Here is a 57,671-nt window from a genome sequence, read left to right on the forward strand (position 1 = left end):
GGTTTCAATTTTGATTCTGTACCGTATGGCTACGCCAAGCAAGCTATCGGCTGACGCTCACGGCGAAGTCTCATTGATCTGCAATCTGTTATAAAAAAGAAAACTCCTAACTTAAACAAGGTTCAATGGTGGCAATTACTGATGCTGAAAGTGTTGGTAAATCATAGCCGCCTTCTAAGCCAAAGAGGATTTTACGAGTTAAGCCTAAACAATATTCTGTGAATAAACCATAATCTTCTGGCTGCAAATTCATACTTGCTAAAGGATCATCAGCATTAGCATCATAACCAGCACTGACAATTAGTAAATCTGGCTGAAAATTGCTTAAAAATGGGATGATTTTGCTTTCCCACAAAGGTTGATATTCGGTAATATCACTACCGGGAGGAATGGGTAAATTTAACACATTATTATGAAAACCTTTTTCGGAAGCTTTTCCAGTACCGGGATAGGCGGGGTATTGATGTAGAGAACAATATGCAATTTGTGGGTGAGTTTCTACTATCGCTTGAGTACCATTACCGTGATGTACATCCCAGTCTAAGATGGCAACACGGTTAATTCCCGGTTTTTCTAAGGCATAGACAGAGGCAATGGCTGCATTAGAAAATAAACAAAACCCCATCCCTGCATCACTTTCGGCATGATGTCCCGGTGGACGCGCTAATACAAATGCGGGATTTTCTGTGGCTAAAACAGCATCTATCCCATCCAACCAAGCACTCACCGCCAACAACGCTATATCATAACTGCGGGGGGAAACTGGGGTGTCTCCATCCAAATAACCACCACCTGTGGCAGCAATTTCTTTAAGTTTGTTAATATATCTGGCAGTATGGACTTTTTCTATCCAAGACATCTGTCCGGGTTTTGTGGTTGGGGATAGCCATTCAATTTGTTCGGTAAAACTTGCAGCTTTTAAAGCTTTAACAATCGCGGTTAAGCGTTCTGGTTTTTCAGGATGATAGCGTCCTGTTTTATGTTCTAAAAATTCATCAGAATAAATAATTTGTAGCATAAGTAAGACGGCGTAAATTAACTAAATATTAAAAATCTCTAAAAAGCTTGTAAAACATGATTTTTTGATGTTTAATGTTCAATTTTTAATTCTCATGGGCGATATGAGTTTGTGGTTATAAAAATGCCAAAAAAATTAACTTAAAATTTAAAATACCACAGATTGCAACTAAATGAATTACAAACTGAAAAATCAAAACTAAAATATCAACAAATTTCAAATATAAAGCGGCTTTCACTTCTGATATCATGTTGGCTTAATTGTTGATCAAAAAACTCCCTGCGTCACCGCTTCATCCTATCTGAAGCGTCAGGACTAATGATAAATCTTTCACCAATGACGATATGACTCATGGCTCCTGAATTCTGCTGTAACTGCAATTGATATAATATTTTGATTTTGAGTTGCTAATCTATTATTGTTTTGTTAGCCATTCTGTCCACAAATTACCTGAATATATGTTAGAATCATATCAAAATATGACAATTTTTCAAGATTAATTTGACATAATTTTGCGTTTTGTCAAGTACAAAGGCTAAAATCTACAATTTTTGGAGTTGTTTAGGTTATGACAACCTCACAGGAGAGGATTATCCCGACGGATTTGCGAAATGAAATGTCGCGATCTTATCTGGAATACGCCATGAGCGTAATTGTAGGTCGGGCGCTGCCAGATGCAAGGGATGGTCTTAAACCTGTGCATCGTCGCATCCTCTATGCCATGCACGAGTTGGGTTTGCTGCCCGATCGCCCGTTTAGAAAATGCGCCCGTGTAGTGGGGGAAGTGTTGGGTAAATTTCACCCCCACGGTGACACGGCGGTGTATGATGCCTTGGTGCGAATGGCGCAGGATTTTTCGATGCGATCGCCCTTAATCAACGGACATGGTAACTTTGGTTCCGTAGATAATGATCCGCCGGCGGCAATGCGTTACACAGAATGTCGCTTACAAGCCTTAACTAGTGCTGCCCTGCTGCAAGATATCGAAGCCGAAACTGTAGACTTTGCCGATAACTTCGATGGTTCTCAACAAGAACCGACAGTTTTACCATCACGTATCCCTCAACTACTGCTAAATGGTTCTTCTGGGATTGCGGTGGGGATGGCGACAAACATTCCTCCTCACAACTTAGGGGAATTGATCGATGGGTTAGTGGCATTAATTCACAAACCCGAAATCACCGATCTTGAGTTAATGCAGTATATCCACGGGCCAGATTTCCCCACTGGGGCGCTGGTTTTGGGAACTGCGGCGATTAAAGAAGCTTACACCACCGGGCGCGGTTCGATCACCATGCGCGGCGTTGCCAATATTGAAACTATTGAACAACGGAATAGGCCGGAACGGGAAGCAATTATTATCACAGAATTGCCTTACCAAACCAACAAAGCGGCATTAATTGAAAAAATAGCCGAGTTGGTGAATGATAAACGCATTGAAGGGATTGCAGATATTCGGGATGAGAGCGATCGCGACGGAATGCGAATCGTCATAGAATTAAAACGCGATGCTTATCCCCGCGTTGTTCTCAACAACCTTTACAAACAAACTCCACTCCAAGCCAACTTTGGCGCGAATATGTTGGCCTTGGTGAATGGTGAACCTCAAGTCCTCACCATCAAAGAGTTCTTAAGAGTATTTCTGGATTTCCGCATTGAAACCATTAACAGACGTACCCGTTATCAATTACGGAAAGCACAAGAAAGAGATCATCTTTTACAGGGTTTATTAATTGCTTTATCCCAATTGGATGCAATTATTATCTTGATTCGTCATGCACCCGACGCACCCACAGCCAAAGGTGAGTTAATCACAACTTACGGACTTTCGGAAGTCCAAGCTGATGCAATTTTACAGATGCAACTGCGGCGATTAACAGCCCTAGAAGCAGATAAAATTCGTCTAGAACACGAAGAATTACAAAACCAGATCGCCGACTTACAAGATATCTTGGATAGACGGGAACGGGTGCTAGAAATCATTGAAAGCGAAGTTAGTCAAATCAAAACTAGTTTCGCCACACCCCGACGCACACTTATTACTCACGCGGAAGGGGATTTAGATGATCTCGACTTAATTGCTAATGAAAAAGTCCTGATTCTTCTCACCAAACAAGGTTACATCAAACGGATGCCCGTTAATACCTTTGAAGCCCAAAGCCGTGCCACCAGAGGCAAAGCCGGCGCTAAAGTCAAAGATGATGATACCATTGAGCATTTCTTAACTTGCTGCGACCATGATAGCGTCTTATTCTTTAGCGATCGCGGAGTCGTCTACTCTCTGAGAACCTATCAAATACCCCTTGGTTCCCGTACCAGTCGCGGTACACCCATCGTCCAAATGTTACCCATTCCCAAAGAGGAAAAAATCACTTCCATCGTACCTGTAGACGAATTTAGGGATGATGAATATTTGGTTATGCTCACCAAAGGCGGTAACATCAAAAAAACCGCATTGGCAGCATTTAGTAACATTCGCGCCAACGGTTTAATTGCCATATCCTTAGAAGAAGGCGATCAACTGCGTTGGGTACGGAGAGCTAGAGTAGAAGATAGCGTGATCATTGGTTCCCGTCACGGAATGGCCATTCACTTCCGCTGTACCCATGAACAATTGCGCCCTCTCGGTAGAGCGACTCGTGGGGTAAAATCCATGAAACTCAAAAAAGGTGATGAATTAGTAGGGATGGATATTCTTCCAGCGGCTATTCTGGAAACTTTGAATACAGAAACTGAAGAAATCATCGAAACTGAAGAAATCATCGAAACCGAAGATATCGTCGAAACCGAAGAACTCATCGAAATCGAAGATAACGAAGATATCGAAAATAACGAAGAAACCGCAGAAGTAGCCAATAACAACAGTACTGGCCCTTGGGTTTTGGTGATTACAATGGGAGGATATGGAAAGCGCGTACCAGTTGGACAATTCCGCCTCCAAAACCGGGCTGGACAAGGTTTAAGGGCTACCAAATTCAAAAACCGCAAAACCAAAGACAAATTAGCCACCCTGCGAATTGTCAACAACGACGAAGAAATTATGATGGTGACAAATCGCGGTATTATCATCCGTCAAGCCGTGAATGCAATTTCCACCCAATCGCGTTCTGCTACCGGAGTGAGAGTGCAGCGTTTAGACGAAGATGACGCAATTACAGGAGTAGCAATTGTTCCTCCCGATACTGGTGATACAGGCGAACTAGAAGAAACAGAGTAAAGAAGACACAGGAGGATTCAACGCAAATTCACTTTAGTAAACCTCTGCGTGACTTTGCGCTTACCTCCGCGTTCCTCTGCGTTAAAAAAATTACGACTGATATAAAGATGAAGTATTTAGGAAAAAAGCCGTTTTCATCCTTTCACCTTTACGCTTTATCCTTGATCAGTGGGCTATTGATGGGGGTGACAGTCGCCCCCGTCGGTGCTTGGTTTCTAGCCTGGTTCGCTCTAGCTCCATTGTGGGTGATAGTTGTTAAATATACTAAAAATACCCTTTCCTCCCTACCCCCTGCCTTTATTTGGGCGATCGCATATCATGGAGTAGCCCTATCCTGGATTACTGGTATTTATCCTATGGATTGGTTGGGTGTTCCAGCTTTACCTGGTTTAGCAATCACCCTTTTTTGCTGGTCATTTATTAGCCTGTGGGGAGGAATATTAGTCTCAGTTTGGGCGGCTTTGATGGTAAAGCTAGATCAGCAAAAACCCTGGCTGCGGGTATTAGTTGGTACGGCTTTATGCTGCGGGTTAGAAAGTCTTTGGAGTGCCAGTCCTTTGTGGTGGAGTTCTCTTTCATACACCCAATCACCGCACAATCTGGTAATTTTACATTTGGGTCAATTGTCTGGGACTAGCACTGTAACGGCTGTGATTGTGGCTGTTAATGGGTTGCTTGCGGAAGCTTGGATTTATGATGAAAAGCTCACGCAATCGCTCTTAGCGATCCCGAAGGGTAGGCGCAAAGGCGCAAAGGAAGGAGGGAGTTTAAGGAAAAGTTTTGTTAATCTTTATTTGGTTGTTGGTTGCTCACTTTTAATTATTTCTCATATTATTGGTTTTGTTTTTTATAATCAACCTCTGACCCAAAACCCAAATACAAATTTAAAAATCGGCATTATTCAAGGTAATATTCCCAATGAAATAAAACTGCGTCCTGAAGGATTGCGTCGAGCTATTGAAGGTTATACTGAAGGATATTTAAAATTAGCAAATCAAGGTGTCGATGGAGTTCTTATTCCAGAAGCTGCGTTACCATTTTTTCAACGCAATCTACCACAAACTTCTTTCCTGAAAGCAGTCAGAGAGAAAGGTGTAGTTGCTTGGATAGGTGCTTTTGGCGAAAGGGGAAACAGCTATACAAACAGTTTATTTACTGTCACTGCTCAAGGGGAAATTACCAGCCGCTACGACAAATCCAAGTTAGTCCCACTAGGTGAATATATTCCTTTTGAACAAATTTTAGGCGCGATTATTCAACGTTTATCACCACTAGATGAACATCAAGTTGCTGGTTTACCAAATCAGGTTTTTGATACTCCCTTTGGACGAGCAATTGTGGGGATTTGTTACGAATCAGCCTTTCCAGAAATTTTCCGTCGTCAAGCTTTCCAGGGTGGGCAATTTATTCTCAGTGCCTCTAACGATGCCCATTATACAGCGGCAATGTCAGATCAACATCATGCCCAGGATATCATGCGGGCAATTGAAACCGATAGATGGGCTGTCAGAGCAACAAATACGGGATACTCGGCTTTTGTAGATCCTCATGGGAGAACTTTGTGGAAATCAGGACATAACACCTACGAAACCCACGCAGAAACTATTTATCGTCGTCAAACGCAGACTTTATATGTGCGTTGGGGTGATTGGTTGATGCCTTTATTGTTGGGTTTGGCTGGGTTGGGGTGGTTTTTAGGCGGAACGATTAATTAAACATCGACCGAATTTAAATATGCGTGACCTAAAGCCCTTGTAGAGACGTTCCATGGAACGTCTCTACAATATTTACCGGAGATGTCTAATAGATACACCAAATCGCAAGTAAATGATGTATATATATTAGTGGTGAAACTCTTGTGGAGTGACCATCACCCGCTACAAGTGTACCTCACCCAAATAAAATTTTCTGTATACAATGGCTCTACAATTGGCATATACTGTTTTTAGATATACAGCAGATTCCTTTGTTATAAGGTACATCATAGCCCCCTCATCGCTTGCGGGGAGGGGGTTGGGGGTGGGGTTCTTGTACCTCAAAGTATCATCATCAACTGACTATTAAGAGGCATTAATATGACAAATTCAACATCTGATTTATGGGCAAAAATTCGTCAACAATTTGATAGTTTGCCATATCCTAATTATCCCCTTGAAAAATCTGCCAAAAATGATATTAATGCACTTTATCTTCATAACTTAATAACCCCTTATTATCTGAGAAACAAAAAAGTTCTAGACACCAAAGACAGATTAATTTTAGATGCTGGATGTGGTTCTGGTTTTAAATCATTACTTTTAGCAGAAGCAAATCCTGGGGCGAAAATTGTCGGTGTTGATATATCAGAAGAGTCAGTTAAACTTGCACGGCAGCGATTAAAATATCATGGTTTTGATAATGCTGAATTTCATGTTTTGTCAATATATGATTTACCCAAGCTAAATTATCAATTTGATTATATTAATTGTGATGAAGTTCTCTATCTTTTCCCTGATATAGCTGTGGCTTTGCAAGCAATGAAAGCTGTATTGAAGCCAGAGGGTATTATTCGCACCAACCTACATAGCTCAATCCAAAGATTACCTTATTTTCGCGCACAAAAAATCTTTGAAATCATGGGTTTGATGGATGACAACCCAGAACAATTAGAAATAGATATTGTGATAGATACTATGAAAGCTTTGAAGGATAATGTCAATCTCAAAGCTACAACTTGGAATGCTTTCTATGAAGGAGAAAACCTAAAAGAGATTATTTTAGCGAATTATTTATTGCAAGGGGATAAGGGTTACAGTATCAGTGATATTTTTTCAGCTTTAAGAGCGGCTGATTTAGAGTTTATCAAAATGACGAACTGGCGGCAATGGGACTTGATGAACTTATTCAAAGAACCAGATAATTTACCTGCTTTTCTAGGAATGAGCTTACCGGAAGCTTCCATAGAAGAACAGTTACAATTATTGGAACTTCTCCATCCTATTCATAGATTACTGGATTTTTGGTGTGGTAATCCTCAAGCCGCACATACTTTTGTAGCATTTTCCGAATGGACTGATTCTAACTGGGAAAATGCAATAGTACATCTGCATCCACAGTTAAAAACCTCTACCTTCAAAACAAACGTTAGGGATTGTATAAGCGAGGGCAAAACTTTTCCTATCCGTAAATATCTGGCTTTAACAGAGGAATTTGTCTATATAGATAGCTCAATGGCTCTTTGCTTGCTACCTCTGTTAGACAAACCTTTACCCATGATGTCCCTAGTCGAGCATTGGCAACAGTTTAGACCTCTTGATCCTCTGACAGCAGAACCTACAGATAAAGTTAAGGTTTTTCAGCTATTACAAACGCTGCTAAAGGTTCTAGAGGATTTTGATTGCATTATGTTAGAGCGTCAATCTTGATTCTAGTCCGTAGTCAGCGATTTCAGGTGCAAACGGGTATGTATCCTTTAGACATCTCCGGAAATGAATGTAGAGACGTTCCATGGAACGTCTCTACAAGGGTTTCATATCACGCATATTTAATTTTTTCTCGTTCCCATACTCTGTATTCTCGTTCCCATACTCTGTATTCTCGTTCCCATACTCTGTATTCTCGTTCCCATACTCTGTATTCTCGTTCCCATACTCTGTATTCTCGTTCCCATACTCTGTATTCTCGTTCCCATACTCTGTATGGGAATGAATTCTAGAAGGCTCTGCCTTCTATGAAAACAGAGGCAGAGCCTCTGTAATAGCATTCCCAGTCGGAGACTGGGAACGAGATAGAAGTATCTTGGAGATTTTTCACCAAATACTAAATAGCTGTAAGCCTTAATAAATAAGCTTTTTAGTCTATTTATGCCATCTGGTAAAAAAAGTTTTTCAGTGAGGTGATATGAAATTGATCAAGAGTGGGTAAGTTATTTTTACAAGGAAACGATACTTCACCAGCAAGGAAAACTACTATGAAAACTGAATTGAAAGCCAAGTTTATCCAACACCTCCTCGGTAAAAAGAAAGAGAACGAAGGTTTTACCCTGATTGAATTGTTAGTTGTAATTATCATTATTGGTATTCTCTCAGCTATTGCTCTACCTTCCTTCTTGAACCAAGCGAACAAAGCACGTGAATCTGAAGGCAAACAGTACGCTGGTGCTATGAACCGTGGTCAACAAACCTTCTACCTAGAAAATCAAAAATTCACTGGTGATGAAGCAGATTTGGGTTTAGGTATTGCTACTCAAACCACCAACTATAAATATGAAGTCAAAAACGCAGCAGGTGCTACATTAGTAGGTACTGATCTAGTAGGTGTAATGAACGTTGCTGATCCAATTAACTCGGTTAACTTAAGAGCATTTGCTGGGTTAACTGACCTGATCCAATCTGGTGGTGCAACTACAACAACAGCAGTTCTATGTCAGACAAAAGATGCTGGTGCATTTAAGGCCACTGATTATAAGATTGTAGCAGCAGTTGACGATGTATCACCAATATGTCAAAATAACGCTAAGGCAATTGAATAAGATAGTTTATGAGATGGCGTTGAAAACTATCAAGTTTCTAATGGTATGACACAGATAATTTCATGTAACTAATGTAAAGGTAGGTAATTATTTTACCTACTTTTTATTTTATTATTGTTGTTTTAACAATTATGAATAATCTCCAATCTCTAGCACAACAAGCCTTGAAAACTTTCCAGCAAGGTGAGTATTTTCAAGCATTAGAACTTTATCAAGAATTAATTAATCATCAACCAGAAGTTAAAGAATATCACTGGTATTTAGGATTATCCTTACTTTTACAAGGTAAAGAAGCAGAAGCACAAACTACTTGGATGTTAGCAATTTTTGAAGGGGAAGAAGAACAAATTGAACAGTGGACCTATGAATTAGTTAAAGTATTACAAACAGAAGCAGGAAGACAAGAAGAATTAACACAATATCAACTTGCTTGGGTTATTCGTCAACATATTCGAGAAATTTATCCTGGTGAAGTTAATAATATTTTAGAACTAATCAAGTTATCTTTAGATTTAGAAAATCTGACTCAAGATAGCTTTCAGGAATTAGGCATTATTGAAGTTTTAAATTCTGAACCTGAAGAAATAGATAGAGAATTGTTATTTTCTGTCCTCAAAAAAACTCTCAAACTATTATGGTTTGAACTTTGGATATTAGATTTTCCTGAAGCGTGTATTTTCTATTTAGATCCCTTACAACTGACTCACTGTGTCATGTTAACTGCTACAGAAGCAGCTTACGCAGGACACAAGTTTAACTTAGCAATTAAATATGCTGAATTAGCTTTAAAAATTAATTATCCAGATCCAGATGTTATCTCAGAAGTCCTCAGTCACTTAGCAACTTTTTATTATGAAGTTGGTAATTTTGACCAAGGAATTAATCTTTCTAAAAAAATTCATGATTTAGCAACTAATACCACTGATTTAATCAATGCTAATATCATGGTATTACAGGGTTTATTACGTTCTGGTGGACGTTGGTATGAAGCTATTCCCATTATTCAAGAATATGAAAGTTATTTAAATAAACTAATTACAGAACAACCAAATTTAGGGAGGAATAAGATTTACCGTTTACTGAATTGTACATATTATCTGCCCTATCTGCGTGATGCGGCTCGACAAAATCGCTTTTTACATAATGAGATTGTCAAATTATGTCAAACCAGCATTCAATTTTATGCCCAAGAACAATATAACCGTTACTCTCTCGCTAATTCTCAAAGAATAAAAGCATCGAAGAAAAAACTAAAAATAGGTTATCTTTCCCATTGTTTACGAGAACATTCAGTAGGTTGGTTAGCCAGATGGCTATATCAACATCATAATAGAGAAGAGTTTGAAATATATACTTATTTTGCTACTTACCGTTCTCATGTTCATGATTTTCTCCAAGATTGGTATGAGGAAAAATCAGATCATGTCAGAAAATTAGGAAGAGATGGAATAGAAATTGCTGAACAAATTCATCAAGATGAAATTGATATTTTAATTGATCTTGATAGTATGACTGCGGATATTAGCTGTGAAGCAATAGCATTAAAACCAGCCCCAATTCAAGCAACATGGTTAGGTTGGGATGGTTCGGGAATCCCTGCTATTGATTATTATATTGCTGATAATTATGTTTTACCAGAATATGCCCAAGAATATTACAGTGAAAAAATTTGGCGTTTACCAAATGCCTATCTAGGGGTTGATGGTTTTGAAATTGGTATACCAACTTTAACCAGGAAAAATTTAGAAATTCCTGATAATGCAGTAATTTATTTTAGCGCTCAATCTGGTTATAAACGCAATCCTGAAAATGTGCGTTTACAAATGAAAATCCTCAAACAAGTACCAAATAGTTATTTTTTAATCAAAGATATTAATAAAGATGTCAGTGTAGTTAGAGAGTTTTTTGAACAAATTGCGGAGGAAGAAGGAGTCAGTAAAGAGAGATTACGCTTTTTAGAAAAAGTCCCCTCATCCTCAATTCATCGTGCTAATTTAATGATTGCTGATGTGGTGTTAGATACCTATCCCTATAATGGTGCAACGACAACAATGGAAACTTTATGGGTGGGTGTCCCTTTAGTCACGAAAGTGGGAGAGCAATTTTCAGCCCGCAATAGTTATACAATGATGGTGAATGCGGGTATCAGTGAAGGTATTGCTTGGAGTGATGAAGAGTATATAGAGTGGGGTGTGCGTTTAGGTAAAGATGCTGATTTGAGAAAAGAAATTCACTGGAAATTATTAAAGTCACGTCAAACTGCACCGCTGTGGAATGGTAAACAGTTTACTCGTGAAATGGAGAAAGCCTATCAACAAATGTGGTTAAAGTACATTGATAGTTGAAATCCTGAAATTATGTTAATCTTTAACCAAAGGGTTTAGTTTAAGGTTGTAGGCATCACTCTATGAGATCCTGACAGATGACCCATTCTAACCGAAAAGGATTTTGATTATGATAAATATCACACAAAACCAACTACAACAACTGTATGAAATTGATGATTATCTCTGGTTAGAAGAAACCATTAAACTTCTAAAAACCAAAAACTTAGAAAATTTAGATTTAGATAATTTAATTGAGGAATTAGAAAGTTTGGGAAGAAATGATTTAAATAAAGTTAGAAGTCTTTTAAAACAGATTATTATTCATATTTTATTGTTAGAATATTGGCAGGAAGAGTATGAACGCAATTATCGTCATTGGCAGGGTGAAATAATTGCTTTTAGATATGATTTAAACAACAGCTTAACCACGACATTAAAAAATAAGCTAATTCAAGAGTTAGAACATATTTATAATGTTGCTGTTAAAATTGTCAGTACAAAAACAGGATTATCATCAAACCTATTTCCTGATAATTGTCCCTATTCTTTAGAACAGTTATTAGATGATAATTGGTATTCTGAAAAACATTCATGAGGTAAAAATAAATGACCAGTCTTTACAATAAAGATTATGCTTATTGGGCTGAAGAAATGGCTGCAAATTTTTTGTAGTTAATTTTATACTAAGAGATTGAAGCTGATTTCTCTTCCACAACCTGTTTATAAAATGCTTCTAAACCTAACACGCAAGTTTTATCATCAAAAACACGATCTTGATTCTGACTCATTCTTTCTACAATGCTATTTCGCCATGCAGAATCTAATCCTAATTTTACAGCGATTTCGATATATTCTGCTTCATTTTTAGCAATAGTATCTGTCACTCCTAAAAGTTTCAGGAAACTATCTGTGTGACGACCACGCATAAATTCCCCAGGACAAGTAACAATAGGAAGATTGCAAGCAATGGCTTCTAAACTAGTATTACCACCAGACCAGGTAAATGTGTCAAGATAAACGTCTGATAATAAGTTAATCATCAGATAATCTAGCCGTTCTGGAATATTAAGATGGACACAGTAATCTTCACTATTTAACCCTACCGCAGCAAAAGCACGTTGCAATCGGGGCTTTAATACAGTACCACGTAAAAATACAAATTTGGCTTGGGGAATGCGACTAGCAATTTCTGCCAATATAAAATCGTATTGTGGTAAATATTTAAAAGGCGCTTGACAACATAAATAAATTATATCGTCATCATTTAAACCATAATCTGAACGAGTTTTAATAACTGGGGGAATATAAGGTTGAGGATAAGCAACACCAATATTAGGTAAGAGAATTAACTTTTCTGAGTAATGTTCTTGAGCATTTTCCCCTTCCATTAACTCGCTAGATAAAAAATAATCAATAGTTGGTAAACCCGTTGTTACAGGATGTCCCCAAGCTACACACTGCACTGGTGCAAGTCGTAAACCTGCCATTTGCATAGTTGGCGCGTCCATGCCAATTTCTGGATAAACTAAAATGTGTAGTTTATCGGCAATTATTTGTTCACAAACTGCTGGTAAGTTATGAGGAATATGATAGAAAAAGTCGCTATGTTCTTTAAATTGTTGAGTAATTGAATCTGGCTGATTACCTGTATAGTAACAGTAAATTTCAAAATTTTGATGATCACAGTAACGCAACCAACCAGTTAACCACAGTGTACCGCTATAAGAATGTAAATAATTAGAAGCATAACCAATGCGGATTTTTTCTTGCGTCTGAAGTTTTGGCATAGATAAAGGTACAACCCATTGGGGAAAGTTAGCCGCCATGATTTCATGTACTAGCTGTCCATATTGGCGTTGTAAATCCACATCATTTTGCGCTTGATAGGATAGGTAAAAGTTAGTTAATCTCCCTATACCAGCTAAAGCATTACTTCGTTCTTCGGGAGTTTTTAAAGATGTTTTCTGAATTAACTTTTCTAGTCCTTGCGTATATCTCTGGCGATAAAATTTAATTTCTTCTTGGTTGTTGTAGATTGTCGGGACTGTTAAATATTTAAGAATTTGAAATGTATAATCATCAGGTAATAATTGACAAGCATTCTCTGCGCTTGCAATTGCTTCTTGATTAAGTCCATTCAGCCGCAAGTCTATAATTAATGAAAAATGTAACCGAGGATCAGTATTATGAATTTTGATTCCGGCTGCGAGTGTTTGAAAATATTGATCTAGTAGGTTCAAATTTCTATAGCATTGACTTAAATGCAAATAAACTTCCGCATTTACCGAATACATTTGTATAAGTATTTGGTATTGTTGACTAGCTGCTTGCCATTTCCCTTCTTGAAATAATCTATTACTTAAATTAAAAATCAATTTACTCAGGGGAATATTATTAAAATTCTCTACCTCATAGGCTGGGATTTTCTCTATACCAAACAATGCTAGTGCTTGTAGATTTTGATGTTGTAGAATAATTTGAGCATAAATAAAATTGCTTAGTCTCTCTCTTTCATGTTCATTTAAATCTTCTAGTAGAGAAATTTCGCATTCAGTAGTGATGTCAAAATTTTCTCCTATGAGTAAATTCATAGCCACAGCAGATAAAAATAAATTGGCTTCTTCGATGTCACTACCATTTGTATCTATCAGCAATGTTATTTGATGACTATCAGGATGATTTACTACAGATTTAATAGTTTGTTCTAATTCTAGTAACAGTGACTCTTCTGGTTGTTTCCAATCAGGGAAAATTATCATATTAATCTTCTCTGGACTTATTTGCAGAAGCTCTAATATAGATTCGTCTATTTGGTTAATTAATTTGTTGGTTTTCACTTTTGATTTTTTATATTGAATTTAGATATGGTTTGAACACAAGCTGATTGAAAACCTATTCCCTGCTAGAACCTTGAATAAGGTACAGCATAAAATACACCTGAATGGATTTTACACAAATGCTCTTACAGTTAATTTATAAAACTATCTATTTGATAACTTTGTAGCTTGCTAACTGGAGCTTGTGCTAAAGCTAATTCATCTTCATTTTTCAAAACTACTCTGCCATAAATGCGCGGTAATAAAGATTCCCATTGCATATGCCCTAACTCAGCTACTAGGGAAATATTTATGCTATCACTAACATCTAAATCTTCTTCCATTAATAAATTCATGGCAATACTAGATAGAAACATTGTTGCTTCTTCAGCATCAATATTACCTGTGTTAATCAGTAAAGTAATTTTTTCGCTTTCAGGATGATTAGCTAATGCTTTAATTATTTCTTGTAACTCTAAACCAAGTTCATCTTCTGGTTGTGACCAATCAGGGAGTATAATTAAATTAGTTTCTCTGAGATTTAAAGATAACAAAGTTGCATTAATTAGCGCCGAACTCACAGTTTGCGCCATCTTTGTCCAAGAGAACTTTTTAGCCTGTGCTAAACCTGCGGTAATTAAAGCTTTCCTAATATTCGGTTTCTGAACTTCACACAGAGCATTTGTCAGTGCGTCCACATCATTATCATTGACATAAATAGCTGCTTCTCCTGTGACTTCTGGTATTGAAGCATTAGGACAAGTAATCACAGGACAACCACAAGCTATTGCTTCTAATACAGGCATTCCAAAGCCTTCATACTTAGAAGGATAAACTAGTGCTACTGCACCAGAGTAAGCTATTGCTAGATCGTCATCACTTAGCTGTAGCATATGTACAGCACTACCTGCTGTGTAGGTTCTTAACTCTGGCGCTAATATTCCACCAATACCAGTACAAATAATATCAAATCCGTAGCTAGTAGCTAGTTTTGAGAAAGCTTTAAAAAATAAAATACCATTTTTATAATCACCACCACTACCAACTAATAGGAAGTATGGTTTATTAATGCCATACTTGTATTTAAAAGCGTTAATTTCGCCTTCAGAAGCAGGAGAAAAAAGAGGATCTACACCACAATGAGCAACAGTAATTAATTCTGAGGGTATGTCAGGGAAACATTTATTTAAGTCTTTAGCCGTATTTTCAGAGATGGAAATATAAGCAGAGGCGTGTTTAATTCCATGATGTTTCTCACGCCACATAGGTTCACCAAAATTCGCCCCCAATACTTCTGGTATCATGTCATAAGCCATGAATACTGAAGGGGTATTTATGGGGGTGGTGTAGTAGGTAGAAATAAATAATTCGGCTTCTTCTTCTTCACATATTTGTTGAAGCATCTGCTTGTCAGCTTCGGTATTATTATAGTCGTAGCTGGGAAAATTACGGTAGCGTATACCGGGAATTTGGGGTGCTGTATTAACTCTATCTAAGACTAAAATATGATTAGCAAACTCTGTGTTTGCCCATTGTTGCAGGAGACTTCGCCAAACTCTAGCAATTCCTGTTCGATATAGTTGGAAAAATACACCATCAACTATAATTTTTGGCTTTTGTTTTTGAATTTTTTCTCTTTGCATCTGTATTTCATCTGGGTGTAAAAACCGCCAGTTACTATTCCTGAAATCCCTTTGCACGATTGGTATTACACCGTAAGATTCAGCAATATCTACTATTGTTTCATCTCCTACCCAAGCAAAGTAATTTCTTAATAAAGTAGGAAATTTACTGTTTGATTGTAAAGCTTGCCACTGAGATACAGCATTACTATACCCATAATACTGTTCTTTAAACCGCAATTGTTCTGACGTGACGTAGGCAAAGTGTTGGAACACTAACCCATTCTTTTCAGTTTCATCATGTAAAAAAGGATTTATCGCTGCGATATTTTGATGTTGTCCGTCGAGAAGAGGTTCAACTAATACGGGAGGTTCATGTGCTGCCCAAAATGATCCTGGTTTATATTTCCAAGTTCTTAACCACTCTTGTTGGGGATTTTGTGCATAACAGTTACGGGTACTAATAATGAGTTTTTCTCCAACAAAATACCAGCACCAATAAAAAGCAGCAGTTTTTTCAGGGTTACTAATGAACATTTCTCTAGCAGTACAAATCTGCTCTAATGTCCATAGTTCATCTACATCAACTTGCCATAACAAACATTCTTCTTGAATATTGACAAGTGGTGCATTTACCATTTCTCTCTTACCATCCCAAAACTCTCCTTTGGGTTGGCGGTAAATTGTAATATTATCTGGATATAGTTCCGCTAATTTATCCAGATATTCTTTAGTACCGTCATAGCTGAGACCATTATTATGAATTTCATCACTAACTTTTCCTCCCAATTGGACACTCCAACTGGTGTCATGTTGTAAATCAGCTACACCTTCAATAATATGCCAATGCCATTTAAATGGAAGTTGCTTGAATACTTCTATATGGTATTGAATAAATGGTTGCCCATTCAAAACAATGGTAAAAAAATTAATTGGTACTATGGGAAAAGCAATATAATTTTCATAAAAAGAATTAGAATTTACTACTTTTTCTCCAATATTTCCATCTTTAGTTATTCGATGGCATTCATAACCATTTTCAATCAAGATATCAAAAGTAGATTTGGCAATACGATTTAATCCCTCTAACATTTTTTGTGATATCTCAAATTGTATATATCTTATAGATTTATTTTTTAATAATTCTCTAGCTCCCTCTAATACATCACTTTCAGCACCTTCAACATCAATTTTCAAATAATCAATATGAGCAATGCTATTTTCTAAGCAAAATGAATCTAACTTAATTGCGTCAACAATCTCTGTATTTATAATGGGTATATATTGACCTGATCCTTCGGGATCTAACATTTGTGGTTTTCCAATGCTATTCCACACTGAAAAATCTTCTGGAAATTCATTAAATTCTATTTGAGTATTATCCGAGTAAAATGCTTTTTTAAATTCATAAACATTTTTAATATTTTGAGCAATAAGTCGCTCTTGCAGCCGAGTGAAAGTAGTTGATGCTGGTTCAAATGAATAAACTTTTCCAGAATAATCTACTAGTTTACTTAGAAGTATTGAATAATCACCAATGTTAGCACCAATATCAAAAACTAGCATTCCTGGTTTAACAAGTCTAGTCACTAGTATTTGCTCAGATTGTTCATACACAGAAAAATAATTTTCAACACTATCCTTCTTTTTGAAAACAGAATATCCATTTCTAACAGATGTGCTTTGAGAAATGAGTATATAACTAGAGTCATTTAGCAATTTATGATGATTGATATAATTTTTAAATGTAGTAATATCATCTAAACAAATAAATTTTGCTCCGTATACCTCATTTAATTCTGCAACACCAGTAAATTCTGAGCCGTCTATTAAAACCACGTCAAAATAGTCTATATTATTTTCTTGTTTAACTCTTTTAATACCGCTATCAGCAACTCCAGAGTTTTTTACATATTCAATATCTTGGTTTAACCAACTAAGAATTAGTTCTAATGGATATAAATTTAAATTAGTTATATTACTTCTGTAAAAATCTATAACTTCTTGCTGCTTAGGAAAACTTTCTAGTGAAACAGAAGAAAAATTATAACATTTTACAAATAAATCATTGCTGTACCTGTTTTGCAACTCAGCAAATCTAGGTTTTGAAATTTCCATACAAAACAAAATTGGATGGTTAGGGTTTTCTCTTAAACCCATAACAAAAGCTTCTGTACTTCCTTCACCTGAAGATGATCCAATTTCTAAAACTGTTTTAATATCTTCTTGCCTAGCAATTCTGTGAATAGCTGTATAAAATTCATCATTTTTGATTTCTGGCGGAATTAAACGGTTAAGTTCAGAATTACTAATTTCATTATTCATAATCATGCTCTTAATTTTTTAACCTAATCAAATTTTTCTAAGTAGGTAGACAGAATTAAATGTCAGATAAAATTTTTGTCGTAGTGAGCGATAAATCGCTCTCTTGCTAGGTTTGATAGGGCTAAAGCCCTTACTACTAACTTTTCTTTTATTCAGTCTTACTACTTAGCGATCGCTCTGATCTTTCCCTTTTTTTTATATCCGCTAAAACAGTCTTATAATCTTACCTATAAGAATGCTGCTGTACCAACTTCGCTATCAGAGCGATTTAGATATAGTTGAGTTTCTACTGAAAATAGTAAGCCATCCTAAGGGTGATAGCTTCGCTCGCCGTAGGCATCGCTCTCCTTCTTCTTCATATTCCCCAAAACAACTTTATAATCCTGCCTATCAGGATGCTGCTGCACTAACTTCTCCATGAGAGCTATCGCACCTTTTGTATCTTTCATTTCTAGCCGCAGTAGTGAAAGTTTTTCCTGCACCAATTGGTTATTTGGTTCTCGCTGCAAAACCAACTCATATTCTTTAGCCTGTTGTTGCAATTCTGTGTCAACAGACTGAATAACTGGTTGCTGAGACTTCTCCCAAGATTGTTTGAGAGTATTGACTGCTCCAAATAACATTGAACCACCAAAAGACACGATAGAAATATATGTTACGATTCTTTGCTTTCGCTCCAACTGCTGACGACGTTTAACTAAGTAATCATCTCCTGAAATTGCCATGTTTCAAAAAATGCTGCGGTAAATACTTAAAAAACAGCAATCCTCCTCTTCTATTTATGAGATTACCCACAACCTCACAGAAACTATCACCAAATACCCAAAGCTGAGTTAATTCTCTGCACTCAGATGAAAATTTCCTAAATAGTTGCTTAACGCTGGTATTTTATCGAATGAAGTTAGACATTTGGGATGCTCACCAACTGCTAGACTCAGCTTTGGCAATGACTCCTAGGCATAATTAACAGTTCGTGGTGGTGATTACCGTACAAAACATCATTTTCTAGCAATTTACTAGCGTGAGTTGTGATATACTCAAGAAGTTAAGACTAGCTTTGCCAAAATATAGCGCTCTACGCACAAGTAACAATGGCAAAACGGAAAGCAGTTTTGATTAAGCATTTACCCAAATAAAATCTGAACTACATCGAGGTTATGACTCAGCAAGTAATTCACCCTATGGTGAAATTGCAGCGTAACGTGCAATCACTCGTAGAATCCAATATCATCAAGCCCACCGATAGCATTTGGAAAATTGCTTTACTATACGGCAATGACTGGCAGCACTGGAAACAGGAACTGCAAGACTTTGGCTTTAGTATGCAAGATCCAATTGGTGACCTACTGGCGGTAGAAACTTGGGATGAAGAATAAGTATGGGGCAAGGGGAAAAGTAATAACTGATAACTGCCCCCAAGTCCATCACTGACAAATAAGCAATGCCTGAGCCAGTTCCTTAGCAGTTTGGTAGCGATCGCGTGGCAAAGGTTCCGTAACGCGCTCAATAACTTCTCGGAGTTGAGGAGTAATGGTAGGTACGCTTTTCACATCAAAGCCAAAAGCTCGTCCCTTTTGACGGAAAAACTTCAAAGGATTTTCGCCAGTGAGCAAAAAAATCAGCGTTGGACCAACAGCATACAAGTCTGATTGTGTCAAGGGTTGTCCGCGTTCCTGCTCAGGGGCGCAATAACCTTCTGCACCAATCCTTGTCCCTGGTGCGGTTCCAGTTTCCTTTACTGCTCCAAAATCCAACACCACGACACGATTGTTAGAACTTCGCACCATTAAATTTGCGGGTTTAATATCACGATGAATAAGTGGTTGCTCTTGGTTATGAAGATATTCTAAGATCTCACAGGTTTGAATCATCCAAGCGATCGCTTGATGGGGTGTCACCGGGCCATTAGTATATATACGTTTTTCTAAATCTTGTCCATGAATTAATTCCATCGCCAAGTATTTTTTGCCACCTTCGACAAAGAAGTCGTAATACTTAGGAATTCCCGGATAGTTAAGACATTTAAGAGTGTTGGCTTCCCGTGTAAATAACTCTTGGGCTTTAGCAATTTTAGCCATATCAGCATTCATTTGCTTTAAAACCAACAATTGCGGTACACCCGTAGTCAAACCAGTAGCATCCCAAGCTAGATAAGTAGTACCCATACCTCCTTGTCCTAGAGTTCTTAACACCTGATAGTGACGAATTCTCTGTTGTACTGAAAGCGGTTCACCGCAGTGAACGCAAAACAGATTATTTGGGGAATTCCCTTCGTGGGTGCATCTAGAACTATTGAAAGCAGCGGTGACATTCTGATTTTGATAGCCAGGTAAAGCCTCCGGTTCTCGAATTTCCTGAAGTTGGAATTTGAGGATAGGACCCCCCTGCGCCAATTGCAACAGGGAATTATTGGGCAGTATACATTTGTTGATCAGAGTACCATTGAGGAAAGTCCCATTTGTCCCTTGACTAATTACTTGCCAAGAATCACCCTTCTTCGCAGCACTGATTTGCTTAAGTTCCAGATGATACCGAGAAACTAGACTATCATTTAAAACAACGTGATTATCCACCGCCCGACCAATCCGAATCACGGTGGAATTCTCAAAGCACCACTGCTGAAGCGGCGTTTTTTGTTGCCTGTCTAACAGGGTTAGAGTAACCACATTGACACTCCCCGCTCTATTGAAAACTTTGCTGATTGGGACAAACTTTTAACCGAATCAGTATAGCCGTAATGTTGTCATGGCCATTGTATTCGTTTGCCAAATCAATTAAGTCGCTCAGACCTAGTTCTAGGTTAACTCCAGAACTAAGTAGCGGTTCTAAGTGAGTTTGGTAGTTGCTCTCCAGTAAATCATTATCCGATAGACCGTCCGAAGCTAACAGTAAGAGAGTATCTTCATGGATCTCAAAGAACTCCACATCAGGATGGAGCAGATTTTCGTCCCGTGGTCCTAATGCTTGGGTGAGTTGGTAGGCATCTGGACGGGCGTAAGCTAGACTAGGTTTTACACCTTTGCTAATTTCCCTTTGACCAACTTCGTGATCTTCCGTAACTTGTACTAGTCCCCCCTTGCGAGTCAGACGATAGAGACGGCTATCTCCCACATGAGCGACGACTGCCTTAGTGTTCTGCACTAACAACATTACCAGGGTAGTACCCATGCGCCCAATACCAGAACGAGACTCTTGTTGATTAAGATCGTAAATCTTCTGATTAGCTAAATAAACTGCTTGGTGGATAGTTTCTAGGGTTGGTAATTCCGGAGCAACCCAGTTTTCTTGAAAGTATTGTTGCACAGTTTTCACTGCTAACTCACTGGCCACTTCTCCCCCAGCGTGTCCCCCCATTCCATCACAGAGAATATACAAACCTCTTGCTTGCAAAGTGCGACTTCTGGGTAATTCCAGCTTTTGCAGGTTGGTTTGAATGCCAAAGTAGTCTTCATTATGATTACGTTGACGACCTACATCAGTGCGTCCTGTATCTTCTACACTTTTTAACTGCATTGACAGTAGGATTGTCGGTGCATCTTCATTTCTATCATTCATTTCCTCTGCATCATGATCTGGAAACATAGTGGATGCAGTGGTATATTGTGCCTCTAGGTCGCTAAAATCTGGGTTTTGGGGTGATTCTAGTTCTGTAGCTATCTCCTCCAAACGCGATCGCAATTGTGCCAAAGTTTCAATCTTACCGACTTCTAAATCCTCCAACATATGCACAACCGAGCCAATGTGAGTGCGTTGGGATTTTCTACATAAAGTTTCCCAAATTCGTCCCAAGGCTTTGATATTTACAGGCTGTGCTGTATTTGGTAAATTACCAGCAGACTCTTCTACATACAAACGTTGTAATCCCAATCTTTGGTCTTCATCCAAGCGCAAATTCGATAACTCCAACAAACTTTGGCGACAATTCACTGGTTCGAGTACCCCCCACAGTTGAATCATCTCATAACACCAATGTAATATTTGTAACGGATGTGTTGTGTTATCTTGCCACAAATCCAGTAAAACCTGCCAATGGGAACGGTCTTCCAAGAGTAGCACCTGTAGATTATCTTGCTCCCAGGCATCATGAATTAGTGGAATCCCTGCTGACATCTCCCTTTGTAAAGCAATATAAGCTTGAGCAAAACTAGGTATTCCACCTACATCCGCAGATGGCATCATCAACCCCTTTGGCTCATGTTCGAGCATAGCCCCAATGGGTGATATTTGATAGGGTCGGCAATCTAAAACCCTGACTTTGACTTCCACATTTGTAGCCATGACTGAAGCATCTGTTAACGGCTCCAACAACTGATAACGCTGCTGTGGGTCTAAAAAAGAGCCTACCGCCAATAGTGAAGGCGAAAAAGAATTATTCACCCCATCTTCTAAAATTGCAACAGGTGTCTTTTGAGTAATGATTGCCCACCAAACTGTGCCACATTCTGCACCACAGTTAGGACAGATTTGTGTATTTAAAGCTACTTGAGTACTGCATTGAGGACAGTCCTTATGAATTAGGGAAGTACCACAGTTTTGACAAAATTTATTGTCATTAGGGTTTTCAAATTGACAGTGAGGGCAAATCAGCATAGTGGAAGTTCCTCGATTTTCCTTCTAAAGTGCTGTTAGCCACTAGATCCAAAGTGCCACAATTAGCTGACCCTGACTACAGTAGATCTATAAGAGATTGTGGATTCACCAGGGAATATTGGTGGCAGTATATAATTGTAAACTACCCACACTGTCAGCAAGAAGCTAAAGTGTAGGCTTTCAGTAGCCCTGAACTATCTGTATTGAGACTACGACACAAACAATTCGTTCCGCTAGGCTGGTTTACTTTAGCAGCCCAATAGTAGCAATCTTTTTTGCTCCGGTTACATCAGCATTATCACTCCATCTTCTTGAGATATAGCAGGAGTCAGGAGTCAGGAGTCAGGAGTAAAACCCTCTTGTAGTGGGAGTTTCATTATCAATTGATGTCCTAACCACCCTGTCCACGGCTATAAATGAATCTTACGTTAGATGATCCAGACAGACAGCTAACTTAAGATGTATTTCGCCGACAGTGATTTTTTCAGGATTTTGATGTCCGCAGGAGTTATTTCGCGCCATTCCCCTAGTTGTAAACCATTGAGTTGTAAGTGAGCAATACTGACCCTGATTAATCGTAAAGTCGGAAACCCTACAGCCGCAGTCATGCGCCGCACCTGGCGGTTTTTCCCTTCGGTGAGGGTCATTTCTAGCCAAGCTGTGGGGATATTTTTTCTAAATCTAATCGGGGGGTGGCGTTCGCTAACAGTAGGTTCTTCAAATAGTAGCCTGACTTCGGCAGGACGAGTCCGATAATCTTGAATTTCCACCCCTGTGCATAACTTATTGATAGCCTCGGCATCAGGAATATGTTCTACCTGTACCCAGTAGGTGCGTTTATGACCAAAGCGGGGGTTAGAAAGGCGATGCTGTAATGGTCCATCATTGGTTAACAACAGTAAACCTTCACTGTCCCAGTCCAAACGTCCCACTGGATAAACATCAGGAACCTGAATATAGTCTTTTAGGGTGCTGTGTTTAGGAGATTCCTGGGTAAATTGACTCAGAACTCCATAGGGTTTATGAAAAATAATATACTTATGGTCATTGGTTATCCGACTTTGGATTTTGGATTTTGGATTTTGGATTGATTCCACTGATAAATCTGGGGGCTTGTACCATGAAATAATTATTGGTCAAATTTTAACTCCTGCGGGGAGAAAGTTGAGGAATGTGATTGTGGTTTATGATCATAATAATCCCGCACCAACTCATTGAAAACAAGCGTGGGAAAAATTTCCAAAAGACGAGCTTCAGTTGGTATCCGGTTAAGGTGGCGTTTAATGAATGATCTCATAACTAAACAAGTTATTTGGAGCAAATTAGCTGGCGGGGTTTTTAGTATAGGTTTATTACCTGCACTGACTGCTTATCCTGTTTTAGGTGCAGAGCGATTAACCCTTTCTTACGGTATTGTAGAGCGATCTATACCAATTAATTCACTTGAGAAATATGCCAAAACAGGCAAAATAGATGATGATTTAGCTGTATATGCTCAGTATGCCGATAAGAAACAACTAACTCAACTGCGGAAAGTTTTACTAACACCTATTCCCTTGAATATAGTAAACGTTTCACAATTTCTTTATACCTCAATTGGCGAGAAATTATTAGAAAATTTGGGAGAAATTATTCAAACAGACTCTCGTTTATCAGGTTTCTATGCAATTCGAGCAGCACTGATTTTGGCAGCAGCAGAGCCAAATGATTTTACGCTTTTAAATGTATTACGCAAATTTCCCACAAGCTCAATTTTAATTAATTTAGATCGGAGTTTGCAAATTGCAGATACATTACAGACTTTAGTCAATCAAACCCAAAATGCAGTAGCAATTATTAACGAACAATCCCAACTAAAATCAACAACATCAAATCTGAATTCTGGTTTTTTAGCGAATATTAAAAAAAGCAGTAACTTTACTTATAAAAAACAAACTATCATACTTAATGACCAATCTCGGAACCGCACTTTTCCCGCTGATATCTATCTACCCAATATCTCAAATCCGCGTCCAATCATTGTCATCTCCCACGGACTCGGTTCTGACAGAACCAGCTTTGCTTACTTGGCGGAACATCTTGCCAAATCAGGCTTTATAGTTGCTGTTCCAGAGCATCCTGGTAGTAATGCAGAACAATTGCAAGCTCTATTGTCAGGCACAGCACAGACAGTAACTAACCCTAGAGAGTTGATTGATAGACCATTAGATGTGAAATATTTGTTAGATGAACTAACTCGTTTATCTGAAAATAACCCAACATTTAAAGGGCGTTTAAATCTACAACAAATAGGAGTTATCGGACAATCTTTTGGTGGCTACACAGCTTTAGCATTAGCAGGTGCAAAGATTAATTTTCAGCAATTAGACAAAGATTGCCCAGATATAAAAAATACACTAAATGTTTCGCTTTTACTTCAATGCTTGGCTATAAATTTACCAAATACAGAATATAATTTATTCGATTCACGAGTTAAAGCAGTAATTGCAATTAATCCTGTTAATAGCAGTATTATGGGGAAAGCTAGTCTCAGCCAAATTAAAATCCCAGTGATGATTATATCTGGCAGTGGCGATACTATTGCTCCAGCTTTGCCAGAACAAATTATACCTTTTACTTGGTTAACAACAGCAAATAAGTACTTAATGCTGATTAACGGTAGTACACACTTTTCTACTATTGCAGAATCACCGAATACAGTTTTGCCTGTTCCTACAGAGGTAATCGGTTTAAATCCCGCATTGGCACGTAGCTACGTCAAAGCTTTAAGTTTTCCTTTCTTCCAAACCTATGTCGCGGAACAACCAAGTTACCTGAGCTACTTGAGTGCAGATTATGTTAATACTATTAGTCAGCAACCGCTACCATTGAGTTTAGTTCAATCTTTGACCCTAGAGCAACTTCAGGAAGCATTTAAATAATTCGTAATTCGTAATTCGTAATTCGTAATTAAAAAGAGCGATGCCTGTGGAGAGCGATCGCACTGTAGTACCATAATATTCAACTAGAATAGATGCAACCGAGTCTTTAACCCACTTACCCAAGTTCTATGACTCTTGCTAAATCTGCTGAATTAAACATTATTCATCTTCCCGACCACACCGAGTTACCAGAGTCGGATGGAACATTTGTCAAGAACTTTCAAGAACATCCCCAAAGCATTTTACTAACTGACTCGATTAACAGCGTATTGGAACAACTACATTCTGATGGACAATATGCGATCGGTCAAGATTGTGGTATTTATTGGCGTTTAGCGGAACCTCCAGAAAAAGGCGCAGAAGCACCAGATTGGTTTTATGTAGCCAATGTACCACCAATGTTAAACGGTAAATTTCGCCGTTCTTATGTATTGTGGCAGGAATATATAGCACCTTTAATAGTTTTAGAATTTGTTTCTGGTAATGGTTCAGAGGAGCGAGATAAAACACCAATAACTGGTAAATTTTGGGTATATGAACAAGCGATAAGAGTACCGTTTTATGGCATTTATGAGGTACAAAAAGCCAGTATAGAAGTTTATCATCTGGTTGATGGATATTATCAGCTACTACCAGCTAATGAAAGAGGTCATTATCCTATTTTACCTTTAGGTGTAGAGTTAGGCATTTGGGAAGGACAGTATAATAATATGCAAGCGCATTGGTTACGTTGGTGGGATATTCAAGGGAATTTATTGTTACATAGTGGTGAGAAAACACAGCAATTAACATCTCAATTAGAACAGGAACAGCAAAAAGCCGCACGTTTAGCGGAACGGTTGCGGGAGTTGGGGGTTAACCCCGATGAGGTTTGATTAAAACATCTCCAAAAATTCAATAAGCATATCATCCAGAACCCTTGTAGAGACGTTCCATGGAACGTCTCTACATTTTTTATCGGAGATGTCTGTATAAATAGGTAAAATAAACCATTTCTACAAAACCCAAAAATCTTAGCTAAGACTCTTGTATATTTAGAAAATAGGGTTTATGATATTTCCATGAACCTTAATCAAGGTCTTTGGAAAAAAATGTCAAAAATTATATACGATGTCATCCAACGCTTTGAGGTTGAAAACGGTGTTCCTCGTTTGGTTTCGACTAATATTCAGGTAATTGAAGGTGGGGAAGATTTGTTATCTTTAGCTATCAGTATGTTAGCTAAACTAGGTTTTTATGAGAAGTTTGAAGAGAAGCGAACATCTCAATATATAGGTTATCGGTTGAAAAATCCTGGTAAGGGTGCTAAACGTTATCAGTTGGTTTTGTCGCAGAGAAAAGATGGTCTATATGTCTCTTTACCTCGTGATGTTTGGGAACCATTTTTACTATACTTAAATATCACATATTATGCTTGTAGATATCCTTTTTTAGATAAATATTGGGTTTTACCAAGTAATTCAGAGCTTTTTTTAGAAGAAATAGTTGATGAAGGATTCTGGACTAACGAACAAGTAGTTGGTTGCTTCGAGACGATAGTTGATTATGAACCTCCATCTGGTTTTGAGGAAAGAGGAATATGGTTACATCTAGAAGATGATCAGCTTTTTCCATATACATGGCAAGCTAAAATTAAATTAGGAGAAATTTTAGAAGAATTCATTACCCACTTTGCAAAAATCTTAATGGAGAAAAATTAATGTCTGTAAAACCAAAAAGACTGATTAATCCTTACGAAGAAAGAATGCTAGAGTTTCTGCAAACCTGCATAGATGATAATTATAAAATTCATACCCAAGTTAGCTTATGTTCATTTTGCGAATTAGATAAAGGTCTTGATATAGAACTCAGAAAATTTTTCTTTAGTTCCAGTGTAGACGCTCTCATCACAAACAATAATTATCAACCTTCCTTAGTCGTAGAATTTCAATCTACATATCATGATTCTCATGACGCAAGAGAACGCGACAATAAAAAATTACATTTACTCACATTAGCAGGAGTTCCCTTACTTTATTCAAGAATTAAAGACTTTGGCTTATTACATCTTTACTCGCAAAATGAAGAAGTAATATTTAACTTATTTACAGGTGAAAAACGAGAAAATGCCAAAGCATTAATTAGAAACTATTGCGAACCATCTAATTTGGCTAATGTTCTTGCCATAGTTTAGTAAATAATACATCTTCTTTGCGCTCTTACTTTGCGCCTTTGCGTCTTTGCGTGAAAAAAATATTTATCTAAATTCCGAAACTACAGATTAAACGCCCCTCCGCCAACCACAACGAAAATGCTACAATCTAGACCATGCTAGGGGTGCTTGAGAAATCAAGCTGAGATCAAACCCTTAACACCTGAGTCTGGGTAATACCAGCGGAGGGAAGCTGTTTATTTGAGGAATTTCAATATGCGTACAGAATGGGTAGCCAAGCGACGTGGACAAGCTAACGTATCGCAAATGCACTACGCCCGTCAGGGTGTGATCACTGAAGAAATGCAATACGTAGCCAAGCGGGAAAACCTGCCTGCTGAACTTATCCGCGCAGAAGTGGCACGGGGAAGGATGATTATCCCTGCTAATATTAATCACACTAACCTAGAACCGATGGCGATCGGTATCGCTTCTAAATGCAAAGTTAACGCCAATATCGGCGCTTCTCCCAACTCTTCCAACTTGCAAGAAGAAGTTGATAAACTCAACTTGGCGGTAAAATACGGTGCAGATACCGTCATGGACTTGTCCACAGGTGGCGGTAATTTAGATGAAATTCGCACCGCAATTATCAACGCTTCACCTGTTCCCATTGGCACAGTTCCAGTTTATCAAGCTTTAGAAAGCGTTCACGGCACAATTGAAAATCTCACTGCTAACGATTTTCTTCATATCATCGAAAAACACGCCCAGCAAGGGGTAGACTATCAAACCATCCACGCGGGAATTTTGATTGAACATTTACCTTTAGTCAGAAACCGGATTACAGGTATTGTTTCTCGTGGTGGCGGAATTTTGGCGCGGTGGATGTTGCATCACCACAAACAAAACCCCCTGTATACCCATTTCAACGACATCATTGAGATTTTTAAAAGATATGATGTTTCCTTCAGTTTAGGCGACTCCCTGCGCCCAGGATGTACCCATGATGCCTCAGATGAAGCGCAGTTAGCAGAACTGAAAACCCTGGGAAATCTTACCCGCAAGGCTTGGGAACATGATGTCCAAGTCATGGTGGAAGGTCCCGGCCACGTACCTATGGATCAAATTGAGTTCAACGTCCGCAAGCAAATGGAAGAGTGTTCGGAAGCACCTTTCTATGTTCTCGGTCCTTTGGTGACTGATATTGCTCCTGGTTACGACCATATTACCTCAGCCATTGGCGCAGCGATGGCGGGTTGGTATGGAACAGCGATGTTGTGTTATGTGACTCCTAAAGAACATTTAGGTTTACCTAATGCTGAAGATGTGCGTAATGGCTTAATTGCGTATAAAATTGCGGCTCATGCGGCGGATATTGCAAGACATCGCCCTGGTGCTAGAGATAGAGATGATCAACTTTCTGAAGCTCGATATAACTTCGACTGGAATCGTCAATTTGAGTTATCTTTAGACCCAGAAAGAGCGAAGGAATATCATGACGAAACTTTACCAGCAGATATCTATAAAACCGCTGAGTTTTGTTCCATGTGTGGACCTAAGTTCTGTCCAATGCAGACTAAGGTTGATGCTGATGCTTTGACTGAGTTGGAGAAGTTTTTGGCGAAAGAGCCTGTAGCGCAGGTTTAAGTATTAAACAACAAGATCCCCGACTTCTTTAAGAAGTCGGGGATCTAAAACCTAGTACATCAATCCCAATCTTTATATTGAAATTAAACTCTAAAAATCCATGAGTGAACCGATTAAATGGACTGCTGAAGCTGAAGCTAAACTCAAGGATATTCCTTTTTTTGTTCGTCCTTTTGCCCGTAAGAAGATTGAAAATTATGCTCAAGAGAATAGCATATCTTTAATAACTCTGGAAATTTATGAACAGGTTAAACAACAATTCAATAAAAAATTTGACTAACATATAATGACTCGACAATCTCATGATCAATTTGCTAAAGAATATCTAGAGGAATTATTAACACCTCTAGGAACAATTAAAAAAAGCGAAAAGGTTAAAAGTGAAGTTCAAGAAATTGATGTTTGGTTTGAACCATTTTCTGATCAAAATCAGGAAAATCTCCCTTTAGGTTTATTAGGGAAGATGGCGAAAACTCAATGTTTATTTGAGCCTTTTCGCAATCCACCATCGGAAATAGAAATTCGCAGTTGTTTACTTAAATTATATGCTGTTCATGGCGATGTTGTCAGGAAAGCAAAACGAGAAAATAGAAATATTGCAGAATCAGATTTACCAATTTTATGGATTTTAACACCAACTTTCTCAGATCGCATGATTGCGGGTTTAGGTGCAGTTGAAATTGCAGAACATTGGGTTCAAGGTGTTTATTTTCTACCGAATATTTTGAAAACAGCAATAGTTGTGATTCATCAATTACCAGAAAATGAGGATACTCTATGGTTGAGAGTTTTGGGGAAAGGAGGAACACAAAAAAGAGCAGTGGAGGAGTTAACTGAATTACCAGAAAATAACCCTTTTCGAGAGAATTTGTTAGAAATTTTAGCGGACTGGCGCAAGAATTTAGAATTGAGAGATAATTTAAGTAGGGATGAAGAGGAAGTAATTATGAACTTATCACCGGCTTATTTACAACAAATAGAAGACTGGAAGCAAGAAGGAAAACAGGAAGGACAACTTTTGTTGATAACTTCTCTTCTGGAAGGGCGTTTTGGTAGTTTGGATGCTGAGTTATCTGGTTTGGTGGAAAAGATTGCCAATATTCCTATTTCTGAACGCACTCAGTTACTTCTTTCTTTGGGTAATTTATCCCGTGAGGAATTGTTACAAAGATTGGGGAATGAGATAGTTTAGGGTATTATATTTTTTGGCAGTTTGAGGATATTTTTCAAACTGCTAATGTTACTTTGATGGTGATACATTGAGTTTTTTAGTCGTTGGTTAAAGTTTAAAGTAGTGAGGATAGATAGGAGTGGGTAGTAATAATAGTATATTAAAAGTAATACAACATTCTCTAGATTTTGGAGTCGTAGAATCACAGAACATTGAAAAAGATTTACAAACTTTAACACAAGGTTTTCAATTACAATATACACATCATAATGGGAAAATTTATCAAGGTAATTCACTAGATTGGCTGGCATCAATTGAATCAGAAACCGTGGATCTAGTTTTTGCAGATCCACCTTATAATATTAAAAAAGCTGAATGGGATAATTTTGAGAACCAAGAAAAATATATCGAGTGGTCAATTCAATGGATTAGTCAAGCTTCGCGTATTCTTAAGTCAACTGGATCTCTTTACGTTTGTGGTTTTTCGGAAATATTAGCTGATCTGAAATATCCATCATCAAAATATTTCAAAAATTGTCGTTGGTTAATTTGGCACTATAAAAACAAGGCTAACTTAGGTAGTGATTGGGGACGATCACATGAAAGTATTATTCATTTTCGTAAATCAGATCAAGCAAAAATTAATATTGACGATGTGCGAATTCCTTATGGCGCACACACATTAAAATATCCATCTCACCCCCAAGCAGAAACAAGTGCTTATGGAAAAGGAACAAGCAAAAAACATAATAACTGGACACCTAACCCAAAAGGTGCAAAGCCTAAAGATGTAATAGAAATTCCTACTACTTGTAACGGAATGGGGGAGACAACACCTCATCCAACTCAAAAGCCAGAAGAATTATTAAGAAAATTTGTTCTTGCATCATCTCAGGAAGGAGATTTGATTATTGATCCATTTTCAGGATCAGGGACAACTCTTGTAGTTGCAGAACAACTTAACCGTCGTTGGATGGGATGTGATCTAAATATTGATTACAATTCTTGGGCAATTAAACGACTAGAAAATGTCCGTCGCATGACAAAGGCAGAATGGATCGCCTTTGATCGCAAAAATTCAGAACGTAGGGAGTCTATTCGATGAGGTTAGAAGATTTAGTAAATCATGCAGTGGACAAAGAAAATTTTCAGACTATTCAAAACTACATTTTTTTTGCAGAGACTATCTAGAATTTATAGCAACTGGCTTACAAGCTAGAATCGTTTCACAAAATGAAAATCATTACCAATTTTATCAATACACAAATGATGGTTATTACAATATAACTCGTCCAATCAATACTAACTTGATGTATGATAGTGAAACATTTGAAATTGCTTCTAATCAGTTTTTACAAGCTCTTGATCAGTTGCGAGATAGACAACTACCGGATAACTCATTACGTCAGGTTTTAATCTGTACGATCTATACGGTTCAGCAAGCTATTGGTGCTACCCTTGACGCATTACCTTCTGGAAAGTCTAACCAAGCTCGTAAAGTTAATGGGGATCTTTTTGAGCGTCTCATTCGTCTTTTGATTGCATCTCTAAATGTAGATTGTGTTTCTGGAACAGTACAAGTTCCGATTAGAGACGATAACGGAGTAATTTTGTTTAATACAACCTATCAACATGACTTATTGATTAGTGAAGACAATGAACTCAAGATAATTGGTTCGGTTAAAACTTCGAGTAAAGACCGTATTGATAAAATTTTTGTAGATAAATTTTTATATAACAAGCTAACTAGTACGGCTTTACCTCACATTGCAATTTTTTTAAACGATGTACAAAGAAAGAAAACCAAGCCACAAAATCGCTATGGTATTAATGCAACGTTTTTGCCAGGACACTTCAAAGCTTACACTATAAAACTAAATCCACTTGACGGTGTATATTACTGTGATATTCGCCCAAACATGATTACAGATGGATTGCTCTCTCAACATATTCAAACTATTGATAATTTCTTTTATTGTGATATTTGGAATTTGCTGAGTAGTCATGGGCAATCTTTAGAAGAAGTTGAAATTGAGGAAGGTGATAACAAGGAAAGCGAATAATATTTATCTTCTTGGCATTTGAGTTTGAGCAAGAAAATACAAGATTTTAAACATTAATTGTTGTTGTTATACGCAGGTTTTGTTTCTTAACCCAGCTTTGAGAAAATGTACAAACTAACAAATCAACGAGCGCTTGTAGTGTGGTTTTGGGGAGTGCGATAGCGAAGCTGACCGAAGATATCGCTTTGCGATAAAATAGAACAAAGGTAAATATAGCGTTTGTTAAAATAACCTCTATGTCTCTACAAGAACTGAAAGAGAAAGCCTTTCAACTACCTGAGAGCGATCGCTTAGAACTCGTCCGTGCAATTATCGAATCCTTGCAAAATCAACCCAGTCAAAAATCTGAACGGACTCGCATTATCAAACAAATGAAAGGTTTATTAAAAACCAATCAACCAGCACCAATCGATGAACAGGTGAATGCAATGTTAGAACAACATCGAGTAGAGAAGTATCTTTAGTGAAAATTCTCATTGATACTAACATTATTTTAGATTACTTATTAGAGCGAGAACCGTTTTTAGAAGATGCAGAAATCCTATTTCAGGCAATTGATTCTGGGCAAATAATTGGATATGTGACTGCTACTACACTAACTGACATTTTCTACATTGCTCGCAGACAAACTCAAAGTATTGAACTAGCTAGACAAGCGATTTCAACGACATTAACTATTATGGTTATTTGTCCTGTTAACCGGGCTATTTTAGAAGCAGCTTTCGCATCTGGTTTAGTAGATTTTGAGGATGCAGTTCAAATTTACTGTGCAGTTTACCAAGGTTTAGACGCGATTATTACTCGTGATAGGAAAGGGTTTTCTAATTCAGCCATACCAGTATTATCAGTGCGTCAGCTATTGGAACAGTTAGAATAAGATAACTCTAACTTTACATACCTCAAACACATCCAGTAGAAAAATATGACATTAACCGAGTTACTCCCGTCAATTCGACAACTTTCAACACCAGAAAAACTCAAATTAATTCGCATCCTTGCAGAAGATTTGGACACCGCTGAAGATATTTCTCCATTAGAACCTTTCAAAACATATCACCTACCAACGCCTTATAATAACTTCGGGGCTGGGGAAATTCTCATGGAAGGACTAAATCAATCAGTTTCTAATGATTAAATTTTATGCGGTTTAATTATTCAACAAGCCATGAATTTGAGATTAAACCTAAATCGTAATTGTTTACCGACTATTACTTATTTCCACAATCATTTCTCCTTGCCGTAATTGTTCCAAAGCATCAGGTAAAGTAATTGTCAGAAGCTGACGCAAATTACGATTAGTAACATTTCCACAAGTCAACCAAAGAATTTGAGGAGGTATCCCTAAGCGACAAACCAAATCAACAAAATCACTGTCTTTCGTCATGATGATGACATTTGCGATTTTTGCAGATTCAAAAATTTCGATATCTTTAGCGTCACGTAACCCAATATCTCTTAATGAAAAGGCTTCTATAGCAAAAGTATTTGTTACCCAACTTGCCAATGTCGGGGTAGCTGTGCATCAATCCAAATCTTCATGCTGTCAAACGCACAAAATCAGTACGTCGTGCAGCAAACACAAGACAAGCTTGGATATCTTCTGGTTCTAAATCGGGAAAGTCTTCTAAAATTTCGCTAACAGTGACATTTTCCGATAACATTTCTAAAATGTCACTGACTCTAATTCTCATACCTCGAATACAAGGACGACCCCCACATTGACCAGGAACTTGCGTAATGCGAGTCAATAATTCATTCATTATTTAATTAATTAATTATTTGACTATAAAACAATATTTTACCATTATTTTTATAAATTTTGATATTATAAAACAGCTTGAATCTAGGAAACTGACAACTCAAATGTGAGTGCTGAGAAACACGAAGGAATACACAGCAATTTCCTCCGCGTCTCTATCCGTTAAAAAAACTTAATTTACCTCTCGATACCGTTCCTGAAGATCCGTAATTGTAAATAAGGCTTCAAATTTCAACCCAGCAGATTGATATAACTCTGCTCCCCCTTGCAGCCTATCTATAAGGGAAATTACAGTATCCACAGTATAACCCGCAGCTTGCAAACGCTCCACAGCCTTGAGTGCAGACTGTCCAGTCGTCACCACATCTTCCAAAACCACCACATTTGCACCCTCTGGCAAAGTGGGGCCTTCAATATAAGCCATTGTCCCATGACCTTTAGCTTCTTTGCGAATAATCAAAGCTGGTAAAGGGCGATTTTCATAGACAGAAACCACACTCACCGCTGAGACAATAGGATCAGCGCCCAGCGTTAAACCTGCTACAGCTTGTGTATTTTCAGGTAGCATGGATAACAACAACCTGCCCACAGCCACAGCACCTTGGGGATGAAGAGTTACCTGTTTGCCATTAATATAGTAAGAACTACGTTGTCCAGAAGAGAGAACAAAATCACCTTCTTGATAAGCAAGTTGGCAAAATAAATCTAGTAACTTCTGACGCACAGTAGTTAAATCTGTAGTAGCTGCCCAAATATCTGAATAGGTAGAGGTTTCAGTAGAATAAGTCATTACAAGCTGTTAAAAGTTGTGCTACACCAAAGATTGAACTCACGTGAGTTCTGAAATTAAGCATAAATTAAGATTCACCCAAAAATTGAGGAGTAGTTAACATGAGTATAAAATTTCAAACCCTGAGTGGATTGTTGTTACTGTTAGCCACTAGTAGCGCTTTTCCTTTAGCTGCATCTGCTCAAATGCAAACAGACAATTATGCACCAATAAATGATACTTTCGAGAGAGCTTATTTTCGTAATGATCCTAACTTTTACGATAATGGCAGTTTACAGCGTCAAGTAGATTCTTTAATTGGGCCTGGGAAAAAGTTCGGAACTACTTTCCCTGATAATGAAATTGCCAAAGATGCCGAGTTGGTTAATATTGTTTATCGTGATCTTCTTACCCAACAGGCTATGAATGATCCATATCTTCGCACCCCAGATTTACCGAATCCTTACGATTCTTCTCTGTTGATGTCTCCCCGCTACAATGCTAATAAGCTCAAAGTCGGGACTGAATTCCGTTTTGAAAGTTTTACTTCTCGCTAACAGGGCTGTTAGTTCCTTGAGTACTGAGTAGTGATTTAATTACTCTCAGGACTCAAGACTTACCGTAAATATTAAATGCGCCCTGCTGGAATCGAACCAGCCTATCTAGCTGATTCCCGATTTTAGCAGGTTTGGATTACCAGTTTTCTTTCAATTCCGTTTCCACCGCTAAACAGAATTGAGAGAGAAATGAGAGAAACTGAAAAGCAAGTTACAGCAAGCAATCTAACCAGTCACTTAATTGGGTATGAACGCTTATTAGCATTATTCAAAGATATTCAGAAGCAAACACCCAAAGGTGTGGGACTGAAACGGGAAGTAAAGGCATCTGGTACATATATATTACTTCAGTTTAAGTTGGGTGATAAGCGAGTAGGTAAAGCTTGTAATTGTGACTTTACTGAGATAGGTATAGTCAAAGCGTTAGAAAAAGCAAACAAGGTAAGTGAAGCGTTAACCAAGTTTAGCAGTGAGACAGAATTTTGCGATTGGTACGATACGGTAATACTTGAGAAGAACCAAGTCAGGAATGATCTGATTACATTTAGTGAAGCAATTAAGCTGGTAGAAGAAAACTATTGGAACAGCTACACAAAGAAGCGTCAAGAGCGAGATAGAAAAAATCCTAGTCATCAATCATGCTGGTATGACACTTATGGAATGTTTTACAAGCTGCTACCACTAAATAACACAGTCAACTATAAGGACATTAAAGCCGTAATTGATAGTAAAGAACGTGGTACTAAGGTATTCAAGCTTTGTATTTGTGCTATGAAAAAGCTGGCTGAAATTGTTGATAATGTCAAGTTACGAGATGAATTAACTAAAATTGATGCCACTCAAACCAAGTTTAAGGAAAATCTCCAAAGCATCTCATTAGATGACTTTCTGAACTTGAGGGAAAGTGTAATTACAGAAGCTTTGAATGATAACAGATGTAATCTTGAATCTAGGCAGTCTTGGCTGTTTGTCTTTTCCATGCAAGTCATTTACGGCATGAGACTACATGAAGTTTTTGCAGTTCAGAATATTAATCAGCCATACAAAACGAAAGATGGGGTGATCATAGCGGCGCTTAATGACCCGAATAATAAAGAAATGATTGCTGTAGTAGGTGATAAAACGCTGTTAGGTACTACGACTAAAACAGGCTACAGGTTAGCACGTCCGATGATTCCACCTACTTATCCTGATTTGATTGAGAAGTTAGATATTAAATCAGGTAAGTTACCAACTATTGAACTTAACTCAGATAATCCAGGTTTCATTAGGAAGTATCTTAGTGATATTGCAAGAAAGTCATTAGTGAGATGGACTAAGGACACAAGATTTACTCAAACTCATGCTTTACGCCATTTGGCTAATCTCAATGGGATGATGGCAGGGATACCATTAGAAAAAAGAGCAATGTCTTTAGGTCACAGTCCTACTATGAATGATACTGTTTACAAGAAACGTCAAACGACTAAAACCACACTGGACTTACTTACACAGTCAAGTAATCAAGCTATTCCATTACAGTCAGCAGTTGCAATGGCTCAACAGTTAGGTTGTATTGATGATAAGTCAGTTAAGTTACTAGCTGCTATCTACAATGTTTCTGAAGTTGAGATAAGTAACGTTATGCAAGTACGTTAAGTACAACAAGTACGACAATTACAAACTGCATTACCTTACTACCACTAACACCACTTACCATACATACAGTAACAAGGGATAGAAACAACAGTAACTATCCCTTATTTTTTTCTTACCTTATGTAAGGTGATCAACCTTATTGCAATAAGTGGAGTAACAATAACTCAGTTATCACCATAACTGAATTAACGATAACTGGCTTATTGCAATAACGAGAGTAACAATAACTAGCTTGTTGTCATAACTGAAGTAATGATAATTCACTTAACTGTCATTACTGTAATAGTGATAACTTTAATAAGTGTTATGTTGATATTGTTGTAGTTTCCTCTTCACCTTCCACTTCAAACTCAACTTCATCAGGTTTGAGAGTTTCAATTAATGCTGTTATCTTACCCTTAATATCTCTGTCACCCCAACCACGTTCCCTATCAACAACAGTGTAAATACCACGTATGCAATCCATCACATCGTAAGTTTTGAGTTCATCTAGTTCAATTAATTCCTTAGCTTTATCAACTACTTCAGCATCAATGATGATAGAAAAAGCTGTGATTAATTCGAGTGACTTAGCTAAATCTTGCCTATCACCTTTAGTTGGTAACGATGATATTACATAATCAGTAACATCAATTTTTCTAACTACAGGTGTGCCAGAACGTCTACGGCTAGTTGAAGCAAGCATTTCGTAGTTTGCATCTTCAAAGTCTTTCTTAGTTTCGGCAATGATGTCATCAGGAACTCCATAGTTCTTCATGTTTTCCAGTGCTATCAACTGTTCAGGGCGTAACATATCGTACTTTTTATTACTTGATCTCTACAGTATAGGTTATGTATTGAATTACGGTCAATAATGAAGCTATATAATTAGCTATGATATTTAGTTGATTATTAATGATGAATGATTTTATTTAATTAAGATAAATAATTACAACTAAAAGGAATATTTATTAACACAGAAAAATTAATAAGTTTTTCAAATAACAAAATATTGCAAAATGTAAACACAAATTGATTATTACATTTATAATATTATCTATGAGGCGTAAAACAACCCTCTGTGAACCATGATAAATGAATATCTAAGACGCTCTGAGGTAACAGAGGCATCGAATAGTCAAGGATGCCAACGGTAGGTAAAAAACGGGCTGAGGATATTCTGCATAGTACCTGACCACACTTGTAGAACAAGTCCGGTTATTCCTTTTCGTAAGAAGGGAAGAGTTATCTATTCAGATAACTAGGTTGTGTTTATCAAGTTAACTTTAACTATAAAAACGGCAATGATGACTATCAAAACCAGTTCTCTAACTCGTGTTGTACCAACTAGATTAACCATTAACGACTATGACCTTTTATCAGATGTCGCTAAACAAAAGAAAAGTACAACTTCTGCTTTACTCAGACAGTTAGTGATGGAGTGTATTGAGAAGCAAGATAAAGAAATACCACCACTTGATTAAGTGATGGCATCTCCAAATTCTTATTAGTTCAAATACACGAAACCCACTAAATTGAGTAAAAAACAATAATACTGGAACTATGAACAACAACTATTGTAACACTTTTTCTGATAGTTCTGATAGTCAAGATGTAGAAACAATCGAGTTAATACAGGAGGAACACAATCTAATACCGTTACCTTTATTGATGACACAAAAGTTGGATGCTAACCAACATATTAAAAGAGTTGATAATGAAGGCGGTAAAGGCGGTATTAGTTCAAGACCTAAACATGGTACAGTTCCAAAAGCTGACATTCTAGGTTTAGATATAGCTGAAAAATATAGAGGAAAATGGATATTTAACTGTGAAGCAAACAGTTGGATGGTTTATGAATTAGATCAGGTTGGTATTTGGAGTAAAGTAAATGACTATTATATTGAAGCATTAATTAATAAAGAACTAAAGGAGCAAGAAATAGCTGGTTATGGAAATTCTAGTTATATAACTAACATTATAGATAAACTTCAACTTGAATTGATAGAGGTTGGTTGGAAAGAACAATCTCCTACTGAACTACTACCATTTCAGAACTGCGTATTAGAAATAGCTACAGGTAACGTTCTCAATCATTCACCAAAACATCGGTTTACTTGGTGTTTACCGCGTGAATTTGATAATTCTAGTAATGAGTTTCCATTGATTGAACAGTGGTTAGATGAGGTCACAAATAATGATCAGTCAATCAAACAAATCCTACTATGTTACTTAGCTGCAATTCTGAAAGGTCGTGCTGATCTTCAACAGTTCTTACAGCTAGTTGGTTCTGGTGGTACAGGTAAAAGCACATTTATTAAACTTGCACAATCGCTAATAGGTGATAATAACGTATGTACAATTACTCTTGTAGACTTATGTAAAGAGCGATTTGCTGCTGCCAATGCTTTAAAAAAGCGACTGGTAGTATTTCCAGATCAGGATAGATACAGAGGAGAGGTGCAAAAGTTTAAGTCCCTCACAGGACAAGACTTTATTTTTGCAGAAGAGAAAGGTAAACAAGGGTTTCAATTCAAATTTGATGGTATGGTTATCATGGCATCAAATGACCCTGTGTTTGATGGTCGCAACTCCTCTTGGTTGACAAGGAGACAAATTTTAGTTCCTTTCAACAAGACTGTAGATAAAAATAAACGTAGAGATTTAGAAAAAGAGTTTCAACCAGAATTGAACGCATTAACTCAATATTTACTGAATATTTCTGATGATACAGTTACTCAAGTATTGAGGAATGCAGCCGATAATCCAGAATTAGCTAAACATATTTTGGAACAACAAATAAGTAGTAATCCAATTGCAGGTTGGATTAATGAGTGTGTTATTAGAAATGTCGGTAGTAAATGTCAAGTAGGAAGCGATAAGACCGATAAAAATACTCTATTTGGCAGCTATACAGAATGGTGTCGTAAGTCTGGTAGTTATCCTCCCAGCTTGCGCTATTTTAGCCCTGAACTACTGGACTTTTGCAAGTCTACTATGGGGTGGAAAGATGTTAATAAAGTACGTAATAACAAAGGTGTTTTGATTAACGGGTTGAGATTACGTGAAGTTGGTAAGGATAATGATATTCCTTCACCACTAGAAGTCAGTGTAGAGTCAAGCCTACACGGTGAAGGGTAAGGTGTAGCGTTGTAACCCAGTCACCATAAGGGTTGTGTAGGTTGTGTAGGGTCAGAGTATTATCCTTTTATATTTATTAAGTGATAATACTCTGAGATAGAAACAAAATTTGTTCAATTAATTAAATAAAGATTTATCTATCACCCTACACACTATACACAAGCTAGTCAGTATAAGGATTGCAAGTATACACACAATCCTACACTGTGTAGTGTCAACTCTACACGCCCAAAATAAGTAAATATTACTGTTTATTAAACTGATTTTGAGGTCACAAAATGAAACTATCTGATTATATTAATCAACTACAAGAGGTTGTATTTCAACATAATTATTAAACCAATCTCTAAACTCAAACATTATTTTCTACCTCTCTTATTTCAACATCACTACCATCAATAACAGTAATAGTGGAATTACCATTATCAAGACAAACACAACTAGCTATCTTAACATCACCTGTTAACTTATCAAGTTGTACTATACGTTCTTCTTGTAGTAAGTTACCATCATAGATATAACTTATTGTTTGTTTAAGAAACTGACTTTCCCAATTGATAGTAGTGGTAAGTCCTATTTCATTAGTAACTACAGTTTCTCTATCGCTAGTATATTTCATGTGGCAACTTACTTCTCCTAACGGTTGGATATTAAACTTAGCTTTATTGATTATTCAAATAAAGATGCTATTCAAGTAACAAGAAAGCTGCTTTTCGTTTTTCTACCTTCCATTATCACTACTTAACTGTAGTTATGTTGGTGCAATACTACCCCTAGTAATACCTAACTTACTATAGCTATTAATTGATATATTCCTATTGCGTTATTGTGGTAAGTTGATAGATATTACTTTGATTAGTATTCTCGCAAGTTACGCCATGTAGTATATTGATAATATGTGATGGCATAACTTGTTTTATTTGATTTAATAACGTAATTTGGGAACTACTTTTTTTACCATCCTTCTTTATAACCTTCACTCTGCAAACCAGCTACCTGCTCATAAGTCAAATTATATTTCTGCGTAAACTCTTCTCTGTATTTATGTTGAATTAGCGTTCCCTCTGTTATCTGTTCTAACTTAACAGAATCAGAAGCCGTAATATCAACAGGATGCTTTTCAAGGCGTTCTTCTCTGGCTTTGTTATCTAAAGCTATTAACTCCTTATACATTTCTTTTTTCTTGTCAATAGGTAAATCAATATAGTAGGGGTCATCTTTATACATTTTTTATCCTCAAAGTTAGAAGTTGAATTTTTAGCTTTTCCAACTTTAGCACGTACATAAAACCTCTAACCACCATAAGAATAACTACTGTTGATACTAAGTTATTGCACAATCAAAATATACAATTAGAAGTTAAAGTAACGCCAATTGTTTTTCTATCACAATTACACTACTACTGTTACCGTGCAAGCGCAATTTAAAGCAATTGTTTCCTAACTTGATTTAACGCAATTCAAAAACATCTATCTGTAAATACCTCTAAAACAGCCGATATAACCTTGGTATGACTGTTTCTACCTAAAACTCAAAACAGAGGCATTACAGGTCAATATGGCGTGAGTAGTTAGCTGATACGGTTATCTGATAAATGAATATAAGCTGAATGGATAATTTTAACTCCAATTGATTAGTTAATGTTATGAAATAGCCAAAAGCAATAATTTTATCTCAATCAACCAATTACCCGTAAGTGGTTGTTTTGGGGATACAATAGTTGTATTGAGAGAAAACTGAGAGAAAATAGGTAGTTAAGTAACTACTTATCCACTGCAAAACCTTCTGTCACCACCTTAACAAGCTGTTAGTTGCTTACTCTATTTAGCATTAGTTATGGAGTAAATATTGAGTAACTACAGGGGATGCAGCGAAATCATAATTCGTCTGAAGGATGTTTGATATTAAGTTGTATTAAAAAATGCGCCCTGCTGGAATCGAACCAGCCTGAAGACGAATTATGAGTTCGTTGCCTCCCCAATCGGCCAAAGGCGCTCGTTGTGTTAGATTTTGGTCTAGCCTAGATTAACTTCAATGTCAATCTTTGATAGTGATTTTCCTTCTAGAGGAAAATGCACTCTTGTAAGTATAGCATGATTTTATAACTTTGAACAATTGAAAAAAATATTATCCGATTCTAAATTTAAATCTAAATTTAAAATATGAAAGATAATCAATGCCAAGTAGAGCAAATGGCTTTAGGCACGGAGAGTGTCAATAAGAAATAGAGCAGACTAATATTGATTAAGTTCCTTTGAGGATTGAGGTTCAAAGCTTCAATACTTTTAAATAGATTAGGCTTCTTCTGTAATAGCTTGTCAGCGATGAAAATAAATTCCACTGTAGTTCTGACGTTGATTTTGTTAACCCTGATGTTGGGATCAGGTTCTGTGAGTGCGTTTTTGGGCTTCACTATGGGAAGTTCTGCTCTCAAGGGTGTTACCTCGCCCGATGGTCGTCCTACCACTAAATTTGCCAGTAATAAGAGTAATAACGCCCAACAGGGTGGAATAACCCTCTTAAAGGAGGTTGATATTCTCAAAGCGGTCAAGTCGCGAATTGAGAGTAATGCCAATACCAGCACGAAAAAGCTAGATGAAGATGAAGAAGAGATCAAAAACAAGAAGCCTGAACCTAAAGAAACGCCCCAAGAGGTGATTTCGGAAAAACTTCAACCTGGATTTCCAGTTGTTGCTGAGAGTGAAGGTGTAACTCTATCTGTACAATCTGCTCGTTACTCTGGCGGGGATTTATTACTAAAAGTGAATATGCAAAACAAAGGTGCTGATTCGGTGCGCTTTTTGTATAGTTTTCTAGATGTTACTGATGATAAAGGCAGAACACTGAGCGCTATTACAGAGGGTCTGCCAGCTGAATTGCCTGGTAAGAGTTCGACATTTACAGGTACAGTGAGCATTCCCACAGCTTTACTTGATGATGTGAGGAATATATCACTGGCGCTGACGGATTATCCTGCTCAAAACTTGAAATTACAGGTGTCGGATATTCCTGTGGAAAAATAGAAATGCTATTGTTAGCGTTTTAGTATCGGCGTAAGTTTTACACGAGCTTGAGCGGTGAGCGGTTTTCCTAATTTAAGTTTGACAGATGTAGGGTTACGATTGTTATCAGTGCTACTGCTGATTGCTATTAATGCCTTTTTTGTCACGGCGGAGTTTTCAATGGTGACAGTGCGGCGAACACGTATCCACCAGCTGGTTCAGGCTGGTGACATACCAGCGATCGCAGTGGAAATATTACAACGTAGTATTGATAGGCTGCTATCTACTGCTCAGTTAGGGATTACTCTCTCTAGTTTGGCACTAGGTTGGATTGGAGAAGGTACGATTGTTGTACTGATGGATGCCTGGTTAAGAACTTGGTCTTTACCAGTAGAAGTGAGTAACTTCTTTGCTCATTCTCTATCAGTGCCAATTACTTTTTTGTTGATTGCTTATTTGCAAATTGTGTTTGGGGAACTATTTCCTAAATCGGTGGCTATGCTGTATTCAGAACAGCTGGCGAGATTTCTCGGACCTTCAGTTAAAGCGATTGTTCGTTTTTTCAGTCCCTTTATTTGGATTCTCAACCAATCCACTCGCAACCTGTTGCGATTATTTGGTATTCAATATACAGGTCAAAGCTGGAGACCCCCAGTCACCCCAGAAGAATTACAACTGATTATATCAACAGAACGAGAATCTACAGGTTTAGAGTCATCAGAGCGAAAACTGCTGAATAACGTCTTTGAGTTTGGGGAGATAACAGCAGAAGACGTGATGATTCCCCGTACTAGCATTATCGCTTTACCTGAAGATGCCACCTTTGGGATATTGCTTGAGCAAATTACATCCATTGGTCATTCCCGTTATCCCATTATTGGCGAATCTTTAGATGACATTCGTGGCATTGTTTATTTTCAAGATTTAGCACAACCCTTAGCTGCGGGAAAGCTGAGTTTAGAGACGCAAATCCAATCTTGGATGCGTCCCCCTCGGTTTGTCCCCGAACAGACACTCTTGAGTGAACTATTGCCAATGATGCAGCAAGAGAAACCAGCTATGGTGATGGTGGTGAATGAATTTGGCGGTACTGTAGGATTGGTGACAATCCAAGATGTAATTGCCGAAATTATTGGTAATGCAGGTGAATCGGAAAGCAGCGACGACTTGCTGATCCAAATGTTAGACAAGCAAACATTTTTAGTGCAAGCACAGGTAAATCTAGAAGAACTCAACGAAGTCTTACACCTGAATTTACCATTGATGAGGGAATATCAGACCTTGGGCGGATTTCTGCTCTATCAATGGCAAAGAATCCCCGCTAAAGGGGAAATCTTCAACTATGAAAATCTTGAATTCACCGTCATGTTAGTCATTGGACCACGCCTACACCAAATCCAAATTCGACGTTTAGAAGCTTGAGAAATAGGGAATAGGGAATTCTTAACTTTCCCCATCTACCTACCCAGGTTAAGCATAGGGAACTAAATCATTTAATCCCAATTCAGCGAAAGCTGCTAAACGCAACCGACAGGAATCACAGACACCACAGGCGACATCACCACCAGCATAACAAGACCAAGTTAGCTCCCAAGGTACACCCAACTGGTTGCCTAGTTGGATAATTTCAGTTTTTTTCAAATTAATCAGTGGTGCAACAATTGCAATTGGTTGTCCTTCTCTTCCTTGTTTGGTTCCCAAGCGAAAGACTTCTTGCATAGCTTGGATATAATCCAGACGACAATCAGGATATCCAGAGTAATCTAAGGCATTAACGCCGATGTAGACACGTTGAGCGCCTATAGTTTCAGCATAGCCCAAAGCAAAGCTTAAAAAGATGGTATTACGGGCAGGGACGTAGGTAACAGGAATGTTTTGAGACATTTCATCTAAAGATCGTTCCTGAGGTAGAGCGATCGCATTATCCGTGAGCGCTGAACCACCCCATAGCCGTAAATCAAAATTCACCACCTGATGCTTTGCTACCCCAAATGCTTGAGCAATCAGCCGCGCTGACTGTAACTCTCGTTGGTGTCGCTGCTGATAATCAAAGGAAATGGCGTAACATTCACAACCATCCGCCCTTGCTTGGTAGAGAACTGTAGAAGAATCTAATCCCCCAGACAACAGAATTACAGCTTTCATCACTCAAAACAGCCCCAGAAAATCATTAACACCAATTTCACCCAAAAGGTGAGACAATCAACAAAATGCAACAAATAAAACAGTAAGTATGAAAATAAATTAATTTCCGGTATCGGAAGTAACTATCTTGCTGAAAATTATACTCGCAGCGTTAGTTATTTAACCGTTTGTAATTTTACTAGCAATAAGGGTGATTAATTTGCTAGGGGTAAAAACTTGGTAGTTATCTCAAAAATTAACTGCCTAACTGCCACCTGTGAATTTCCACTTAGGTCTTACAGAGCTTGTAAAGTCAACAAAACAACACATTGTATTTTTTGTAATTTACAAAAAATAGAGCGATGAAGAACTATCTACCCAAAAGATAACCAGATAGTGGGAACTGAACACAAACTTTGAAATTCTTCATAAATAGAACCACTATGTTACCATCTGGATGGTTTTAGACGGATCGTACATGGTAATTGAGTATAAAGACCAACGACCGTAGCGGCTCTAAATTTGGTGGTTGAGGAGAAAATAATAGTGCAAAATAGCATGTCAGTGGCAGAACCAAATCTATATTCACAGCGCAACCAGCCACGAGCAATCCGCATAGGCGTGATTGGGGTGGGTAACATGGGACAACATCATACCCGCGTCCTGAGTTCAATGAAAGATGTTGAACTGATAGGCGTGTCAGATATTAACGTTGAGCGAGGCTTAGAAACCGCCAGCAAGTACAAAGTCCGTTTTTTTGAAGATTACTCCGATCTGTTGCCCCATGTAGACGCAGTTTGTATTGCTGTACCCACCCGGTTACATTATGCCGTTGGGATTAACTGCCTGTTAGCCGGAATTCATGTTTTGATTGAGAAGCCAATCGCTGCAAGTATTTCCGAGGCAGAGTCCCTGGTGAATGCTGCTGCTGAGTCTCAATGTATTTTGCAAGTAGGTCATATTGAGCGTTTTAATCCAGCATTTAGAGAATTAAGCCAAGTCCTCAAAACAGAGGAAGTACTGGCGCTAGAAGCTCATCGGATGAGTCCTTATTCAGCCCGAGCCAATGATGTTTCAGTAGTGCTGGATTTAATGATCCACGACATTGATCTACTTCTAGAATTAGCTGGTTCTCCCGTGGTGAAATTGACAGCTAATGGTACTCGTTCCCTAGACTCTGGTTATTTAGATTATGTGACTGCTACTTTAGGTTTTGCTAATGGTGTCGTCGCTACTCTGACGGCTAGTAAAGTTACTCATCGCAAAATTCGCCGTATTGTCGCCCATTGCAAAAACTCATTCACTGAAGCAGATTTTCTCAAGAATGAAATTTTGATTCATCGCCAAACTAACACCAATTCTCTCAACGACCATCGGCAAGTCCTTTACAGGCAAGATGGTTTGATAGAAAAAGTCTATACCAGCAACGTTCAACCTCTAAGCGCAGAGTTAGAACATTTTGTCAACTGTGTGCATGGTGGCAATCAGCCTTCGGTTGGTGGTGAACAAGCTCTAAAAGCTTTAAGATTAGCCAGTTTAATTGAGCAGATGGCTGTGGAAGAGCGGGTTTGGAACCCATTAGACTGGCAATCGGAATCGAGAGTACAATCATTAACTCCAACTGCCTAAAAAATGGGGAAGCAAGGCCAAATTAAATTTTAAATTTGATTAAATTTGATTAAATTTGATTTTGTCTTCGCTTCTCCCCAACTTACTTAAAGAAAGAGATTGGGGATTGAATAATTACTAGTTAGATTTTTTACTGCTCAGTAACTGCACTCAGTTTTGATCATCAATCTAAAATTCAAACTATGCGATTAAGCTGATATACATAGAAATTCAGGAATCGAGTGAATGCTTGAATGGATAACTAATACCATCACAGTCTGGGGCTATTGGGGAATAGCTCTGCTGATGTTTATAGAGAATCTCTTTCCCCCCATACCTTCAGAATTGATTATGCCACTGGCAGGATTTACAGCCAGTCCATATCAGCCAGGAGGAGCAAAACTGAATATATTGGGCGTATTTTTGGCAGGACTTTTAGGTTCTGTCCTAGGCGCACTTATCTGGTACTATCCTGGTAAGTTTTTGGGGGAAGAACGCTTGAAAACTTTGGCTGACAAGTATGGTAAATGGCTGAGTATATCTAGCCAGGATATCTCCAAAGCTAAACGCTGGTTTGACAGAAAAGGCAGCAAAGCGGTGTTAATTGGTCGTCTTGTGCCAGGTATCCGCACTTTGATTTCTGTTCCCGCAGGCATCAGCAATATGCCCTTGTTGCCGTTCTTATTCTACACAACCCTGGGAAGTGCTGCCTGGGTAGGCTTGCTCACATATTCAGGATACTTGTTAGGTAGTCAGTATGAACTTGTGGACAAATACCTTGCACCTGTATCCAAAATAGTGCTTGGGGGTCTGGTTATGATATTTGCTTTTTGGGTACTCAAACGCAAACGCAAAGCCACTAGCAAGTGAAGCACTAACGCTGTTAGGGTGTAATTAAAGATTACATCTGTGCAGAATTCGCCTACACTTATGATGTCAAAAAATGCTAAATTCACCTTAGCAAAGCCTACCGCAGGCATCGCCTACAATAACTTTTGACGTATTTCTAGCTACACTTGAGCCAACCAAAAATTTTTTGGATCTTGCATTTTTGTAAGATGGGCATGATAACTTTTACAGTTAAGTCACACTAGGAGCTTTTATGACAGACCAACCCTCAGCAGCTAACCCCATGAATGCTGCGGCTATCCCTATGAATCGCGCTGCATCAACACCTATAAATGCGACTGCAAATAAGCCATTTGGAACTTCTGGGAAAAACATTCTTAGTGTTGATTTAGGCAGAACCTCTACTAAGACTTGTGTTAGCCGTGAACCGAGCAATGTGGCATTTGTACCTGCTAATGTCAAGCAAATGTCTATAGAACAAGTTCGCGGGGGCGTTTTTGAATCACGGGCTACTGACCCTTTAATGGATTTGTGGCTGGAGTACCAAGGTAGCGGCTATGCTGTAGGTCAGTTGGCAGCGGACTTTGGAGCGAATTTAGGAGTCGGACAATCCAAAGTAGAAGATGCACTGGTAAAAGTTTTAGCTGCTGCTGGCTACTTCAAACTTCACGACGAAATCGCAGTTGTACTGGGATTGCCTTTCCTGTCTTTAGAGCAATTTGAAAAAGAAAAAGCACAGTTAACTAGCTTGGTAACTGGGCCTCATGTGTTGAATTTCCGTGGGGAATCTTTGTCTTTGAACGTTACTAAAGTCTGGGTGATGCCTGAAGGTTACGGTAGTTTGCTGTGGTCTGAAGCTCAACCTAATAAAGCACCTTCATCTCCCGATTTTACTAAAATATCCGTAGCAATTGTCGATATTGGCCATCAAACCATTGATTTCCTGATGGTAGATAACTTCAGGTTTGCTAGAGGTGCTTCCAAGAGTGAAGACTTTGGCATGAACAAGTTTTATGACCTGGTGGCTAACGAAATACACGGGGCTGATAGTCAATCTCTCGCACTGATTTCTGCGGTTAATAAGCCCAAAGGTGAGCGTTTTTATCGTCCTAAAGGTGAAAGCAAGCCCACTAACCTAGACGATTTTCTGCCTAACCTCACAGAGCAGTTTTCAAGGGAAATTTGTTCTCGCGTTTTAGCTTGGTTGCCAGAGCGTGTGACAGATGTGATTATTACTGGTGGCGGTGGAGAGTTCTTCTGGGAAGATATACAACGTTTGCTCAAAGAAGCCAAGATTAATGCCCATCTGGCTGCACCCTCCCGCCAAGCTAACGCTTTGGGGCAGTATCTTTACGGAGAGGCGCAATTATCCGCTGTGCGCGGTGGTAGGTAATAAAACTGATGTTCCAATGGTCAAAAAAGGTAGTTAAATCCGTCACTTTCAATCCAGAAATTGCTGATGAGAGCTTGTTAGCACAGGTGGAAAGTTACTTGGAGGCACAGCCCGAAAAGACTTTCAGCGACCTCTGTAAAGAGGCTCTATGGCAAGCTTTATGTGTACCGGACTCTGTACGACCTTCTCCAAATACAGCATTACTGCCGATGGAACAACAAATCGGTGAGTTGCAACGTCAAATAGCTGGACTTGAGGAACGTTTTTTTGCTAAGGAATCCAATCGTTTGGAGGCGATAGAAAGCCAAATCTCGCAACTTACTCAACAAGTGGCACAATTGGCAATTTTACTTAGTCAAGGAGTATCTAATCAGCCTGCAAGTTCATCAGTACCAGCAGTAGAAGCGGTTAACAATTCTGTTTCTATTCCCGATCCTACTCCGCAAGAGGTTGATCCTGTGATTAGTCGTCTGAGTCAGTATTTAGATGATTTCTAAGAAACAAGCAACTTTGTCAGCGTGTTTATCAAGATAAAGCGGGAAGGGTGAGAGCCAGTTATATTCTGTCCGTTTACTTATCATTAGGACTGACGCGGTGACACGGAGACGCGGTGACGGGGAGAGTTTTATGATCAGCAATTAGCCGGACTGAATATTAAACCCAGAACTATAAAACCAGTTCTGGGTTTAATGCTTTTATGACTAAATAAGGAGATTACTTCAACAGACTTGATATCAAACCAATTTACGCGTTTTCCATAAATAGCTAGATAACCAATTCGTGAGCATATGAGCTACAATTGGAACTAACAAGTTACCACTGAGTAGGGCGCTATAACCCAGAATTATACCGATAATAGTTGCCCAAATCACATAAGGCCACTGTTCGGAACCACTCAGGTGTAAAACACCAAAGCAAAGACTTGAGACAATGATGGCTACATGATCAGCGCCTAAAGCTGGTAACATGACACCACGAAATAATAATTCTTCACTTAGCCCTGGTAGCAGCCCCAGCCATATCAAGTCAGGTAAAACTAAAGGCTTAAGTACTAGTTCTAGGTAATAATCAGCACTTTTACGGTAGGAAGGGGAAAAGCGATAAGCTAAACCACTAAAAACAGTGATAATTAAACCCAATCCCAGTCCCAAGAATAGATCCCTTTCGTACCAATACAACTTAAATAGGGGGAAGTTGCCAAAGCGCAACCATAGCTTGGCGACTATCCACAAAATAACCGCAGTTGCGCCCATAGCCACAAGTACTTGGGTACGTGTGAGGTAAGGAATTTCTGGTTCTTGCTTTTGTTGTTCAACCACAGGCGTTTGGATAATGGGTAATTGGTAATGGGTAATTGGTAATGGGTAATGGGTAATGGGTAATGGGTAATGGGTAATGGGTAATGGGTAAAAACTGTTTATTCCCTATTCCCTATTCTCTATTCCCTATTCCCTGTTCTTTGACTAATGAATGATGTATTAATACCAGCTTTGTGAGCTACTAATACTCCTACTGCTTCTAAATATGAGTTTACTTGTATAGATTTGATTCCCAACGCTGGAGCAGAAACTTCTATGAGAGTTTTATTTTCTGCGACTGTAATTATTTGACATTGCTTTTGGCTTAAACTCAATAAGGCGCTGCTACCACAAGCCTCTGCAGGTACAATGATGGCATCAACTTGATCTGCCCAGATATCTTGTGGTAAAGAATTGATAACTTCCTTTTTAATAATAAATTGTGGAGCGCGACTTAAGCCAACAAGAACGCAGGGTAAAAAAGTATAGCCCAGTTCTTCGGCAGCCGAACGAGGGGATAAATCAGGGTCTGGGGGGGCTGTAGAAAGGGCTGGAGCATGGGCGCAAGGTATTTGAAAGGTGCGGACTAATAAATGACTTATTACGGCTTCTGCACCTGCTAGGGGGTCTACTCCTTTTGCATGTCGGTAGTTCTGAACTGCTTCTTCATCTATGTCATCAGGGAAACGAGCTACGACTGCGATCGCATTTGCTCCTTCTTTGTTAATTAATATCTCAGCTGCTCGTAATAAGCTATCTGGGTTGCCGATTGTTCCCCAACTCGCACCAGATGCAGAAGTACGCAATTCTACGTTTAATGGTGCGTCTGTAAAAACATGATTGGTGATGGTTAATCCCAGGGTTGCTCTAGCTGCGTCTGCGGCTTGCAGGTGTCGCAGCATGAGTTCTGGTTCAATGGCTTGGTCTAAAAGCAAACCTATGCGGTTGCTATGGACGGGACGCAATCCCCAGCATTGTGAGGCAAATTTGTCAAGTCCATAACCTTCAACGTAGAGAGTGTTGGGGAGATTCCAGTACAAACTAGCGCCATTGAGGACATTGGGATGAGTGATCAGGCGATCGCACACCTGTGATATAAGTTTAGCTACAGGCAATGCGTCTCCGGCATAACCGCCAATTGCTGCCCCAATGCCCGTAGGGATGATGAGAATAGCTGTATAGAAAAGATGCATAGTAGAACGGACGGAAAGCCTCTGACTTGAAAATAAGACCCCACCCCTAACCCCTCCCCGCAAGCGATGAGGGGAATAAGAAGTTTTTCATGTGTCCTGGTGTACACAGTTCATGATGGCTACTTAGTGACAACAGCTTCTACTGTAGCTTTTTGCTTAGACTCATCTACGGAGGTAATAGCCCAACGCAGGGGTTCACCTTGTTTTTTCAATTCTGCCTCAATTGCTTTTTGTAATTCGGTGGGGGTTTGTTGAAGGTCGATTTCAGCAGTAATAAAATGAGTGGTCATAGTGGTAAATATTGTGGCTTTGTGTTTTCTAGAATAGCTGATTTTAGAATCAAGGATGAAGTGTGAAGTAGAAAATTTGCATTTTTATCTGACTTCATCCTCTTGCATCTTTTTAGTTGTTTTGTCCGAACTGCAATTGATAAACTATGTCTTCTTTTTCGGTAACAAGTTTCAAATCAGAACGGGGTTTAGCAACACAAAGCAATACATAACCTTGTTTTTGCAGTTCTGGACTCACACCCATGCCATCAGCTTGATCTACAGTTCCTTCGCTAATTTGTCCAGCGCAAGTTGTGCAAACACCTGCACCACAAGATGTTGGTAAATCTAAACCAGCAGCGTGGGCAACGGATAAGATGGTTTGATCATCGGGAACTTGTAAGGTATGAATTGTGCCTTGGTGGTTAATTTCGACGGTGTAGGTTGTGGACATATACACAAGGAATGTGTGACGGATAACAGGTGAATTATTTTATCTGATAAATAGGTGCATAAACAAGGGATTTTTGGAAATATTTTTTTTAACTCCTATTTTGATGGGGAAAATATTGAAAATTAAATAACATTCAAAAAAGTATTATACCAACAGGGCTATTAAATCTCATCTTTTTCTACGAGTTCTGAATCAAAAATTAACCAGGATGTCTAGGATTTTAGGATTTACAGGATGGGGTTATTTTTGAGGATGAAATTGTCTGAATCAGGATATCCAGGATTTAAGGATTTTCAGGATTTGATTAAGAAATTTTGAAAGAATATGATGTATAATATATATGCTTGTATGATATGTTTGCCTTTTTTGTAACCTGTATGGAAACAATAACTATAAACTCTCATGTTGGACAAGATGGAATATTACGTTTAGATATTCCAGTAAATATTAGTAATGCTGATTTAACAGTTACTATTATTGTTAAACCTAGTGATAATTATCAACAGGAAAGTAAACCTAAAGGAAAAGGTTGGCCTGCTAATTTTTTTGAAGAAACTTCAGGGTGTTTAAAAGATAGTCCTCTAATTATTGATTCTGAAGGTGTTTTTTATGATTTAGAGGATTTAACAATGTTGGGTTTTTCAACCAACCCAACCTACGGGTTTTAATCTATAATGTAACTTGATTTTCTCTGGTGATTCTAATTAAAAACCGCAGAGCTTCATTAACTGATTCAGCATTAGGAAAAACTTCTGCTACATCTGCATCTAGTTTGATAATTGTATTACCAAAACTTTTACGTTTTGCTCCCATTTTCCTGACTTTTAGACTTTTCAAATCATATTCATCTCTTAATTCATCTTCCATTATTTTAACCCTCTTGATAAGCTTTGAGTTCTTGTTTTGTGACTTTTCTCGCACTGATAATTCTAATTGTATCTTCCCTTTCGGTGTAAGCAACTAACAAAATCCGATTTTTTGATGATTCTCCTATAATGATATAACGATGTTCTGCTTCTGAATGGTCAGGATCATAAAAATCAACATAGAGTGGATCATCAAACACTGTTTGCGCTTCTATAAATAAAACTCCATGTTTAGATAAGTTAGATTCTGCTTTTTTTGTATCCCATTCAAATTCCATAGTTGATAATTATATTTTAGATTAAATTCGCTCTTTCAAGTTACTATATCATTTTGTCTGATAGCGTAGCGTGGCGCAAGCTATATCAGGATGTTCAGGATTTTAGGATTTACAGGATGGGGTTATTTTTAGAGATGAAAGGTTAAACAATAACTCTCTCTTCCTACTCACCATATCAGCTATTGAAGCATATTTTTAATTTGTTCTATAGTATATGGTGGATTTTTCCGATGTATCATAGCATGACAATTAGGACATACTGGACGTAAATCTTTAATTGGATCAACTTCGTATTCTTGATCAATTTCAGATAAAGGAATTAAATGATGAACATGAATAAAGCCTTGCCCAATTTCTCCATATTTCTTTTCAAAGTTAAAACCACAAACATAACAAATTTTACCATAATGTTCAATACATAGTTTTCGAGCTTCGTTATTTCTTTCATAACGATTTATAGTTATTCTTTGTTTTGCTCCTTCATAAAGATTAATTATTTCATGTTCATTTGATAATTCTTCAGCTAATGCAAAAGATACGCTATTTATAGCATAGTCTGGCTGTGGAATAAATATTTCTAATTTATGACAGAGTCCTTCAATAATTTCTTTTTGGTGATTTACTTTAGATTTTTCATTAATTTTAATATATTTAGTATTAGCTTTTTCTATAAATTCATAATGAAGTTTTTTGATAAAGTTCCAATCTTCAATATAGTCTTCTGAAGGATTATAAAATCCATTTATTGAAGGAACTTGGCGATAATTGGGATAATCATGAGTATCCCATGTCCAATTTTTACATTTTTCTAAATTATTTTGATAATCTTTATTTTTATCTAGTATTTCACTATCTAATGCTAACCAAATTCCTTGCTTTTGAATAGTTAATACAATTAAATTACCCATAATAAGCCTAATTTTATTTTGATTATGTTTATAATAAACTGCCCACTTATCTGAACCACAATCATGACAATATTTGATTGAATCAACTAATATCTTCAGATAATTATTATGATAATTTTGGCATCTGAAAAAATTATCAATTCTTGTATCAAGATAGTGTATATTTTCTATATTTGATTCTGGGATATCAAGCAAATTATTTGTAGTTATATATATTTCAGATAAATAATCATATATTTGTTTAATTTCTAACTCTGATTTATATCCTAATTCTTTGCCAAAACGATAACCTAAATTATTCCATGTAAGTTTTTTGAGAATAATAGGATTATAGTCTTTTGAAATTGAATTTCGCCATCCTACCTTGAATTGTATCCATCTTCTACTATCGGGTGAACTACGCTCATCTATATCAAATTGTATTTTATCTAAAATATGTTTAACTTCTTCCTTTCTTACCTTCATTATTCACAACTCCTTTAGGCATTTTGATGATATTGATCTCGTTTATTGATTAAAGCCACAATAAACAGAGTATGAACAAAAATTTTACCCTTCACTTACATCTCTCCCTGAACTAATAGCAATTTGTACAGAAAAATCTTCAGAATTGATAATTCATTAAAATCCGCATTTTTGGTAACAATAGTATAGTCTTGATTTTTGGCAATCTCCCACACTTCATAATCTGATTCTTGATCTAATTGCATTAAATAAAGATGATTAGAATTAGGATAAATATCAGCCAAAGAATTAACTAAATGAGGTGATAAATTATGATCAAAAAGGAGTTTCAGGAATTAACTAAAATGGTTTGACGTTCACGATCTGCGGCATAGCTGAGACAGGCTAAAATATCTTCTTTTGTTAAATAAGGAAAATCGGCTAATATTTCTTCAAAAGTCATTCCTGATGCTAAATAAGAAAGCACATCATAAACAGTAATTTTCATACCTCTAATACAAGGTTTTCCGCTTCTCTTTCCAGGTTCTATGGTAATAATATTTTTGTATGACATAATTAACTCCTGATAAACATTATTACTTACTTAATGTAAACTTTACTGTTCAGATTATAAACTATAAACTGTTCTTGATAATCAATTCCGTCCATTCGTAACTCCTGTAACAATTCCCTTACAATAAAATAAAGAAAGCAAGACATTGAGAGGAGAAAAGCTAAATCATGTTAGCTGAATACCAACAACACACCCAAGAACGCGCACAGATGGGTATTCCCCCATTACCCTTAGATGCACAACAAACATCAGCATTATGTGAATTACTGAAAAATCCACCTAAAGGTGAAGAAGAGGTATTATTAAATTTATTACGCGATCGCATTCCCCCCGGAGTAGACCAAGCGGCTTATGTAAAAGCTGGATTTCTCACTGCTATTGCTAAAGAAGAAGTTAGCAGTCCCTTAGTTTCACCCGTGGACGCAGTGGAATTGCTGGGGACAATGGTAGGCGGTTACAATGTGCAATCATTAATTGATTTGCTGCAATTTGCTACCACCTCTGTATCGGACTCTTCAGAAACACCTCTAGTCATGGGGGGACAAGGAAAAGAACCAATTGCAGCTTATGCAGCTAATGCCTTAAGCAAAATCTTGTTGGTGTATGACGCTTTCTACGATATCTTAGAGTTATCAAAAACCAACCCCTACGCTAAACGAGTGGTAGACTCTTGGGCAAAAGCAGAATGGTTTACTTTGCGTCCCACATTAGCAGAAAGTATTACGGTTACAGTTTTCAAAGTTCCAGGAGAAACCAACACAGACGACTTATCACCCGCAACCCACGCTACAACTAGACCAGATATTCCTTTACACGCTTTGGCGATGTTAGAAACTCGTCAACCAGGAAGTTTGGAAACCATTGCAGAGTTAAAGAAAAAAGGATTTCCTGTTGCTTACGTTGGTGATGTGGTGGGAACCGGTTCTTCTCGTAAGTCTGCAATCAATTCTGTATTATGGCATTTAGGAAATGATATTCCTTTTGTGCCAAACAAACGGGCTGGGGGTTATATTTTAGGAAGTGCGATCGCTCCTATCTTTTTTAACACAGCCGAAGATGCCGGCGCATTACCCATTCAATGCGATGTCAGCAAAATGGAGACCGGCGACGTTATCACAATTTATCCCTATAAAGGTGAAGTTCTCAACGCCGCAGGAGAAGTAATTTCCACCTTCAGCCTCAAACCCGACACCATTTTAGACGAAGTTAGAGCCGGTGGACGCATTCCCCTACTAATTGGGCGTACCCTCACCGATAAAACCCGTCAAGCATTAGGTTTAGAACCCAGTACTTTATTTATCCGTCCCCAAGCCCCAGCGGACACCGGAAAAGGCTTCACATTAGCGCAGAAAATGGTCGGGAAGGCGTGCGGTTTACCTGGTGTACGTCCGGGGACATCTTGTGAACCCATCATGACTACAGTTGGTTCTCAGGACACTACAGGACCCATGACCAGGGATGAGTTAAAAGAACTGGCTTGTTTAGGTTTCAGTGCAGACTTAGTAATGCAGAGTTTCTGCCATACCGCAGCATATCCTAAACCTGTGGATATTAAAACCCATCAGGAATTACCAGACTTCATTTCCTCCCGTGGTGGTGTGGCTTTGCGTCCTGGTGATGGTATCATTCACTCGTGGTTAAACCGGATGTTGTTACCTGACACTGTGGGAACAGGTGGAGATTCCCATACTCGCTTCCCGTTAGGAATATCCTTCCCCGCTGGTTCTGGTTTAGTTGCGTTTGCTGGTGCTTTGGGTGTCATGCCTTTGGATATGCCAGAATCAGTTTTGGTCAGATTTACAGGGGAATTGCAACCAGGGATAACGCTGAGGGATGTTGTGAATGCAATTCCTTATGTGGCTATGCAAAAAGGTTTGTTAACTGTCGAGAAGCAGAACAAGAAAAACATCTTCTCTGGCAAAATTTTGGAAATTGAAGGATTACCAAATTTGAAAGTTGAACAAGCTTTTGAATTAACCGACGCTTCCGCAGAACGTTCTTGTGCTGGTTGTACAATTAAGTTAAGTGAAGAGACAATTGCGGAATATTTACGTTCCAATATTGCTCTTTTAACTAATATGGTAGCACGGGGTTATAGTGATGCCAGAACTATCATGCGTCGTGTAGCAAAAATGGAGGAATGGTTAGCTAATCCCGTATTATTATCTGCTGACGCTGATGCGGAATATGCAGAAGTAATTGAAATT

Annotated in this window: 55 protein-coding genes, 1 tRNA gene and 1 riboswitch (1 of these 57 cut by a window edge); of the genes, 31 read left to right on the forward strand and 25 right to left on the reverse strand. The window is 38.0% G+C overall.

Annotated features, from left to right (window positions below; translation table 11 throughout):
* Positions 1–106: 106 nt before the first annotated feature.
* Positions 107–1,018 carry a histone deacetylase gene (locus tag A9Y75_RS14140; RefSeq protein ID WP_071190205.1) on the reverse strand — a complete coding sequence of 304 codons (912 nt, stop codon included), beginning with the start codon at positions 1,016–1,018 and terminating at the stop codon, positions 107–109.
* A 568-nt stretch (positions 1,019–1,586) separates the two neighbouring features.
* On the opposite strand from A9Y75_RS14140, the gene gyrA reads away from it, so the two are divergent.
* From gyrA to A9Y75_RS14170, 6 genes are all read left to right on the forward strand, one after another.
* Complete coding sequence (gene gyrA / locus A9Y75_RS14145) at positions 1,587–4,235, forward strand: DNA topoisomerase (ATP-hydrolyzing) subunit A (protein WP_071190206.1); 2,649 nt, start codon at positions 1,587–1,589, stop codon at positions 4,233–4,235.
* Positions 4,236–4,342: 107 nt separating this feature from the next.
* Positions 4,343–5,950: an apolipoprotein N-acyltransferase gene (gene lnt / locus A9Y75_RS14150; RefSeq protein WP_083389611.1), complete on the forward strand. Its 1,608-nt coding sequence runs from the start codon at positions 4,343–4,345 to the stop codon at positions 5,948–5,950.
* A 360-nt stretch (positions 5,951–6,310) separates the two neighbouring features.
* Entirely contained in the window at positions 6,311–7,639 is a 1,329-nt protein-coding gene (locus A9Y75_RS14155) for a class I SAM-dependent methyltransferase (RefSeq protein ID WP_071190208.1), read from the forward strand.
* 545 nt (positions 7,640–8,184) lie between these two features.
* Entirely contained in the window at positions 8,185–8,745 is a 561-nt protein-coding gene (locus tag A9Y75_RS14160; RefSeq protein ID WP_071190566.1) for a type IV pilin-like G/H family protein, read from the forward strand.
* Positions 8,746–8,876: 131 nt separating this feature from the next.
* Entirely contained in the window at positions 8,877–11,090 is a 2,214-nt protein-coding gene (locus A9Y75_RS14165) for an O-linked N-acetylglucosamine transferase, SPINDLY family protein (RefSeq protein ID WP_071190209.1), read from the forward strand.
* A gap of 109 nt (positions 11,091–11,199) precedes the next feature.
* Positions 11,200–11,667, forward strand: a complete 468-nt coding sequence (locus A9Y75_RS14170; protein ID WP_071190210.1) for a DUF29 domain-containing protein — start codon at positions 11,200–11,202, stop codon at positions 11,665–11,667.
* An 88-nt stretch (positions 11,668–11,755) separates the two neighbouring features.
* Here the strand turns inward: A9Y75_RS14170 and A9Y75_RS14175 are convergent, their stop codons facing one another.
* The 3 genes from A9Y75_RS14175 to A9Y75_RS14185 all read right to left on the reverse strand — a co-directional run bounded on the left by A9Y75_RS14175 (position 11,756) and on the right by A9Y75_RS14185 (position 18,560).
* A complete protein-coding gene (locus tag A9Y75_RS14175) occupies positions 11,756–13,909 on the reverse strand; it encodes a glycosyl transferase family 1 (protein ID WP_236721409.1) in 2,154 nt (717 codons plus the stop codon).
* Positions 13,910–14,040: 131 nt separating this feature from the next.
* The gene (locus tag A9Y75_RS14180) at positions 14,041–17,835 is read right to left on the reverse strand and encodes an FkbM family methyltransferase (protein ID WP_071190211.1); all 3,795 of its coding nucleotides are present in this window, start codon (positions 17,833–17,835) and stop codon (positions 14,041–14,043) included.
* A gap of 308 nt (positions 17,836–18,143) precedes the next feature.
* Entirely contained in the window at positions 18,144–18,560 is a 417-nt protein-coding gene (locus A9Y75_RS14185) for a hypothetical protein (RefSeq protein ID WP_071190212.1), read from the reverse strand.
* 432 nt (positions 18,561–18,992) lie between these two features.
* Between A9Y75_RS14185 and A9Y75_RS14190 the strand changes: the two genes are divergently transcribed.
* Positions 18,993–19,211 (forward strand): DUF4327 family protein, encoded by a 219-nt coding sequence (locus A9Y75_RS14190; protein ID WP_016949683.1) that lies wholly within the window; start codon positions 18,993–18,995, stop codon positions 19,209–19,211.
* Between the two features lie 48 nt (positions 19,212–19,259).
* On the opposite strand, the gene A9Y75_RS14195 is transcribed toward A9Y75_RS14190, so the two are convergent.
* The 3 genes from A9Y75_RS14195 to A9Y75_RS14205 form a co-directional block, all read right to left on the reverse strand.
* Positions 19,260–20,501, reverse strand: coding sequence for an FHA domain-containing serine/threonine-protein kinase (locus tag A9Y75_RS14195; protein ID WP_071190213.1), 1,242 nt, complete (start codon positions 20,499–20,501; stop codon positions 19,260–19,262).
* A 16-nt stretch (positions 20,502–20,517) separates the two neighbouring features.
* Positions 20,518–22,425 (reverse strand): serine/threonine phosphatase, encoded by a 1,908-nt coding sequence (locus A9Y75_RS14200; RefSeq protein WP_071190214.1) that lies wholly within the window; start codon positions 22,423–22,425, stop codon positions 20,518–20,520.
* A gap of 449 nt (positions 22,426–22,874) precedes the next feature.
* Complete coding sequence (locus tag A9Y75_RS14205; protein WP_071190568.1) at positions 22,875–23,480, reverse strand: rRNA large subunit pseudouridine synthase E; 606 nt, start codon at positions 23,478–23,480, stop codon at positions 22,875–22,877.
* A 228-nt stretch (positions 23,481–23,708) separates the two neighbouring features.
* Here A9Y75_RS14205 and A9Y75_RS14210 point away from each other — a divergent pair, with 228 nt between their 5' ends.
* Complete coding sequence (locus tag A9Y75_RS14210) at positions 23,709–25,346, forward strand: alpha/beta hydrolase (protein WP_071190569.1); 1,638 nt, start codon at positions 23,709–23,711, stop codon at positions 25,344–25,346.
* On the opposite strand, the gene A9Y75_RS28520 is transcribed toward A9Y75_RS14210, so the two are convergent.
* The gene (locus A9Y75_RS28520; protein ID WP_177176190.1) at positions 25,317–25,469 is read right to left on the reverse strand and encodes a hypothetical protein; all 153 of its coding nucleotides are present in this window, start codon (positions 25,467–25,469) and stop codon (positions 25,317–25,319) included. The two genes, A9Y75_RS14210 and A9Y75_RS28520, sit on opposite strands and share 30 nt — an antisense overlap.
* 5 nt (positions 25,470–25,474) lie before the next feature.
* Here A9Y75_RS28520 and A9Y75_RS14215 point away from each other — a divergent pair, with 5 nt between their 5' ends.
* The 11 genes from A9Y75_RS14215 (at position 25,475) to A9Y75_RS14265 (ending at position 33,496) form a co-directional block, all read left to right on the forward strand.
* Entirely contained in the window at positions 25,475–26,221 is a 747-nt protein-coding gene (locus A9Y75_RS14215) for a Uma2 family endonuclease (RefSeq protein ID WP_071190215.1), read from the forward strand.
* 216 nt (positions 26,222–26,437) lie between these two features.
* Positions 26,438–27,046 (forward strand): hypothetical protein, encoded by a 609-nt coding sequence (locus tag A9Y75_RS14220; RefSeq protein ID WP_236721410.1) that lies wholly within the window; start codon positions 26,438–26,440, stop codon positions 27,044–27,046.
* A complete protein-coding gene (locus A9Y75_RS14225; RefSeq protein WP_071190217.1) occupies positions 27,046–27,519 on the forward strand; it encodes a DUF2726 domain-containing protein in 474 nt (157 codons plus the stop codon). Before A9Y75_RS14220 ends, A9Y75_RS14225 begins: the two co-directional genes overlap by 1 nt.
* A gap of 129 nt (positions 27,520–27,648) precedes the next feature.
* Positions 27,649–27,745, forward strand: a riboswitch (TPP riboswitch).
* Positions 27,746–27,753: 8 nt separating this feature from the next.
* Positions 27,754–29,127 (forward strand): phosphomethylpyrimidine synthase, encoded by a 1,374-nt coding sequence (gene thiC, locus A9Y75_RS14230; protein ID WP_071190218.1) that lies wholly within the window; start codon positions 27,754–27,756, stop codon positions 29,125–29,127.
* 100 nt (positions 29,128–29,227) lie between these two features.
* Positions 29,228–29,407 carry a PCP reductase family protein gene (locus A9Y75_RS14235; RefSeq protein ID WP_071190219.1) on the forward strand — a complete coding sequence of 60 codons (180 nt, stop codon included), beginning with the start codon at positions 29,228–29,230 and terminating at the stop codon, positions 29,405–29,407.
* A gap of 6 nt (positions 29,408–29,413) precedes the next feature.
* Positions 29,414–30,319: a hypothetical protein gene (locus tag A9Y75_RS14240; RefSeq protein ID WP_071190220.1), complete on the forward strand. Its 906-nt coding sequence runs from the start codon at positions 29,414–29,416 to the stop codon at positions 30,317–30,319.
* 118 nt (positions 30,320–30,437) lie between these two features.
* Positions 30,438–31,403 carry a site-specific DNA-methyltransferase gene (locus tag A9Y75_RS14245; RefSeq protein ID WP_236721411.1) on the forward strand — a complete coding sequence of 322 codons (966 nt, stop codon included), beginning with the start codon at positions 30,438–30,440 and terminating at the stop codon, positions 31,401–31,403.
* Positions 31,363–32,361 (forward strand): hypothetical protein, encoded by a 999-nt coding sequence (locus A9Y75_RS14250; RefSeq protein ID WP_177176191.1) that lies wholly within the window; start codon positions 31,363–31,365, stop codon positions 32,359–32,361. The genes A9Y75_RS14245 and A9Y75_RS14250 overlap by 41 nt, the downstream gene beginning before the upstream one ends.
* A 236-nt stretch (positions 32,362–32,597) precedes the next feature.
* On the forward strand, positions 32,598–32,825 hold the full coding sequence (locus A9Y75_RS14255; RefSeq protein WP_071190222.1) for a hypothetical protein: 228 nt from the start codon (positions 32,598–32,600) through the stop codon (positions 32,823–32,825).
* Complete coding sequence (locus A9Y75_RS14260) at positions 32,825–33,238, forward strand: PIN domain-containing protein (RefSeq protein WP_071190223.1); 414 nt, start codon at positions 32,825–32,827, stop codon at positions 33,236–33,238. Before A9Y75_RS14255 ends, A9Y75_RS14260 begins: the two co-directional genes overlap by 1 nt.
* Before the next feature lie 45 nt (positions 33,239–33,283).
* Positions 33,284–33,496, forward strand: a complete 213-nt coding sequence (locus tag A9Y75_RS14265; protein WP_071190224.1) for a hypothetical protein — start codon at positions 33,284–33,286, stop codon at positions 33,494–33,496.
* Positions 33,497–33,559: 63 nt separating this feature from the next.
* Here A9Y75_RS14265 and A9Y75_RS14270 read toward each other — a convergent pair whose 3' ends face one another.
* The 3 genes from A9Y75_RS14270 to pyrE form a co-directional block, all read right to left on the reverse strand.
* The gene (locus A9Y75_RS14270; RefSeq protein ID WP_236721412.1) at positions 33,560–33,865 is read right to left on the reverse strand and encodes a DUF5615 family PIN-like protein; all 306 of its coding nucleotides are present in this window, start codon (positions 33,863–33,865) and stop codon (positions 33,560–33,562) included.
* A gap of 31 nt (positions 33,866–33,896) precedes the next feature.
* Positions 33,897–34,121, reverse strand: a complete 225-nt coding sequence (locus tag A9Y75_RS14275) for a DUF433 domain-containing protein (RefSeq protein WP_071190225.1) — start codon at positions 34,119–34,121, stop codon at positions 33,897–33,899.
* Positions 34,122–34,292: 171 nt separating this feature from the next.
* A complete protein-coding gene (gene pyrE / locus A9Y75_RS14280) occupies positions 34,293–34,910 on the reverse strand; it encodes an orotate phosphoribosyltransferase (RefSeq protein WP_071190226.1) in 618 nt (205 codons plus the stop codon).
* Positions 34,911–35,011: 101 nt separating this feature from the next.
* On the opposite strand from pyrE, the gene A9Y75_RS14285 reads away from it, so the two are divergent.
* Positions 35,012–35,446: a hypothetical protein gene (locus A9Y75_RS14285; RefSeq protein ID WP_071190227.1), complete on the forward strand. Its 435-nt coding sequence runs from the start codon at positions 35,012–35,014 to the stop codon at positions 35,444–35,446.
* A 189-nt stretch (positions 35,447–35,635) separates the two neighbouring features.
* Positions 35,636–37,084, forward strand: coding sequence for a hypothetical protein (locus tag A9Y75_RS14290; RefSeq protein WP_071190228.1), 1,449 nt, complete (start codon positions 35,636–35,638; stop codon positions 37,082–37,084).
* A 304-nt stretch (positions 37,085–37,388) separates the two neighbouring features.
* On the opposite strand, the gene A9Y75_RS14295 is transcribed toward A9Y75_RS14290, so the two are convergent.
* A complete protein-coding gene (locus A9Y75_RS14295; RefSeq protein ID WP_071190229.1) occupies positions 37,389–37,877 on the reverse strand; it encodes a hypothetical protein in 489 nt (162 codons plus the stop codon).
* Positions 37,878–38,370: 493 nt separating this feature from the next.
* Here A9Y75_RS14295 and A9Y75_RS27630 point away from each other — a divergent pair, with 493 nt between their 5' ends.
* Positions 38,371–38,547: a hypothetical protein gene (locus A9Y75_RS27630; protein ID WP_177176192.1), complete on the forward strand. Its 177-nt coding sequence runs from the start codon at positions 38,371–38,373 to the stop codon at positions 38,545–38,547.
* 79 nt (positions 38,548–38,626) lie between these two features.
* A complete protein-coding gene (locus A9Y75_RS14300; RefSeq protein ID WP_177176193.1) occupies positions 38,627–40,204 on the forward strand; it encodes a phage/plasmid primase, P4 family in 1,578 nt (525 codons plus the stop codon).
* A gap of 352 nt (positions 40,205–40,556) precedes the next feature.
* Here the strand turns inward: A9Y75_RS14300 and A9Y75_RS14305 are convergent, their stop codons facing one another.
* From A9Y75_RS14305 to A9Y75_RS14315, 3 genes are all read right to left on the reverse strand, one after another.
* Complete coding sequence (locus A9Y75_RS14305; RefSeq protein WP_071190230.1) at positions 40,557–40,823, reverse strand: hypothetical protein; 267 nt, start codon at positions 40,821–40,823, stop codon at positions 40,557–40,559.
* Between the two features lie 335 nt (positions 40,824–41,158).
* A complete protein-coding gene (locus A9Y75_RS14310) occupies positions 41,159–41,431 on the reverse strand; it encodes a hypothetical protein (RefSeq protein WP_071190231.1) in 273 nt (90 codons plus the stop codon).
* Positions 41,432–42,126: 695 nt separating this feature from the next.
* Positions 42,127–42,199: transfer RNA gene (locus tag A9Y75_RS14315), tRNA-Ile, on the reverse strand.
* A gap of 329 nt (positions 42,200–42,528) precedes the next feature.
* Here A9Y75_RS14315 and A9Y75_RS14320 point away from each other — a divergent pair.
* Both A9Y75_RS14320 and A9Y75_RS14325 read left to right on the forward strand, forming a co-directional pair.
* The gene (locus tag A9Y75_RS14320) at positions 42,529–43,227 is read left to right on the forward strand and encodes a hypothetical protein (RefSeq protein WP_071190232.1); all 699 of its coding nucleotides are present in this window, start codon (positions 42,529–42,531) and stop codon (positions 43,225–43,227) included.
* A 54-nt stretch (positions 43,228–43,281) separates the two neighbouring features.
* A complete protein-coding gene (locus A9Y75_RS14325; protein WP_071190233.1) occupies positions 43,282–44,628 on the forward strand; it encodes a hemolysin family protein in 1,347 nt (448 codons plus the stop codon).
* 48 nt (positions 44,629–44,676) lie between these two features.
* Here A9Y75_RS14325 and queC read toward each other — a convergent pair whose 3' ends face one another.
* Complete coding sequence (gene queC, locus A9Y75_RS14330; protein WP_071190234.1) at positions 44,677–45,351, reverse strand: 7-cyano-7-deazaguanine synthase QueC; 675 nt, start codon at positions 45,349–45,351, stop codon at positions 44,677–44,679.
* A 525-nt stretch (positions 45,352–45,876) separates the two neighbouring features.
* Between queC and A9Y75_RS14335 the strand changes: the two genes are divergently transcribed.
* The 4 genes from A9Y75_RS14335 (at position 45,877) to A9Y75_RS14350 (ending at position 49,677) form a co-directional block, all read left to right on the forward strand.
* Positions 45,877–46,959 carry a Gfo/Idh/MocA family oxidoreductase gene (locus A9Y75_RS14335; RefSeq protein ID WP_071190235.1) on the forward strand — a complete coding sequence of 361 codons (1,083 nt, stop codon included), beginning with the start codon at positions 45,877–45,879 and terminating at the stop codon, positions 46,957–46,959.
* Positions 46,960–47,184: 225 nt separating this feature from the next.
* Positions 47,185–47,808 (forward strand): DedA family protein, encoded by a 624-nt coding sequence (locus tag A9Y75_RS14340; RefSeq protein WP_071190236.1) that lies wholly within the window; start codon positions 47,185–47,187, stop codon positions 47,806–47,808.
* Between the two features lie 232 nt (positions 47,809–48,040).
* Positions 48,041–49,180 carry a ParM/StbA family protein gene (locus A9Y75_RS14345; protein ID WP_071190237.1) on the forward strand — a complete coding sequence of 380 codons (1,140 nt, stop codon included), beginning with the start codon at positions 48,041–48,043 and terminating at the stop codon, positions 49,178–49,180.
* 8 nt (positions 49,181–49,188) lie between these two features.
* Positions 49,189–49,677: a plasmid segregation centromere-binding protein ParR gene (locus A9Y75_RS14350; RefSeq protein WP_071190238.1), complete on the forward strand. Its 489-nt coding sequence runs from the start codon at positions 49,189–49,191 to the stop codon at positions 49,675–49,677.
* A gap of 237 nt (positions 49,678–49,914) precedes the next feature.
* Here A9Y75_RS14350 and A9Y75_RS14355 read toward each other — a convergent pair whose 3' ends face one another.
* From A9Y75_RS14355 to A9Y75_RS14365, 4 genes are all read right to left on the reverse strand, one after another.
* Positions 49,915–50,499 carry a CPBP family intramembrane glutamic endopeptidase gene (locus A9Y75_RS14355; RefSeq protein WP_071190239.1) on the reverse strand — a complete coding sequence of 195 codons (585 nt, stop codon included), beginning with the start codon at positions 50,497–50,499 and terminating at the stop codon, positions 49,915–49,917.
* A gap of 119 nt (positions 50,500–50,618) precedes the next feature.
* Entirely contained in the window at positions 50,619–51,671 is a 1,053-nt protein-coding gene (locus tag A9Y75_RS14360) for a DUF3326 domain-containing protein (RefSeq protein WP_071190240.1), read from the reverse strand.
* Positions 51,672–51,790: 119 nt separating this feature from the next.
* Positions 51,791–51,961, reverse strand: a complete 171-nt coding sequence (locus A9Y75_RS28525) for a hypothetical protein (RefSeq protein ID WP_177176194.1) — start codon at positions 51,959–51,961, stop codon at positions 51,791–51,793.
* A 112-nt stretch (positions 51,962–52,073) separates the two neighbouring features.
* The gene (locus tag A9Y75_RS14365; protein WP_071190241.1) at positions 52,074–52,394 is read right to left on the reverse strand and encodes a 2Fe-2S iron-sulfur cluster-binding protein; all 321 of its coding nucleotides are present in this window, start codon (positions 52,392–52,394) and stop codon (positions 52,074–52,076) included.
* 377 nt (positions 52,395–52,771) lie between these two features.
* On the opposite strand from A9Y75_RS14365, the gene A9Y75_RS14370 reads away from it, so the two are divergent.
* Positions 52,772–53,062, forward strand: coding sequence for a hypothetical protein (locus A9Y75_RS14370; protein ID WP_071190242.1), 291 nt, complete (start codon positions 52,772–52,774; stop codon positions 53,060–53,062).
* A gap of 1 nt (position 53,063) precedes the next feature.
* On the opposite strand, the gene A9Y75_RS14375 is transcribed toward A9Y75_RS14370, so the two are convergent.
* The 5 genes from A9Y75_RS14375 to A9Y75_RS14395 all read right to left on the reverse strand — a co-directional run bounded on the left by A9Y75_RS14375 (position 53,064) and on the right by A9Y75_RS14395 (position 55,464).
* Positions 53,064–53,261 (reverse strand): hypothetical protein, encoded by a 198-nt coding sequence (locus A9Y75_RS14375; protein WP_083389613.1) that lies wholly within the window; start codon positions 53,259–53,261, stop codon positions 53,064–53,066.
* A 4-nt stretch (positions 53,262–53,265) separates the two neighbouring features.
* On the reverse strand, positions 53,266–53,538 hold the full coding sequence (locus A9Y75_RS14380; RefSeq protein ID WP_071190243.1) for a BrnT family toxin: 273 nt from the start codon (positions 53,536–53,538) through the stop codon (positions 53,266–53,268).
* Positions 53,539–53,717: 179 nt separating this feature from the next.
* Positions 53,718–54,911, reverse strand: coding sequence for an HNH endonuclease (locus A9Y75_RS29650; protein ID WP_236721413.1), 1,194 nt, complete (start codon positions 54,909–54,911; stop codon positions 53,718–53,720).
* A gap of 95 nt (positions 54,912–55,006) precedes the next feature.
* Positions 55,007–55,243 (reverse strand): DUF5615 family PIN-like protein, encoded by a 237-nt coding sequence (locus A9Y75_RS14390; protein WP_177176214.1) that lies wholly within the window; start codon positions 55,241–55,243, stop codon positions 55,007–55,009.
* The gene (locus A9Y75_RS14395) at positions 55,240–55,464 is read right to left on the reverse strand and encodes a DUF433 domain-containing protein (protein WP_071190244.1); all 225 of its coding nucleotides are present in this window, start codon (positions 55,462–55,464) and stop codon (positions 55,240–55,242) included. Before A9Y75_RS14395 ends, A9Y75_RS14390 begins: the two co-directional genes overlap by 4 nt.
* 167 nt (positions 55,465–55,631) lie before the next feature.
* Here A9Y75_RS14395 and acnB point away from each other — a divergent pair, with 167 nt between their 5' ends.
* Positions 55,632–57,671 carry the 5' portion of a bifunctional aconitate hydratase 2/2-methylisocitrate dehydratase gene (gene acnB, locus A9Y75_RS14400; protein WP_071190245.1) on the forward strand. 591 nt of this gene lie beyond the right edge of the window, so the window shows 2,040 of its 2,631 coding nt (coding positions 1–2,040); its start codon is at positions 55,632–55,634; its stop codon lies off the right edge, out of view.

Origin of the sequence: Trichormus sp. NMC-1, from assembly GCF_001858025.1 — a bacterium.
GTDB lineage: Bacteria > Cyanobacteriota > Cyanobacteriia > Cyanobacteriales > Nostocaceae > Anabaena.

What these genes read in the sequence shown, in the direction of transcription:
- A9Y75_RS14140 (WP_071190205.1), bottom strand. Translation starts at nt 1,018, where the DNA reads ATGCTACAAATTATTTATTCTGATGAATTTTTAGAACATAAAACAGGA.
- A9Y75_RS14235 (WP_071190219.1), top strand. Translation starts at nt 29,228, where the DNA reads ATGAGTGAACCGATTAAATGGACTGCTGAAGCTGAAGCTAAACTCAAG.
- A9Y75_RS14320 (WP_071190232.1), top strand. Translation starts at nt 42,529, where the DNA reads ATGAAAATAAATTCCACTGTAGTTCTGACGTTGATTTTGTTAACCCTG.
- A9Y75_RS14180 (WP_071190211.1), bottom strand. Translation starts at nt 17,835, where the DNA reads ATGAATAATGAAATTAGTAATTCTGAACTTAACCGTTTAATTCCGCCA.
- A9Y75_RS14190 (WP_016949683.1), top strand. Translation starts at nt 18,993, where the DNA reads ATGACTCAGCAAGTAATTCACCCTATGGTGAAATTGCAGCGTAACGTG.
- A9Y75_RS14375 (WP_083389613.1), bottom strand. Translation starts at nt 53,261, where the DNA reads ATGGAAGATGAATTAAGAGATGAATATGATTTGAAAAGTCTAAAAGTC.
- A9Y75_RS14295 (WP_071190229.1), bottom strand. Translation starts at nt 37,877, where the DNA reads ATGTTACGCCCTGAACAGTTGATAGCACTGGAAAACATGAAGAACTAT.
- A9Y75_RS14255 (WP_071190222.1), top strand. Translation starts at nt 32,598, where the DNA reads ATGTCTCTACAAGAACTGAAAGAGAAAGCCTTTCAACTACCTGAGAGC.
- A9Y75_RS14340 (WP_071190236.1), top strand. Translation starts at nt 47,185, where the DNA reads ATGCTTGAATGGATAACTAATACCATCACAGTCTGGGGCTATTGGGGA.
- A9Y75_RS14300 (WP_177176193.1), top strand. Translation starts at nt 38,627, where the DNA reads ATGAACAACAACTATTGTAACACTTTTTCTGATAGTTCTGATAGTCAA.
- lnt (WP_083389611.1), top strand. Translation starts at nt 4,343, where the DNA reads ATGAAGTATTTAGGAAAAAAGCCGTTTTCATCCTTTCACCTTTACGCT.
- A9Y75_RS14345 (WP_071190237.1), top strand. Translation starts at nt 48,041, where the DNA reads ATGACAGACCAACCCTCAGCAGCTAACCCCATGAATGCTGCGGCTATC.
- thiC (WP_071190218.1), top strand. Translation starts at nt 27,754, where the DNA reads ATGCGTACAGAATGGGTAGCCAAGCGACGTGGACAAGCTAACGTATCG.
- pyrE (WP_071190226.1), bottom strand. Translation starts at nt 34,910, where the DNA reads ATGACTTATTCTACTGAAACCTCTACCTATTCAGATATTTGGGCAGCT.
- A9Y75_RS14210 (WP_071190569.1), top strand. Translation starts at nt 23,709, where the DNA reads ATGAATGATCTCATAACTAAACAAGTTATTTGGAGCAAATTAGCTGGC.
- A9Y75_RS14215 (WP_071190215.1), top strand. Translation starts at nt 25,475, where the DNA reads ATGACTCTTGCTAAATCTGCTGAATTAAACATTATTCATCTTCCCGAC.
- A9Y75_RS27630 (WP_177176192.1), top strand. Translation starts at nt 38,371, where the DNA reads ATGACTATCAAAACCAGTTCTCTAACTCGTGTTGTACCAACTAGATTA.
- A9Y75_RS14310 (WP_071190231.1), bottom strand. Translation starts at nt 41,431, where the DNA reads ATGTATAAAGATGACCCCTACTATATTGATTTACCTATTGACAAGAAA.
- A9Y75_RS14220 (WP_236721410.1), top strand. Translation starts at nt 26,438, where the DNA reads ATGTCAAAAATTATATACGATGTCATCCAACGCTTTGAGGTTGAAAAC.
- A9Y75_RS14240 (WP_071190220.1), top strand. Translation starts at nt 29,414, where the DNA reads ATGACTCGACAATCTCATGATCAATTTGCTAAAGAATATCTAGAGGAA.
- A9Y75_RS14350 (WP_071190238.1), top strand. Translation starts at nt 49,189, where the DNA reads ATGTTCCAATGGTCAAAAAAGGTAGTTAAATCCGTCACTTTCAATCCA.
- A9Y75_RS14225 (WP_071190217.1), top strand. Translation starts at nt 27,046, where the DNA reads ATGTCTGTAAAACCAAAAAGACTGATTAATCCTTACGAAGAAAGAATG.
- A9Y75_RS14160 (WP_071190566.1), top strand. Translation starts at nt 8,185, where the DNA reads ATGAAAACTGAATTGAAAGCCAAGTTTATCCAACACCTCCTCGGTAAA.
- A9Y75_RS14395 (WP_071190244.1), bottom strand. Translation starts at nt 55,464, where the DNA reads ATGTCATACAAAAATATTATTACCATAGAACCTGGAAAGAGAAGCGGA.
- queC (WP_071190234.1), bottom strand. Translation starts at nt 45,351, where the DNA reads ATGAAAGCTGTAATTCTGTTGTCTGGGGGATTAGATTCTTCTACAGTT.
- A9Y75_RS14285 (WP_071190227.1), top strand. Translation starts at nt 35,012, where the DNA reads ATGAGTATAAAATTTCAAACCCTGAGTGGATTGTTGTTACTGTTAGCC.
- A9Y75_RS14380 (WP_071190243.1), bottom strand. Translation starts at nt 53,538, where the DNA reads ATGGAATTTGAATGGGATACAAAAAAAGCAGAATCTAACTTATCTAAA.
- A9Y75_RS14185 (WP_071190212.1), bottom strand. Translation starts at nt 18,560, where the DNA reads ATGGCAATTTCAGGAGATGATTACTTAGTTAAACGTCGTCAGCAGTTG.
- A9Y75_RS14200 (WP_071190214.1), bottom strand. Translation starts at nt 22,425, where the DNA reads ATGCTGATTTGCCCTCACTGTCAATTTGAAAACCCTAATGACAATAAA.
- A9Y75_RS14365 (WP_071190241.1), bottom strand. Translation starts at nt 52,394, where the DNA reads ATGTCCACAACCTACACCGTCGAAATTAACCACCAAGGCACAATTCAT.
- gyrA (WP_071190206.1), top strand. Translation starts at nt 1,587, where the DNA reads ATGACAACCTCACAGGAGAGGATTATCCCGACGGATTTGCGAAATGAA.
- A9Y75_RS14170 (WP_071190210.1), top strand. Translation starts at nt 11,200, where the DNA reads ATGATAAATATCACACAAAACCAACTACAACAACTGTATGAAATTGAT.
- A9Y75_RS14290 (WP_071190228.1), top strand. Translation starts at nt 35,636, where the DNA reads ATGAGAGAAACTGAAAAGCAAGTTACAGCAAGCAATCTAACCAGTCAC.
- A9Y75_RS29650 (WP_236721413.1), bottom strand. Translation starts at nt 54,911, where the DNA reads ATGAAGGTAAGAAAGGAAGAAGTTAAACATATTTTAGATAAAATACAA.
- A9Y75_RS14370 (WP_071190242.1), top strand. Translation starts at nt 52,772, where the DNA reads ATGGAAACAATAACTATAAACTCTCATGTTGGACAAGATGGAATATTA.
- A9Y75_RS14155 (WP_071190208.1), top strand. Translation starts at nt 6,311, where the DNA reads ATGACAAATTCAACATCTGATTTATGGGCAAAAATTCGTCAACAATTT.
- A9Y75_RS14305 (WP_071190230.1), bottom strand. Translation starts at nt 40,823, where the DNA reads ATGAAATATACTAGCGATAGAGAAACTGTAGTTACTAATGAAATAGGA.
- A9Y75_RS14165 (WP_071190209.1), top strand. Translation starts at nt 8,877, where the DNA reads ATGAATAATCTCCAATCTCTAGCACAACAAGCCTTGAAAACTTTCCAG.
- A9Y75_RS14265 (WP_071190224.1), top strand. Translation starts at nt 33,284, where the DNA reads ATGACATTAACCGAGTTACTCCCGTCAATTCGACAACTTTCAACACCA.
- A9Y75_RS14360 (WP_071190240.1), bottom strand. Translation starts at nt 51,671, where the DNA reads ATGCATCTTTTCTATACAGCTATTCTCATCATCCCTACGGGCATTGGG.
- A9Y75_RS28525 (WP_177176194.1), bottom strand. Translation starts at nt 51,961, where the DNA reads ATGACCACTCATTTTATTACTGCTGAAATCGACCTTCAACAAACCCCC.
- A9Y75_RS14275 (WP_071190225.1), bottom strand. Translation starts at nt 34,121, where the DNA reads ATGAATGAATTATTGACTCGCATTACGCAAGTTCCTGGTCAATGTGGG.